Below are 57,671 nucleotides of genomic sequence, written 5' to 3' on the forward strand. Positions count from 1 at the left end.
ATGGACGATGTACAGCAACTGGGCGAGATGCTTCGTCATTACGCCGACAGCGAAGCGCACAAGAAACAGCAGTTTGACCTGCAATCGGCCCGTTGGGCGCAAAAACTCAGCGAATTGTTCCAGCAGATAGAGCAGTGGCTGGAACCCGTCAATACCGTGGGCCTGCTGACCGTCCAGCGTGAGGTTTACATCGCCAGCGGCCCGAGCGTGCCGGCAGAAAGTTCGCCTTTCAAGAGCGAAAAGCTGACCGTTCATATCACCGGTAAAAGCGTGGAGTTCGTGCCGGACGTCATGGGCGCCGGTGGTTCGATTTCGGTGTCGGTGATGGGGCTCACCGCTGCCCGCCATGGCAGTGTGTCGCTGGTGCTGCCGGCAGACAAGAATGACTGGCTGTGGAAGAAAACCAATGGCCTTAAAGACCCCGACACCTATAGTTTCGACGCCAACTTCCTGGCCTCCCAGTTGCAGAGCCTGATACCCCGCGAACGTCTCTGACGCCCCAAGGCACGCCGGAGCGGAACAATGAGGTGAAATTCCCAGAGTTGGCTATACCTAAAGCTCACGCTTACGATGAAGGTCGCCAGGGAGTTCAACAATGAAACTAAGGCTAATGATCAGCACGGTGTGCATCGCTTCGATCGGCATTGCCGGTTGCGCAAGCCAAGTCACGCCACCGGATGAATATTCAGGTTTCCTTTCCGACTATAGCCAGCTCAAGGAAGCCAAGTCGCCTTCAGGGGTCGAGGTCATGCGCTGGGTCGATCCGCAACTGGACCTGCGCCGTTACAACGCGGTGTACATCGAACCTACGCAGTTCTACCCCAAGCCCCAAGCCACCAGCAAAATTCCGGACAGTACCCTGCGTGGCATCAACGACTACTACAACCAGGCGCTCAAGCGTGAACTGACCAAGTCGATGCCCTTGGCCAACGCTCCCGGCCCCGGCGTGATTGTGGTGCGTGCCGCGATTACTGCCGTGAGCAGCAAGACCGAAAGCCTCAAGCCATACGAATACGTTCCCGTCGCATTGGTCGCGGCAGCCGTGAGTACCGGCGCCGGTATCCGCGACCAGGAAACCACCTTGGGCACCGAGGCGCAGTTCCTCGATGGTGCCAATAACAAAGTCATTGCCCAGGTGGTGCGCAGGGGCACCGGTAAGCCGTTGAAGAACGACACCCAGGTGATGAAGGCCGACGATGTGAAAAGCGTCATTGATGGCTGGGCTTCAGACTTGCATCAGTCTTTCGCGAAGCTGAAAAAACATTGAGTCGCCGCCGGCGCGGCGGGTTGTCAGCCGCCGCGCCTTCAAGCCATGCAAGGGTTACTTTAACGGCGTCAACGGCGGCAGATTCCATTGACCGTTACCCACTTCAGGCTTGGGCAGGTAGATCCGCAGTACCGCGTAAAACGGGCCGGGCGGGGCCGGCAGCCAGTTGCTCTGCGCAGCTTTAGGGGGCTCGTGGTGCTGCAACGCCAGGGTCAAGCCGCCATCGGCGTCGCGCTTCAGGCTCGCCAGCATCAGCGAGTTGATCAGGTAGCGCTTCTTGTGGTTGGGCACCAGCAGTTTGGTCTTGGCGTCATACAGGGTCAGCGACCAGAACGCTTCGGCCGGTGGCAACTGGTCCTTGGCGAAATGCACGGTGTAGCTATGACGTGCACCGTTAGCCGGCTTGCCTTCGCTGTCGATGAGGTAGGTCAGGTACGCGGCTTCATCGCTGGAGTTTCCGAAAATGCCCATTTCGGCGCCGGCGTAGCGGTACAGGTAGTTGTTTTTCAGGCGGTCGCGACTGCCATACAAGTCATTGCGGGGCACCTGGTGGGTGTCGACCTTGTCCTTCTTGAACGCGGCGAATTCAGCCCGGCCATCGGCGATACCTTCTTCCAGGGCCTTGCGCTGCTCGGCGGTCAACTGGTTGACCTTGAACGGCGCGCCCGGGGCGATACCGATCTTGGCAAAGCGCGCCAGCTGTTCCTTCTCACTGTCCTGGGGGGCGGCGAAGGCCAGCATGAAGTTCAGGTAGCGAAACAGTTGTGGGCCTTCGGTCATCGTCGCCATCGGCTTGGGCCATTCGATCTTCGGCAACTTGGCCGGCGCAGGCTGCTTCACGTAACTGCTCAGGGGCTGCACTTTGTAGCCGGCCTGGATCTGCTTGACCTTGCCCAGGTCCTTGTCATCGAACAGCTGTGTGCGGTACAGCGCGTAGGCGATATTGCTTTCGCTGTAGACCACGCGGTCGATGTCCACCGGTTGCTGACCTTTCCAGTCAGGCCCGGCGACCATGTAGTGGCCACCGTTGTTGCCGGTGCTGCGGGTGCCCAGGTAGGCGAAGTTCTGGGTATAGAGGTCAATCAACTGCACCGAGTAGTAGCGGTTGTCGTCGATCTTGGGCAGGGTCAATACCAGAGGCTCTTTGCGCAGGTCCATCCACACGAACGAATAGGGGGTGTCGGCGTTCGGGCTCGCGACCGCCGTGTCCTTGGGGGTGAACACCTGGGCGGTGTTGCCTATATGGTTGAACGGCGCCTTGAAGTTGGCACCGCCTTTATCAACGGCCTGGGTGTAGAGCGTCTTGTACATCTGCACCACAGGGAAGCCATACAGGTAGGCTTCCTTGGCGATGGCCCGGGCTTCACTGGGGCTGGCGGTGAAGTCGGCCCAGGCGCCGGTACTCATGAATATCGAGAGGCTCGCCAACAGCAGGCGCGTCGGTTTTCCAATCATGTTGTTGCGTCCTTCCTGATGTCTATCTAAGAGCGTGGCGTGAAGGCGCTGAGTTTCCAGTTTTATTTGCCGAACGTCACGTTAATCCCTGCAACAACGTGAACTGAGGCAAGCCGTAGCCTTCAAGCGCACCGCGTTGACAGGATCAGGCTGGCAGCATGGCTTTGACTTTGTCACGCAGTTGGTCGATGGAGAATGGCTTGGCGATTACCTGCATGCCGGCCGGCACATCGATATTTTCAGCATAGCCACTGGCAAACAGGATGGGCAGGGTGGGGCGCAGTTCGCGCACTTTGGTCGCCAACGCCTTGCCGTCCATGTCCGGGAGGCCGACGTCGGTCATCATCAAGTCAATTACCTGATTGGTAGATTTCACGAAGGCGAGTGCCTCGCCAGCGTCAGCCGCTTCAAGCACCTGGAACTCCAACTCTTCGAGCACATCGACGATCAACATGCGCACGATGGCGTCGTCTTCGACTACAAGGATGGTGGAGGGCGAGTGCGACATAGGGAACGTTCCTGAAAAATGGTGAGGGTAGGGTGATCGAAAGACACTTTACCAGTGAGTCGCGCGCGCCCAGGCAAGTTCCCTCGGAGTGCTATTGTGCGTACTGCTGCGCGTAAAGTCTCTTGCTGAAGCACAGCTGCATTGCCTTTCGCTGAAAAAGGCGCGCCAATGGCTCGCAGGCCCATTGGCGCGCCGGGCGTGCGTTACAACGTTGCGTCTAACAGCCCTTTATAAACGCTATTCACCGTGCTCATATCACCAGCGCTGAACTCGCTGACCTCGTAATGACGGACGCGATTGACGCTATACGAGTTTAAGGTCTGGGCAATTCCGCCACTGTTCAGTGCTTTTTCCATGCCCTCTTGCATCGATTTCAAGGTTGTGAACTTGACCATCCCGGAATTAGGTTCGTAGAAGAACCATTCTGTCTTGCCCGCTTCAACTTTTATTCCAGCAATCATTCCATGGTCTTTTGTCGCAATCCTCAGGGTTTTCGACGTTGTCGAATTGGTCAGGTCGTCAATGATATTTTGATAACTTTCCTGCTTGAAAGGCTTGCCCATGTGGAAACTGGATCGTTGACCAACGACCCGCTGAAAGTTTTCCAACTCATCAATAAATTCGGCTGCGATTGAATCTGTCGGGTTTCTCGCGGCCCTGTAGAGGTTTTGCATCAATAAGTCTTCTTTGCCGGTCATGATGGCCAGGGCCATGAGATTGGACAAGGCTGCGCACTCGCCCCTTGACGTCAAGTCCACGTGAGCCAGGTAATCGACCTGGGATACGGGGGTGACGCGCACACCTGGGGCATGTACATCATTGTAAAGAACCTTGGAAATGTACTGGGCCTCGAAAATTTTTCGATCCTTGATCTCCCTCGTCAAAGTGCCCATTTGTTCAGGCGTCAGGTGCCTTTGCAGCGCAATTTGTTTTAAATTCTCGGCATCAAGATGGGGGCTATACCCCGGAATGCTATGCACAGCCCCCTGAGTGAGGCCCCGCTGGTAATCAGCCACACTCGCTTGGGCGCGATCAAGGATTGCGCGAAAAGCTGCGTCATGAGTACCTTGTCCCGGCCGTACTAATAACGGCGCACCAATGGGAGTGAAATGCTTGATCGGCGAACCATATACTTTGTTGTTGGCCGGATTGTAGTGGTACCACTGATCGTTCTTGAGTACAGCGACCGTGTCGAAGCTGCTATTTCCGGATTTATAGGTGCCGAGTAACGCGGTTCCATGTTCTTTGCTGACCGCCTTGAGCACATCATAGCTACCCGTAGCGCCCCGTACGGTATTAATGGCTTTGGCGCCGTTGTTGGCAAGAAATTGAATACCTTTGCCCGCCTGCCGCGCACCGCCCACCGCCAAGTCACCCAGCCCTCCCAACGGATTGAGCGTACTGAATGTCGCCATGCCGATGGCTCTGGCCGCCTTTAACCCCTTGGCCACACGGGATGCTGCGGTACCGGCAATCTTGGCGATCTTTCCGGCCGTCGCGGCCCCCGCGGTCACGAAGCCAAACAGGTCCAGGCCGAGATCGAAGATGCCTTCGCCGATATTGCCCGCACGGAAATTCTGGATCGCAGAGCGAAAAGGCACCAGATCGAGCAGGAACTCTTGAACGACCTCGGCCCTGTCTTGATTGTTGTCGGCAGTGGTCTGGCCGCGTGCTTGCTGCTTGATGGCATTGTTATCAAGATTGATGTGTTCGACGAACGCTTTCGCGATGAGCCCGACGCGGGGTGATGCGAAGGCATCCGTTGGCGACCCATCAGGTGGTGTCTGCGCCTGTTCTTTCAGGGCCTCGGCCCCGGCAGGCTTGAACTCCTTTATTTCGTATACACGGTTGGCGACCCGGTGCGAACGAAGTTTTGCCGTTCCCGTCGGGACTTCGTCGATACGCCCTTCGTTGAAGTTGATTCTGTACTCTGTCTCTACGCCGTCACGTTCAATCTTGACCAGCAATTCTTCGCCTATGGGATTAGCTGTCGTGCCGTAGAGCTCCAAACCAAGTGTCTTGGAGTGTTCTTGATAAAAAGTAATTTTGCCAAATTCAAAGTTCTTCAGATGCTCCCCGGTCAGTTGGGAGATCATGTGTTTTATATAGGTTTCGGTCCCCTGTTTCTTTTCCTCGATTACGCTTTTGAATTCTGATTCGAACGCCTCGGGCACGCCAAAGCGCGGATTGGCGATCAACTTCTCCACGGGGATACGCTTATCTTTCGAGGTAAACACCAGGTCTGGCCCGGGCAGGTCCATCATGGCGATGTCCAGCAGTGAATGCGGGCCTACCTCCACGGTTCGATACCCGGTTATATGCCCGTGAACGTTGCGTTCTGCACGACTGACGTGAATCAGCTTCTCTTCAAACAGCGCTTCCAGTCCGGGAAAGCGTTCTTTGCAGACGGCTCGCGCCATCTCTTTGCGCGATGGGATGTCCTTTTCAAGTGCCTCTGCGGCGACCGCCATTTCTGCTTTGCGCGCGTTAAAGGTGGTCACCAAGGTGTTCAGGTCGTCGGCGGTATACAAGTGATCGTCTTTTTTGCCCAGCACGCCATGAACCACCCCCCAATCGATCAACGCCTCACGCTGCGCGGTTTCGGTCACGAGGGGGTCGGCCAGGCTTGCGCTCTCGGCCTCCAGCATGACCTGGGCAAACGTCATATTGGGTAATTTCCCGGGTGTGCGGGCCTCTATCGTCGCCGCAGCCACCGCCAGGTTGACCCAGGCAGGGCTGCCGTAGGTCACGCTGGCGGGAATGTCCTTGATCAGAAACGCTGGCGCGCGGCTTGCCAATAACAGGTGGGCGCCCACTTTGGCCATTTCCGGGCTGGTTTTGCCCTTGTCGCTCAACCATTGGGCCAGGCCATCCACGACCGCGGACAGGGGTTTACCCCAGTGCTTGTCGCTGGCCAGATCGAAGCCGGCGATCTGGTTGCGATGAGGGGCGGTGATCGATTCCGGGTCCAACTGCAATGCAATCCCAGCCAGCAGGTAGTCCGTTACGCTGCTGTCATTGGCGATCCCCTGCATTCTCTGTTGCAGGTCTTGACCCATCAGTTGTGCCTGCGGGGTACTGATCAGCGCTTCCAAGGTTTTGGCAGGGTCATCCTGAGGTTGCGCCCCAAGGGGTTGCTGATAACGCAGGAACTCCAGCACACCGCCTTTGGTTTGCATCACCAGCGGCTTATCCCCCAAGGCGTGCTCGTGATTCAGGGTAATAGCACGCAAGCGCTGTTGTTCGTCCGCATTCAAGGGCACGGGCCAGGAAAGTGCGCCCCCCAAGTCACCCAACGGGTGCTCCATACTCTTGTTGATCACCGCGCGGGCGAGGCCAGAGAGGTGGAAATGGCTGCTGGGCAACGGCAGTTCCAGGAAGGTTTCGATGAAGGTTTCCAGCGTCACACTGGCACCCGCTTGCTCTGCGTATGAAGACGCCGAATGAATATCCATCGGTGTGCTGGCCAGCGCCGCCAGTACCGCCTGGGGCGAGGCGTCGTTGCCAAGCTTTGTTGCAAGCTGGTTGAGCGTTTGCCCGAGTGATTTCAAGTTTTCTTTGTCAGCTAATTGTGCAGCCAGGTCGGCTTTTCGCGGCGGCGTTGGTGTTGTGGGTGGCGGGCTATCGGCTGGGCTTTCTTCAGCCCGCAGTAACGGTTGCGGTGCTGCCGGTTCAGGGAATAGCGCGACAGCGAAGGCGTGAGGAGAGGCGCTTTGCGTGATATTCAACATAAGAGGTTTGACCTTTGAGGATAGGAAATGCGTCCTCCTGATGGAGCCTCCCTGTCCCGAGACGCCCTTTTGGGTGGGAGCCCAGAGCCCTCAAGTTCCGAAAGATCCTACTACGCAGTGTGTGAAAAAAAGTCAATGAGCGGATGTGAAAAGCCTGATGCCACTGCGACCTTTTTTGTTCGAGCGAGGTGTTTCTTCGTCGTGGTTGACCGCATAAAAATAGCGTTCGAGCGCCACTTTGGGGCAAACTCCCGGTTTTTCCGTACTTGGCCAAGGCATGCCCATGACTCCCGCGTCGTCCGTCGATGAAAAGAGCTTTCGTACCCTGCTGAGCCGCAACGTGGCCCTGCCTTTGGGCGTGGGCGTGCTCAGCGCGGTGTTTTTCGTTTGCCTGATTACCTATTTACTGTCGGTGATCCAGTGGGTGGAGCACACCGATCGGGTCATCAATAACCTGAATGAATCGTCCAAGCTGACGGTGGACCTGGAAACCGGCATGCGCGGGTTTCTGATCACCGGCGACGAGCATTTCCTCGACCCCTATGAAGTGGCCAAGCCGCGGATCATTGCCGACCTGCGCAATTTGCAGGATCTGGTGGCGGACAACCCCCAGCAGGTCGACCGCCTCAAACGCCTGGAAGCCCTGCAGGTCGAGTGGAACAAGTACGCCCAGTCGATGATTGAGATGCAGCGCGAAAGCGGCGACTACCGCAGCGCCGTCAAGGCTGGCCGTGGCAAGCGCCTGACCGACGAGATCCGCAAGGAATACGATGACGCGGTGGCGATGGAACAGCAGTTCCGCATCACCCGTAACGAGGAGGTCACCCGCACGACGGTGATCAGCGTCACCCTGTACTTGGCGTTCGTACTGGGGCTGAGTGGTTTTCTTGCGTACGTAGGCAGGAAGAATTTACTTTCACTGTCAAATAGTTACAGCGCAAACCTCGCGTCGCAACAGAAGATAGCGCGACGCCTGGAACAGCAAGCCTGGCTGCGTAATGGCCAGACCGAATTGGCCGAACAAGTTCTCGGCCAACTGACCCTGAACTTGCTGGGGCGCAATATTCTGCAGTTCTTCGCCCAGTACATGGGCTCGGCTGTCGCGGCACTGTACGTACGCGAAGAACACGGCGGCCTCAAGCGCGTGGCCACCTATGGCTTCTCCCGTGAGCAGGAGCAGCGGGAACAGTCGATCTACAGTGACGAAGGTATCGTTGGGCAGGCCGCCCAACTGGATCGCCTGATTCGGCTGGACGACGTGCCAGTGGATTACTTCAAGGTCAGCTCCGGCCTGGGCGAAGGGGCTACCCGCAGCGTGCTGGTGATGCCGACCAGCGACGACGACCGTGTCAACGGCGTGATCGAACTGGGTTTCCTGCGCCCGTTGGAAGAGCGCGACGTGGAGTTGGTGGAGCTGATCGCCGGCAATGTCGGCACTTCCATCGAAGCTGCCCGTTATCGCCAGCGTTTGCAGGAAGTGCTGGCCGAGACCCAGCAGCTCAACGAAGAGCTGCAAGTGCAGCAGGAAGAACTCAAGACCGCCAACGAAGAGCTGGAAGAGCAGTCGCGCATTCTGAAGGAGTCCCAGGCCCACCTGGAAACCCAGCAGGCCGAACTCGAGCAAACCAACGAACAATTGGCCGCACAGACCCAGACCCTGGCCGAGCAGCGCGACGCCATGGACCGCAAGAACGTCGAGCTGAACCAGGCCCAACTCCAGTTGGAAGATCGCGCCGATGAGTTGCAACGGTCCAGCAAATACAAGTCCGAATTCCTCGCCAACATGTCCCATGAGCTGCGCACGCCGCTCAACAGCTCGTTGATCCTGGCCAAGTTGCTGGCAGAAAACCCCCAGGAAAACCTCAGCGCCGAGCAGGTCAAGTTTGCCGAGTCGATCTATTCGGCCGGCAATGACTTGCTCAACCTGATCAACGACATCCTGGACATTTCCAAGGTCGAAGCCGGCAAGTTGGAAGTGCGCCCGGAGAATTCCAGTGTGGTGCGCCTGGTGGACGGCCTGCGCGGCATGTTCGAACCGCTGGCGGCGGATCGCAAGCTGGGCTTCCAGGTGGACGTGCAGGAGGGCGCACCGACCTTGCTGTTTACCGACCGCCAGCGCCTGGAGCAGATTCTCAAGAACCTGTTGTCCAACGCGATCAAATTCACCGAGCAGGGCGAGGTCAGCCTGACGGTGTCCCGTGCGCCAGGGGAGGGCATTGCCTTCACCGTGCGCGACTCCGGCATCGGTATCGCTGCGGACCAGCAGGAAAGCATCTTCGAAGCCTTCCGCCAGGCCGATGGCACCACCAATCGCCGTTACGGCGGCACTGGCCTGGGGCTGTCGATTTCCCGCGACCTGGCTGCCTTGCTGGGCGGTTACATCAGCGTGACCAGCGAGCCCGGCAAGGGCAGCATTTTCACTCTGGTGTTGCCGGAGCAGTATGTGGAGCGTGAGGAAGACGCCACACCTGTCGAGCAGCCGCGCCAAGCCATCGTTGTACCGGCCCCCGCGCCCGTAAGAATTTCCCCGCTACCAGTCGCCGACACCCAGCAGATTCCACGTTTTGCCGATGACCGCGAAAAAGCCCCGTTCACCACCCGTTGCATCCTGGTGGTGGAAGACGAGCCGAATTTTGCGCGCATCCTGTTCGACCTGGCCCATGAGCTGGGCTACCACTGCCTGGTGGCCCACGGTGCCGACGAAGGCTATAGCCTGGCCGAGGAATACATCCCGGACGCGATCCTGCTGGATATGCGCCTGCCGGACCATTCCGGGCTGACCGTGCTGCAGCGTCTCAAGGAGCACGCCAACACCCGCCATATCCCCGTGCACGTGATTTCCGTGGAAGACCGCGTCGAAGCCGCCATGCACATGGGGGCTATTGGCTATGCGGTCAAGCCCACCACTCGCGAAGAGCTCAAGGACGTGTTCGCCCGCCTGGAAGCCAAGCTGACCCAGAAGGTCAAGCGCGTGTTGCTGGTGGAAGACGATGACCTGCAACGCGACAGCATTGCCCGCCTGATCGGCGACGATGACATCGAGATCACCGCCGTAGGTTTCGCCCAGGAGGCCCTGGACCTGCTGCGTACTCACATCTATGACTGCATGATCATCGACCTCAAGCTGCCGGACATGCTCGGCAACGAGCTGCTCAAGCGCATGGCTACCGAAGATATCTGCTCGTTCCCGCCGGTAATCGTCTACACCGGGCGCAACCTGACCCGCGATGAAGAGGCCGAACTGCGCAAGTATTCGCGCTCGATCATCATCAAGGGCGCCCGCTCACCCGAGCGCCTGCTGGACGAGGTCACACTGTTTCTGCACAAAGTCGAATCCCAGCTGTCCCATGACCGCCAGAAGATGCTCAAGACTGCCCGCAGCCGCGACAAAGTCTTCGAGGGACGCAAGATCCTGCTGGTGGACGACGACGTACGCAATATCTTCGCCCTGACCAGCGCCCTGGAGCACAAGGGCGCCGTGGTGGTGATCGGGCGTAACGGCCGCGAAGCCATCGACAAACTCAATGAAGTCGACGATATCGACCTGGTGCTGATGGACGTGATGATGCCGGAGATGGACGGTTACGAAGCCACCGCGTTGATCCGCCAGGACCCACGCTGGAAGAAACTGCCCATCATTGCAGTGACGGCCAAGGCCATGAAGGACGATCAGGAGCGTTGCCTGGCGGCAGGTTCCAACGATTACCTGGCCAAGCCGATTGATCTGGACCGTCTGTTCTCGCTGATTCGTGTATGGCTACCCAAGATGGAACGCATTTAAGTGGAGCAGTGTTTTTTGGACAAAAGCAGCGACATTGAGCTGCGCCTGTTGATCGAGGCGATTTACCTCAAGTACAGCTATGACTTTCGCGACTACTCTGGCGCGTCGGTCAAACGGCGGGTGGCTCACGCCTTGCGCCAGTTCGACTGCGCGACCATTTCTGCACTGCAGGAGCGTGTACTGCACGATCCGGCAGCGTTCATGCAGTTGCTGCAATTCTTGACGATCCCGGTGAGCGAGATGTTCCGCGACCCGTCGCACTTCCTGGCAATCCGCCAGGAAGTCGTGCCGCTGCTCAAGACCTACCCGTCGATCAAGATCTGGATCGCCGGCTGCAGCACGGGCGAGGAGGTGTACTCCATGGCCATCCTGCTGCGCGAAGAAGGGCTGCTGGAGCGCACTATCATCTATGCCACGGACATCAACCCGGCGTCGCTGGATAAAGCCAAGCAGGGCATTTTTTCCCTGGAGAATGTGCGCGCCTACACCGCCAATTATCAGCAGGCCGGCGGGCAACGTTCATTTGCCGATTACTACACTGCGGCTTACGATTACGCGATCTTCGACAAGACCCTGCGTGAGAACGTGACCTTTGCCGATCACAGCCTGGCGACCGATAGTGTATTCTCAGAAACTCAGTTAATTTCCTGTCGTAACGTGTTGATTTATTTCAATAAAAAATTGCAAGATCGTGCGTTCGGATTGTTCCATGAGTCGCTTTGCCATCGCGGCTTCCTGGTACTGGGCAGCAAGGAAACCCTGGATTTCTCCGCCTATAGCAAGCAATTCGAACCCTTGGTCAAACAGGAACGGATCTACCGAAAATCATGAGTGATGCGCCACACCCCCCGGTTCGCGGGATTGAAGCCATCGTCGTCGGCGCCTCCGCCGGCGGCGTGGAGGCGTTGCTGAGTATTTTCGGCCTGCTGCCAGACACCTTCAGCCTGCCGATCATTGCCGTGCTGCACCTGCCGGATGAGCGTCGCAGCCAGCTGGCGGAAGTCTTTGCGCGACGCCTGAACATTCCGGTCAAGGAAGCCCGGGACAAAGAGGCGGTGGAGGCGGGCACCTTGTACTTTGCCGGGCCCGGTTATCACCTGTCGGTGGAGCACGACCGCAGCCTGTCCCTGAGCCAGGAAGATCGGGTGCATCACTCCCGGCCGGCCATCGACTACCTGTTCGCCTCGGCCGCCGACGTCTATGGGCAACGCCTGCTGGCGATTCTGTTGACCGGCGCCAACCAGGACGGCGCGCGCGGGCTGGCCCACGTCAAGCAATCAGGCGGCACCACCGTTGTGCAGGACCCCCAGGAGGCGCGGATTGCCGTAATGCCCCTGGCTGCCCTGGCGCTACACACACCTGACCATATTCTTTCCTTGAGCCGTATTGGCTCATTGCTGGCTTCCCTGGAACCTTTCCCATGTTAAGTACTGTCCAAGCCAAACTGCTGATCGTCGACGATCTGCCGGAAAACCTGCTGGCCCTCGAAGCGCTGATCAAGCGCGAGGATCGCCAGGTGTTCAAGGCATTGAGTGCCGACGAGGCGTTGTCCCTGTTGCTGGAACACGAATTCGCCATGGCCATCCTCGACGTGCAGATGCCCGGCATGAACGGTTTCGAGCTGGCCGAGTTGATGCGCGGCACTGAAAAGACCAAGAACATCCCGATTGTGTTCGTCAGCGCCGCCGGCCGCGAACTCAACTACGCCTTCAAGGGCTATGAAAGCGGCGCCGTGGACTTCCTGCACAAGCCGCTGGATATCCACGCGGTCAAGAGCAAGGTCAATGTGTTCGTTGACCTGTATCGCCAAAGCAAGGCGATGAAGCTGCAAGTGGAAGAGCTGGAGCGCAGCCGCCGCGAGCAGGAACTGTTGTTGACGCGCCTGCAGGCCACCCAGGCCGAATTGGAGCAGGCGGTGCGCATGCGTGACGACTTCATGTCGATTGTCGCCCATGAGGTGCGTACACCGCTTAACGGGCTGATCCTGGAGACCCAGCTGCGCAAAATGCACCTGGCCCGGGACAATGCCGCAGCGTTCACCCTGGACAAGATGCACGCCATGGTCGACCGCGATGAGCGCCAGATCCAGAGCCTGATCCGCCTGATCGAAGACATGCTCGACGTGTCGCGTATCCGCACCGGCAAGCTGTCGATTCGACCGGCACGCTTTGACCTGGCGCAACTGGTGCGCAACCTGGTGCAGAACTTCGCGCCGCAGGTGGCGGCCGCCGAGTCTTCCATGCAATTGCAGGCCGAAGACGTGGTGGAGGGCAATTGGGATGAATTCCGCATCGAGCAGGTGATTACCAACCTGCTGACTAATGCCCTGCGCTACGGAGCCAAGAGCCCGGTGGAGGTACGGGTGTACACCGAGCACGGCGAAGCACGGGTAGAGGTGCGCGACCATGGCATCGGTATCAGCGAGGAAAACCAGAAGCGCATTTTCCAGCAGTTCGAGCGGGTTTCCGCCAGCCACGTGGCAGCGGGTCTGGGCCTGGGTTTATTTATTTCCGAGCAGATCGTTGCAGCCCACGGCGGCACCATCGAGGTCGAGAGCCAGATAGGCGAGGGCGCCTTGTTTCGCGTGTGCCTGCCCCTTGAGGCGGCCGAGTGAAATCAATCGTCACCTCGACGCAACCTCTGCGTGACCCCATGGTCGTAACTGCAGCAACTGACCGGACAAAGGCTTCCCATGAGTGAAGATGCACAAGATGTCGTACTGATCGTCGAGGACGACGAATCCATTATGTTTGTGCTGGGTGAGTACCTGGCAGGCTTGGGCTACCGGGTCCTGAAGGCGATCGACGGGGAGCAGGCCTTCGAAATCCTCGCGACCAAGCCGCACCTGGACCTGATGGTCACCGACTATCGCCTGCCGGGTGGTATCTCTGGGGTGCAGATCGCAGAACCCGCGATCAAATTGCGCCCGGAATTGAAAGTGATCTTTATCAGCGGCTACCCGCAGGAAATTCTCGACTGCAACAGCCCGATCACGCGTAACGCGCCGATCCTGGCCAAGCCGTTTGACCTGGATACGCTGCAGGAGCATATCCAGCGATTGTTGGCGTGATGCCATTGAGACTCAGACGGTGCGCGTAAGCATTACATAACTGCCAGGTTCTTCTCGGAACACCGAAAAGAACCTTATCTTTTAATCTAGCGTGCTTGTTTCCAGCCCACTGACCTTTATGCAGAGGGCACGAAATCCTTTGAAGGAAGACCCAAAGGCTCCTTGCTGACAGGATCAAGAGGATACCATTTGCCGTTTTTCTCGGTCGCCGCAATTTCAGTCATAACGCCCTGCACGGTGGCTTTGCCTATTGTGGCGTTCTTAACGTCCCTGAAGATTTTGACCGGGTCATACTTGATCCTGATTCGCGGTTGGTTATTGTCCGCAGGCCCGCTGTTTGTGAAGTAAGTTATACCTGTTTGCACACTGGCCTGCACAATACCCTTAGCATCGATGGGGTTGAACGCGCCTAGTGTGCCACGCAATAATTTTTTTGCGGTACTCCCGAATGTAGATGACCCCACCTTGGCACCAGCGCCAACGACCTTCCCGGCGCCGGCCAAGAGAAAGCCAAAAATATCAAACGACAAATCGACGAGGCCTTCGCGCCAGTTGCCCTCTATAAAGTTTTTGGTGGCGTTGTAACCTGGAATAAGGCCTACCACGAAATCTTCGATTCGTTTATAAAAAGGTACTTCACCATCGAACGTGGTAGTACTGCGCAGCGACGCTGCCTGCTCCCGAATGTTGAAATGTTTTACCATGGCATCAACGATGTACTGCGTCTTTTCGCTGGCGAAGCTGTTAGGCGCGTCATTAACGCCGTCATGGGTCCAGGGCTCGAGAACGTTTGCCTTGTAGTCGCCATCAGGAACAAGAGGCACAAGACGATTTACGCCCTTCCCGTCGGAGGAGACGGAGCCAACGGATGTCAGATCGGGACGTGGGCGAAGGGTATTGTCTGTGCTGTTTAATTCATATCTGTGGGTCTCTTTATGGCCCTGTTCATTCATAATCTCGCTTGTTATAAAGATACTGCTGGGCGAGGCGTCTTTTGTGCTTTCAATGAGCGTGTAAGGGTCCTTCGTAAAAGTGACTTCTTTAAAAACTGCAAGTTTCCCGTGTTCAATTATCTTTCGGTCTTCAAGGGAAAGCGTTGAGACCAAGTATTTGCCTTGCGTACGGACGTCGCGCTCGAAGCGATCGAAATAAACATCAAGCCCATTTTCAAACTGGTAAATGATGTCACTGTTTGACATGGGCTTAAAATTTATGCTGCTTAGGTCAATGTTTTCATCGCTGGATCGATACCTGTCTAATTCGGCCTTGTTGTGTTGTTGCCCGCTGTGGATGAATATGTCCAGCAGTGAGTAGGGGCCTGGAAACGAAAAAAAGGCGGATGTCTTTGGAACGAGAACTTTTTGCCTGATTTGCTCTTCCGATAAGTGCGGGTTTTGGGCCTTTATTTCAGCCGTTGCCCTGTCGTGAAGATCCGGTATTAACGCTGCAAACGTATCAGAGGCCTTACTCAATGCCTCTATTTGCAGGGTGTAGGCAGAACGTACCTTGTCCATTTCTTCTTCTGAATATTGACCCGTGCTGTTCCAATCCAACACACCGTTGTGAACGCCCCACTCTTTCAGTGCGTCGCTTTGAGCCTGCTGTTCAACCAGTTTGTCTGCCAGCGTTATGGGTGCCAGCTCATGTCGCATCATGACTTGCGAATATGTCATTTGGCTGGTCGAGCCAGGAGCCTGCGCCTCGAGACGGGCTACCGCGGTAGTAAAACTGACCCAGGAGTGGGTACCCTTGGTCAACGTTTCAGGTATGTCCTTGACCAGAAGCTCCGGCGCCTTGTGGGATAACAATAACGTTACGGCAAGGTCTACGGTTTTAGGCGTTGCTTTTTTTTGCTCGATCAAATGTTCAGCCAGCGCTTTGCGGATCATTGATGCGCTGTGCCCGAAGAGCTTCACGTCGGCGAGGTCAAATCCAGCGGCTTTGGTTCTCTGCGACGGGTCTGAGCCCCCCCATAGATCCAATGAGTTATAGAGTGCTGTTAGCACCCAATCGCTGACAGGGTCTGGCGATAAAAGCTCGCCAACCTCGCGGTCAGCGGTAGCGGCTAAATGTTTAGCATTAGGTGATTTGAGTATATCGTCGAGCGCAAGACGAGGGTCTTTGTTGAGGGTTGGGAGGTCGCGGGTCAGATAGTCGAACACGTTCTCCCCTGGCTCTGTCAGCACGGAGCGATTAATGGCGAATCTGAGCTCGTTCTTATCGTTGTCACTCATCGGTGTCGGCCACGAATGCGCTCCACCCAGATTGCCGTACGCCGGTGTTGGTACTGGAAGGCTTGCCAAAGACTGCGCAATGTTCCTTAACTCCGACGCATCAGTTGGAACCAACAAGCCATGACCTACCAGGTAATCGCGCAGCGTCACGGCCACACCTGATTTGAGCGTGTGGTCCCGGGAGTAGGAAGAGGTGGGATCTATCTGGATTGGCGTATCCAGCGCAACCTGCATTCTTTCCTTAATAATTTGATTGTATTCTGCGCGATCTTCTTCCTTGGCAAATGTACTTTTCGAGAAGTGGTGTTCCAGGCCCTTGAGTACATCGTCAACCGCTTTTGGTATGGCTGCAATCACAGCCCTTCGGTTGTTCAGATCACCCAGTTTCGCCGCTTGGTCATCCAGGTATTTCTGCGAGGGAATATTGAAAGTTTCAGGGAAAAGGTCATCTTCACGCTGCCACTTGTTGATGTACTCCGTGACGGCTGCCTGTTGCTCGGAAGGCGAGAGAGCACTGTCAAACGGCAGGGTATGGCCATGAAACTGGGCTATGTCTGCGATCTTCGCAGCGGTCGCGGTGGCCGCGGGATCGAAGCTTACGGCGTTGCCGGAGCCTGCCAATGTTTTGGCCACGCTCTTGAGCAAGGGCCATCCCATAAAGCTGTGAATATCGATGGATTGAGCGGTGGGCTTGGGCGCCGAAAAGTCGAAGGCATTTTGGGGGCGGGTGCTCAAGGTGGTGCCGCTGAGAGTGCCGCTTTCGATATTGATGGTGATCTCTTTTGAAAGATCGATGTCGTGCTCTTTGGCCCATTCCATGAACGCCGGGTTTTTAAGGAAGTTATCCAACAGCGTACGCGACTGGCTGAAGGACGAATCCCGCGGGATATTCTCCACGGTGTGTTGGCGATAGTCTTTATTGGCACCCGACAATTCTTTCAAGTCCAACTTGTATAAGTCGGCTAACACTCGATCCCCCCGTTGCTGAGGGCTTTCGTTCTTTCCCGGAAGCTCTGTCGCGACCTCGAGGTGGGCGGGTCGCGGTTGTAAATCGGCTTTTGCCAGTTGGGGCGTATGCAGCTCGGGCAGGCGTGAATTGGAAATAAAAGTCATGAGAAATGTTCCTGTTCGATGTGGGTAATACGTTGTTCGCCAACGTATGTGGAAAAAAACCCACATCGATTCCATCGATTGCTCCTTAAATCATGACACCTTATTGCGAGCCCTGGCGGCTTGCTCTACGCCTGGATCATCTCCCGGACCTTGGCGGTCAACAAATCAAAGGTAAATGGCTTGGTGATCAACTGCATGCCTGGATCCAGGAAACCACCGCGCACTGCCGCGTGTTCGGCATAGCCGGTGATAAACAGCACCTTGAGTTCCGGGCGAATCTGCCGGCCGATTTCCGCCAGTTGCCGACCGTTCATACCGGGCAAGCCTACGTCGCTGATCATCAAGTCAATGCGCTGTTCGGACTCAATGATCGGCACTGCCGTATCCGCGTCCCCCGCCTCGACAAATCCATAACCCAGCTCTTTGAGCACGGCGCTGACCAAGACCCGTACCGCCGGGTCATCCTCGACGATCAATACGGTTTCGCCCGCATTGGCGAAAGGTAGCAATGTGGGGTTCAGAGGCTCCTGGTGCGCTATCTCGCCAACGAAACGCGGTAGAAACAAGCTGACAGTGGTGCCTTTACCGACTTCGCTGTGAATCGTGACATGGCCGTGGGACTGACGCGCAAAGCCGTAGATCATCGACAGCCCCAGGCCCGTGCCTTGCCCAATGGGTTTGGTGGTAAAAAACGGATCGAACACGCGGCCGATCAAGTGCTCTGGAATGCCGCAGCCGGTATCACTGACGCTCAGTTCGACGTAATCGCCAGGCTTCAACGTGCCATAGGCGGCGGTGAATACGCTGTCCAGATGACGGTTGCCCGTCTCGACGGTCAACTTGCCGCCACCTGGCATGGCATCCCGCGCATTGATCACCAGGTTGAGCAGGGCGCTTTCCAATTGGTTGGGGTCGGCTTCGGCGGTCCACAACGAGCTGGCGAGGCGCATGTCGAGGGCGATGCTTTCATTGATGCTGCGTTGCAGCAGCTCGCCCATGGAGGTCACCAGTTGGTTGATCTCCACCGGTTTGGAGTCCAGCGACTGGCGCCGCGAGAACGCCAGCAGCCGATGGGTCAGGCCGGCAGCACGGTTGGCCGAGGTGACGCCCAGATCTATGAGGCCGTCCAGGTCATCGAGTTTGCCCCGTGCCACGCGCCTGCGCAGCAGCTCCAGGCTGCCGATAATCCCGGTCAGCATGTTGTTGAAGTCATGGGCGATGCCGCCGGTCAACTGGCCGACGGCTTCCATTTTCTGCGATTGGCGCAACGCTTCTTCGTTATGACGCAGTTGCGCGGTGCGCTCTTCCACCTGCTGTTCGAGGGTTTCCAGGGTGCGCTGCAGGCGCAATTCACTTTCGCTCAGGTCGATCAAGCGATCGCGAGCCTCGTATTGGCGCCGCCGTCCGCGCAGGGCTGCGCTGACCAGGCTGATCAGCGTCACCGGATGGAACGGCCGCTCCAGAAATGTCACGTTGCCCAACAAGCCACTCAGGTGCGATGAGCCGTTCTGTTCCTTACCGCCGTGATGGGTCATCAGCACGATCGGCAGGTCAGACCAGGCGGGCTGTTGATGCAGGTGATCGAGCAGTGGCTCCAGGTCTACACCGCGTAGTGCTTCGGCAGCAATGATCAACAGGCCAGCGCCTTGCTCAATTGCTTCGCACAGCTCGGCCAAGTTACCGGCAACGATGCCACTGTAGCCGGCTTCGTTGAGCATCATCAGCGCCAATGAGCCGTCGCGGCCCATTGGCGCCAGCACGATGGCGCGCTCGGAGACGGGAGAAAGGGCCGGCACTAGCCCTCATCCTTGAGCAGAGGAGAACCGGCGCCCATGTAAGTCGGAATGCCACGCAGCACGCCTTGAAAGTTATCCAGGGGTTCACCGACGGTCATGCCGCGGTGACCGATGCGGTATTCACGGATAGTCGACTCATGGGAGCCGGTCCTTTTCTTGATCACCGAAATGGCACGGCGAACTTTGCCCAGGGCTTCGAAGTAGCGCAGCAAAATAACGGTATCGGCCAGGTAGGTAATGTCTACCGGCGCCTGCATATCGCCGACCAGGCCATGCTGGGCCACCGTCATGAACGTCGCTGCACCGCGGCGGTTGAGGTAGAGCAGCAGTTCGTGCATATGCAGGATCAATGCGTTCTCTTCCGGCATTGCAGCCTGGTAGCCGTTGATACTGTCGATGACCACAGTCTTGATACCGCGCTCGTCCACGCAGCGGCGTACCCGATGGGAGAACTCGCCAGGGGAGAGTTCGGCCGCGTCGACCTGTTCAATCAGCAGGTTGCCGGTGTCTTGCAGGGCGACCAGATCAATACCCATGTTTTTCATGCGTTCGAACAGCAAGCCCAGTTCTTCATCGAAGATGAACAGCGCGGCTTTTTCTCCGCGTTCCACCGCGGCGGCGGCGAAGATCATCGAGATCAGCGACTTGCCGGTACCCGCCGGGCCGAGAATCAGGCTGCTGGAGCCGGTTTCGATACCACCACCCAGCAGGGAGTCCAACGCTTGAATACCGCTGCTCAACGTCTGGCGGTTGTAGCCACCCCGATGCTCGGCTGCCACCAGGCGCGGGAACACGTGGATACCATCGGCCATGATGGTGAAGTCGTGAAAACCGCCACGGTATTTCTGGCCACGGTATTTCACCACTCGCACGCGACGACGCTCGGCGCCGTAGTTGGGGGTCAGTTCTTCCAGGCGAATCACGCCGTGGGCCACACTGTGTACGGTTTTATCCAAGGACTCTGTAGTGAGGTCGTCCAGTAGCAGCACGGTTGCATCGTAGCGCACGAAGTAGTGCTTGATCGCGAGGATCTGCCGGCGATAGCGCAGGGAGCTTTGCGCCAGCAGGCGGATCTCCGAGAGGCTGTCGACCACGACACGGGTCGGCTTGACCCGTTCCACCACTTCAAAAATCTGCCGGGTGGCTTCACCCAGTTCCAAATCGGAGGAATACAGCAGGCTTTGCTGATGCTCGGCGTTGAGCAGGCTCTCTGGCGGCGTCAGTTCAAAGATATGGATGTTGTCATCCAGGTCCCAGCCATGGGACTCGGCACCCTGGCGCAATTCGCGCTCGGTTTCGGACAGGGTGATATACAAAGATCGTTCACCGTTTTTCGCGCCGGCCTGCAAAAAATGCAGCGCTACGGTGGTTTTACCCGTGCCGGGTTCGCCTTCCAGCAGGAACAGATGGCTGCGCGATAAGCCGCCGGCAAGAATGTCATCAAGACCTTCGATGCCGGTAGCCGCTTTTTCACTGAACAGCTCTTTGGATGTAGACAAGAAGTGCCCTCGGGTCACGTACAAGTAGAGTGGCACGTCGACTGGGACGCGCCATATTTACTTGACCGTAGTGGCCTTTGGCGGTTCAACGTTTTGTAAAATTTGTGCTCACCGGGCCTAAAGACCTTGTTGCAGCGCCGGGTCATCCGGGTTCTGTTGCTCCAGTTGTGCGAGCAGCACTTGGACGTTTTGCAGTTGCCCGGTTTCTTTCCAATAGTTGACCAGCAGCACGCGGGCTTTGCGGTTGGCCGGGTGGCGCTGGATGATTTCTTCCAACTGACGCTGGGCCGCTTCCACTTCCTCTTGGGCATGCAGGGTGGTGGCCAAGTCGTAGCGATAATCCTGATTGTCCGGCTCCAGCTCCACCGCCTTGGACAGGCCGAGCAACGCGTAGGGGCGTTCGCCGTGGTGCAGCAACCACATGCCCAGGGCATGTTGCAGGTAAGCCGACTCCGGATGCGCGGCCAGTTGCCGTGCCAGCAGTTGGCGCGATTCGTCGGTCTTGCCTTGTTTGTCCAGCAGTTCGATTTGCGCCACCACGGCTTGCAGGTTATCGGGCTGCAAGCGCATCGCCTGTTCCAGGGCATTTTGCGCCTCCGGCAGCAGCGCGCTGTGGATGTACAGGCGTGCCAGTTGAATCCAGCCGTCGGCGGTTTCAGGCTGGGCCTTGAGGGTTTTAACGAATTCGTCGAGTACTTGCTGCAGGGGGCCGAAGTACAAGCCCAAGGTGTCTGGCGACAGGCCGAGCAATGCGTTGGCGGCGGCAAAGCGAACTTCCTGTTCGGGGTCATCCAGCACCGGGCCGAGCAGCAAGGTGCGTTGGCCGCTGGGCACCAGGCCGACGATGCTGTGAATCGCGGCCTCACGTACCAAGGGTGATTCATTGGCCAGGTCTTTATCCGCCAGCTTCAGTGCTTGGGGGCTGGGGTAATTGGGCAGTTCAGCGTGCAGGGCGGCGCGTCGTTCAGGCGACAGGTCCGGCCGCCCAAGCTGTTGATACAAGACCCGCGCTGCGCCCGGCTCGCCATTGTGTGCCTGTTTCAATGCCTTGGAGTAACCATGGGCAATGGCCGGTGGCACAGCGACCGGCGCGCTGCGGGAGAACAACCAGATGATCAAGACGATCAACAACAGGGCGCACAGGCCGATGATGGAGTAACGGCGTGACTTAGACATGCAGGCGTCCAGCAAGTACAAAGCCGTCAGCTTCGGTCAGTGCAGGGCGGGTGTCAAACCGGCGTCAGGTCAATACGTAATCCAACGGCTCCAGGGCCGGGGGCAGGTTGATTTCGCCAAGGGCGGCGAGGGTCTCGCGCTCCAGGGTACGCAGGATGGCGTCGCACGGCAGGTCGTTTTCATCGAAGCCGAACGGGTCTTCCAATTCGTCGCCAATGGCATCCAAACCAAAGAAGGTGTAGCTGACGATGGCGGTGAACACCGGTGTCAGCCAGCCCAATGGTTCGGCCATGGCGAACGGCAACAGAATGCAGAACAGGTAAATGGTGCGGTGCAGCAGCAGGGTGTAGGGGAAGGGCAGCGGCGTGGTTTTGATCCGCTCGCACGACGCCTGCACCTGGCTCAGGCTGACCAGCCGGGCTTCCAACTGGGTGTAGCGCCAATCGCTGATCACACCCTGCTGGGCCAATACAGAAAACCTGGCACCGAGTGTCTGCAGGATGCGGTCAGGCAAGTTGGGGTGGCTCGTGTCCACGACTATCCAGGGTTTAACCGCTTGCGCTTCATCTTCATGGCGCAAATGGGCGATCAAGCCATGGGCAAAACCGCACAGGCCACGCAACAACCCGGCACGCTCGGCAGTGTCGCCCAGCACCTGGGTTTCGCGAATCAGCGAACGCACCTCAATAATCATTTGCCCAAGCTGCTTGCGGCCTTCCCACCACCGGTCGTAGCAGGCGTTGTTACGAAAGCTCATGAAGATCGACAACGACAAGCCCAGCAGGGTGAAGGGCGTGGCGTTTACCTTGGAAAAGTAGGCGGGGTGCAGGGTTTCCACCAGCACGATCACCGAGGCAAGCAGCGTGACCATCAGGCTGCGCAAGGCAATCCGCTTGGCAATCGAACCCTTGAGGGAAAACAGGATACCCAGGAGGTTGGGTTTGGGGCGAACGATCATGACAGGCTTCTGTGGTGGTGCAGGCCGTCAGGTTAGAAGCTGGCGGGCAGTGGGTCCAATCGCTTCGATCGACCGGCCGATCAGTGGGATCGATGATAGCTTGCATGGCGGCCTGGCAGCCGACCAGGATGTTGGATCAGGCCGGGTAAATATCCATTCCTGCGGTAACGGTAGCTATGGGTTGCGCCCTTACGACGGCTTGGCCAAACCAGTCAGCCAAGTTGAAAGCTTTGACCATTGCCGCTGCAGCCCTCTGGAGCGACTATTTCAACCGATTTACCTGCTCGAAAACGTCCTGAAAATAAAAACACAGAAGGATTTGAAGCGATGCGTGAATATTTGGCTGCCACCACCGAGTTCGATTACCAGCACACCGTCGACGCCGCACTGGCCGGCAACTTGCAGGCGCTGAATGCATGCGTGGAATGCTGTGACCGCCACGCGCTGCCTGGGCGCATCGCATTGTTCTGGGAGAGCAAGGACGGGCGCAGCGCCACGTCGACCTTTACCGAGCTGCAGGACCAGGCCGCACGCTTCGCCAACTTCCTCCTGACCCAGGGCGTCAAGCGGGGTGACAAGGTCGCCGGTCTGCTGCCGCGCACGGCCGAACTGCTGGTGGTGGTGCTTGCCACCTGGCGCATCGGCGCGGTGTACCAGCCGCTGTTTACCGCGTTCGGCCCCAAGGCCATTGAACATCGCCTGAACAGCTCCGGCGCAGCACTGGTGGTCACCGACGCGGTGAACCGCCCCAAGCTGGCCGAAGTCGCTGGCTGCCCGACCATCGTCACAGTCGCCGGTGCCAAGGGCGAAGGCATCGTTCGCGGCGACTACAGCTTCTGGGCCGAACTGCCCAACCACTCCAACGTCTGTGAGCCGGTGCTGCTGAGTGCGGATGATCCGTTCCTGCTGATGTTCACCTCTGGCACCACCGGCCCCTCGAAGGCGCTGTCGGTGCCACTCAAGGCGATTGTCGCGTTCCAGAGCTACACCCGTGACGCCGTGGACCTGCGCCCCGATGACGCGTTCTGGAACGTCGCTGACCCGGGCTGGGCCTATGGCATCTATTTCGGCGTGACCGGGCCGTTGGCCATGGGGCATCCGATCACCTTCTACGATGGCCCGTTCACCGTGGAAAGCACCTGCCGAGTCATCAATAAATACGGGATCACCAACCTGACTGGCTCGCCCACCGCGTACCGCCTGTTGATTGCCGGCGGCGAGCAGTTCGCCCGTGCGATCAAGGGCAAGCTGCGCATCGTCAGCAGTGCCGGCGAGCCGTTGAACCCGGAAGTGATCCGCTGGTTCGCCGATAACCTGGGCGTGACGATCCACGACCACTACGGCCAGACCGAGCTGGGCATGGTGCTGTGCAATCACCATGGCCTGACGCACCCGGTGCATGTGGGTTCGGCGGGGTTCGCCTCGCCAGGGCACCGCATCGTAGTGCTGGATGACGGCCATCAGGAATTACCCGCCGGCCAGCCCGGCATTCTTGCCATCGACCGCGAGCAATCGCCGATGTGCTGGTTCGCCGGGTATGAGGGCGTGAAGACCAAGGCCTTTGTCGGCAAGTATTACCTCAGCGGCGACACGGTGGAGCTGAACCCGGACGGCAGCATCAGTTTTGTCGGGCGCAGCGACGACGTGATCACCACCTCCGGCTACCGCGTGGGCCCGTTCGATGTGGAAAGCGCCCTGGTCGAACACCCGGCCGTGATCGAGGCCGCCGTGGTCGGCAAGCCTTGCCCGGAACGCACCGAGCTGGTGAAAGCCTTCGTGGTGATCAGCGAGCAATACCGCGCCACCCCGCAATTGGCCGAAGAGCTGCGCCTGCATGTGCGCCAACGTCTGGCAGCCCACGCTTACCCACGAGAAATCGAATTTGTCAGCGACTTGCCCAAGACCCCGAGCGGCAAGCTGCAACGCTTTATTTTACGCAATCAGGAAATAGCCAAGGCCCAGGCGGCCTTGGCTTGATCCCTTTGAAAGGAACCAATGATGCAGATTGAAAACAAGGTCTTCCTGGTCAGCGGCGGTGCTTCGGGCCTCGGCGCGGCCACCGCTGAAATGCTGGTAGCTGCGGGTGCCAAGGTGTTGCTGGTGGACTTGAACGCCGACGCGGTCGCCGCCAAGGCCAGGCAACTGGGCGACAACGCCCGCAGCGCCGTGGCGGATATCAGCCAGGAAGCCGCTGCCGAAGCGGCCGTTAACGCGGCTGTCGAGGCGTTTGGCGGTTTGCATGGCTTGATCAACTGCGCAGGTGTAGTCCGCGGCGAGAAAATCCTCGGTAAAAATGGCCCCCATGGGCTGGCCAGCTTTGCCCAGGTGATCAACGTCAACCTGATCGGCAGCTTCAACCTGTTGCGCCTGGCCGCTGCGGCGATCGCCGAAACCGAAGCGGATGCCGACGGCGAACGCGGTGTGATCATCAATACCGCTTCGGTGGCGGCGTTCGATGGCCAGATCGGCCAGGCGGCGTATGCCGCTTCCAAGGGCGCGATTGCCAGCCTGACCTTGCCTGCCGCACGGGAACTGGCACGCTTCGGGATTCGGGTAATGACTATCGCCCCGGGCATTTTCGAAACGCCCATGATGGCCGGCATGACCCCGGAAGTACGCGAGTCCCTGGCCGCCGGCGTGCCGTTTCCGCCACGCCTGGGAAAACCCGCCGAATATGCCGCGCTGGTGCGGCATATCCTTGAAAACAGCATGCTCAATGGCGAGGTGATCCGTCTCGACGGTGCCTTGCGTATGGCCGCCAAGTAAGGAGACACCTGTATGAATGACCCAATCGTTATTGTCAGCGCCGTACGCACGCCCATGGGCGGGTTCCAGGGCGACCTCAAGAGCCTGACCGCACCGCAACTGGGCGCGGCCGCGATTCGTGCCGCCGTCGAACGTGCCGGTATCGCCACCGATGCCGTCGACGAAGTGCTGTTTGGCTGCGTGCTGCCGGCTGGGCTCGGGCAGGCACCTGCGCGCCAGGCCGCCCTCGGCGCTGGGCTGGACAAGGCCACTCGTTGCACCACGCTCAACAAAATGTGCGGTTCCGGCATGGAGGCAACGATCCTTGCCCACGATTCATTGCGCGCCGGCAGCGTCGACGTGGTGATTGCCGGCGGCATGGAGAGCATGTCCAACGCGCCATACCTGCTGGACCGTGCGCGCAGCGGCTACCGCATGGGCCACGGCAAGGTGCTGGACCATATGTTCCTCGATGGCCTGGAAGACGCCTACGACAAAGGCCGCCTGATGGGCACCTTTGCCGAGGACTGCGCCGAGCACAACGGCTTTACCCGTGAAGCCCAGGACGCCTTCGCTATCGCGTCCCTGACCCGTGCGCAGGAGGCCATCACCCACGGCAGCTTTGCCGCCGAGATTGTCCCGGTGCAGGTCACCGTGGGCAAAGAGCAGAAAACCATCCTCCACGATGAACAGCCACCCAAGGCCAAGCTGGACAAGATTGCCAGCCTGAAACCGGCGTTCCGTGAAGGCGGCACCGTGACGGCGGCCAACTCCAGCTCGATCTCCGATGGCGCAGCGGCGCTGTTGCTGATGCGCGAGTCCGAGGCGCACAAACGCGGCCTCAAACCTTTGGCGGTGATCCATGGGCACGCTGCCTTTGCCGATGAACCGGGGTTGTTTCCAGTGGCACCGGTGGGCGCGATACGCAAATTGATGAGCAAAACCGGTTGGAGTCTCGAGGAAGTCGACCTGTTCGAAATCAACGAAGCCTTCGCTGTGGTCAGCCTGGTGACCATGAGCAAGCTGGACATTGCTCATAGCAAGGTCAATGTGCATGGCGGTGCCTGCGCCTTGGGCCATCCGATTGGCGCCTCGGGCGCGCGGATCCTGGTGACGCTGCTGTCGGCCCTGCGCCAGAAGGGCCTCAAGCGTGGCGTCGCAGCCATCTGCATCGGCGGCGGTGAAGCCACGGCCATGGCCGTTGAATGCCTGTACTGAGGATGACTTATGCTGCCCAATGACGAACAACTGCAAATCAGCGACGCCGCCCGGCAATTCGCCCAGGAACGCTTGAAACCGTTCGCCGCCGAGTGGGATCGCGAGCATCGCTTTCCCAAGGAAGCCATCGCTGAAATGGCCGAGCTGGGCTTTTTCGGCATGCTGGTGCCGGAACAGTGGGGCGGTTGCGACACCGGCTACCTGGCCTACGCCATGGCCCTGGAAGAAATCGCCGCAGGCGATGGTGCCTGCTCGACGATCATGAGCGTGCACAACTCGGTGGGCTGCGTGCCGATCCTCAAGTTCGGTAATGATCAGCAAAAAGCCGAGTTCCTCACGCCTCTGGCCAGCGGCGCCATGCTGGGTGCTTTCGCGTTGACCGAGCCCCAGGCCGGTTCCGATGCCAGCAGCCTGAAAACCCGCGCGCGCCTTGAAGGGGATCACTATGTGCTCAATGGCTGCAAACAGTTCATCACCTCCGGGCAAAACGCCGGGGTCGTAATTGTGTTCGCGGTCACCGATCCAGCAGCGGGCAAGCGTGGCATCAGTGCGTTTATCGTGCCTACCGATTCACCGGGCTACAGCGTGGCGCGGGTTGAAGACAAGCTTGGGCAACATGCCTCGGATACCTGCCAGATCCTGTTTGAGGATGTGAGGGTGCCGGTGGCCAACCGCCTGGGCGAGGAGGGCGAGGGCTACAAGATCGCCCTGGCCAACCTGGAAGGTGGCCGCGTCGGCATCGCATCGCAATCAGTGGGCATGGCCCGCGCCGCCTTCGAAGCAGCCCGCGACTATGCCCGTGAGCGTGAAAGCTTCGGCAAGCCGCTGATCGAACACCAGGCCGTGGCCTTTCGCCTGGCGGACATGGCCACGCAAATTGCCGTCGCCCGGCAGATGGTGCATTACGCCGCGGCCCTGCGCGACAGCGGCAAGCCGGCGCTGGTAGAGGCGTCCATGGCCAAGCTGTTTGCCTCGGAAATGGCCGAAAAAGTCTGTTCTGCCGCCTTGCAAACCCTGGGCGGTTACGGTTACCTGAGCGACTTCCCCTTGGAGCGGATCTACCGCGATGTGCGGGTCTGCCAGATTTACGAAGGCACCAGCGATATTCAGCGCATGGTCATCTCACGCAATCTTTAAGGAGCCGATACATGAGTTACGAAACCATCTTGCTTGACGTCCAGGGCCGTGTCGGGCTGATTACCCTCAACCGTCCCCAGGCGCTCAACGCCTTGAACGCGCAACTGGTCAGCGAATTGAACCAGGCGCTGGACAGCCTGGAAGCCAACCCCGAGATTGGCTGTATCGTGCTGACCGGCTCGAAGAAAGCCTTTGCCGCCGGTGCCGACATCAAGGAAATGGCCGAGCTGACCTACCCGCAAATCTACCTGGACGACCTGTTCAGCGACAGCGACCGCGTGGCCAACCGCCGCAAGCCGATCATCGCTGCCGTGAATGGCTTCGCCCTGGGCGGCGGCTGCGAGCTGGCGTTGATGTGCGACTTTATTCTGGCCGGTGACGGCGCCAAGTTTGGCCAGCCGGAAATCAACCTCGGCGTGCTGCCAGGCATGGGCGGCACCCAGCGCCTGACCCGGGCGGTGGGCAAAGCCAAGGCCATGGAAATGTGCCTGACCGGGCGCTTTATCGATGCGGTGGAAGCTGAACGCTGCGGGATTGTGGCGCGCATCGTGCCGGCCGATGAGCTGCTGGAAGAAGCGTTGAAAGTCGCCACCCTGATCGCTGGCAAATCGGTGCCGATCAGCATGATGGTCAAGGAAAGTGTGAATCGCGCCTTTGAAGTCAGCCTGTCCGAAGGCGTGCGCTTTGAGCGCCGGGTGTTCCATGCGGCGTTCGCGACCCAGGATCAGAAGGAAGGCATGGCTGCGTTTGTGGCCAAGCGGGCGCCGGTGTTCAAGGATAAATAGCAAGGTCGCTACAACTTGGGGTGGTTGGGCTGAGTACATATCCGTTGCTGCGGTAACGGCTGCTATTGGTTCCGCTCTTACAGCGGGTCACTTTGGAAAAGAGCCCCAAAGTAACCAAAGGGCTCTTGCCCCACCACTCGGCACCTCGCCTAGGCTCGGTGTGCCCGTAATCCGACATTGATTTGGGGGGCCGCCGCCACGCGCCATCCATGGCGCGGGGCGGCTAAACCGGCATCCCTGCCGGTTTACCCCCCAAATCAATGTCAGATTCCGGCCAGCGTGGTTTAACGGGGCGCCTAAGATCAAAATCAAAAGCAGAAGCGAGGCGGCCTTATAGCCGACCTGATCGTTGAGGCGTACGCGTACCCCTGTGGGAGCGGGCTTGCCCGCGATGGTCGTTAACGATGACGCGGGAAGTCAGAAAAAACGCGGCGCCTTCCAGTTCATCGCGGGCAAGCCCGCTCCCACAGAAAAGCAAAAGCGCGCCAAACGTATCTACGATGCGAAGCGAGCAGCTCTTGATCTGGCTTTTGATCTCAGGCACCCCGTTAAACCACGCTGGCCGAACGCAGGCTTGAATCCGTGGCTAACCCGGCAGGACGCCGGGTTAGCCGCTGTAAGAGCGGAACCAATAGTGGCCGTTACCTAAATAACGGATATGTACTCGGTCAAAAACCCAACATCCCGCTCGGCTGTCACACCCCTCCCACAGTTTTTGTCAGTTAGAACGGGTAATTCTTCAGCTCCCTGGCAATCACCATCCGCTGAATCTCGCTGGTGCCTTCGTAAATCTGCGTGATCCGCGCATCCCGGTAGTAACGCTCCACCGGGTAATCCTCCAGATACCCATACCCGCCATGGATCTGCATCGCCTTGGAGCAGACCCGCTCGGCCATCTCCGAGGCGAACAGCTTGGCCTGGGAGGCTTCGGACAAGCACGGCTTGCCGGCACTGCGCAGGCGTGCAGCATGGAGGATCAGCAGGCGCGCGGCGTTCAGCTGGGTTTGCATATCGGCCAGCAGGTTGGCCACGCTCTGATGCTCGATGATCGCCTTATCGAACTGCACCCGATCACGGGCGTAGGCCAGCGCCGCCTCAAAGGCAGCGCGGGCGATGCCCAGGGCCTGGGCGGCGATACCGATGCGCCCGCCTTCCAGGTTGGAGAGGGCAATGGCCAGGCCCTTGCCGCGCTCACCCAACAGGTTGGCTTCGGGCACGCTGCATTGGTTGAGGGTGACGGCACAGGTGTCTGACGCACGGATGCCCATCTTGTGTTCGGTACGGTCGACCACAAACCCCGGCGTGTCGGTCGGTACCAGGAACGCCGAAATACCTTTCTTGCCCAGTTCCGGGTCGGTCACTGCAAACACGATGGCCAGCTTGGCGCGCTTGCCGTTGCTGACAAATTGCTTGGCGCCGTTGATCACCCACTGACCGTCTTTCAACTCAGCACGAGTACGCAGGTTATGGGCTTCGGAGCCGGCCTGAGGTTCTGTCAGGCAGAAGCAGCCGATGGCTTGGCCGCTGGCGAGTTCGGCCAGCCAGGTTTGTTTCTGCTCTTGTGTGCCGTAGTTGAGGATCGGCCCGCAACCCACTGAATTATGGATACTCATCAGGGCGCCGGTGGCGCCGTCACCTGCGGAAATTTCCTCCACGGCCAGCGCGTAGGCTACGTAGTCGACGTAGGTGCCACCCCATTCCTCCGGGACCACCATGCCGAGCAGCCCCAGCTCGCCCATCTTTGCCACCAGCCCGTCATCGATCCAGCCTGCTTTTTCCCAGGCTTGGGCATGGGGGGCGATTTCGCCACGGGCAAAGTCCCGCGCCATATCGCGGATCATCACTTGTTCTTCTGTGTATTCAAGATCTTGCATGGTTATTCCCCACTCTGCACGAAGTCACGGAAGAAGCTCTCGACATGGCTGGCATCCAGCGCATTGAGGGTGGGCGGGTTCCAGTGCGGGGTTTTGTCCTTGTCGATGATCAGCGCGCGAACCCCTTCGATCAGGTCGCCACGCTTGAACCACTGCCGGTCAAGGTGCAACTCCAGGGCAAAGCACTGCTCCAGCGGCAGATGGCGGCCACGGCGCAACATCTGCAGGGTCACGGCCATGGCCAGGGGCGAGCGGGTTTGCATCAGATGGGCAGTATTGAGCGCCCACTCATGGGTGTCGGCGACGGTAACTGCCTGCAATTGCTCGACAATGCTCGGCACGTCCGGCAGGGCGAAGAAGTGGTCGATGACCGGGCGCAAGGTCGCCAAGGGCGGGTCGGGCAACTGCTGTACGGCAAGCTTGGCGAGCACACCTTGCAGATCCTTGAGAGGCGAGCCGTGCCATTGCAGGCTATCGAGTTGCTGGTCGAGGTCGATGAGCTTGGCGCTGTCGATATACCAGTCAGCCAGCCCGCAATACAGGGCGTCCGCCGCGCGGATCTGCACACCGGTCACGCCCAGGTAAGTCCCCAGTTCACCAGGAATACGCGACAGGAAGTAGCTACCGCCCACATCCGGAAAGTAACCGATGGCCACTTCCGGCATCGCCAGGCGGCTGCGGTCGGTGACGACCCGCAGATCGGCGCCTTGCACCAGGCCCATGCCGCCACCGAGGACGAACCCGTCCATCAGTGCCAGCACGGGTTTAGGGTACTGGTGGATGGCCAGGTCGAGGGCATATTCCTCCACGAAGAAATCTTCGTGCAGGGTGTCGCCCTGCTTAAAGCTGTCGTACAGCGAACGGATGTCGCCACCGGCACAGAAGGCTTTCTCGCCGGCGCCGCGCAGTACCACGGCATGAACTTGCGGATCGTCGGCCCAATCCTGCAGCTGGGCGGTCAGTTGGCGCACCATGTTCAGGGTGATGGCATTCAAGCCGGCGGGGCGGTTGAGGGTGAGGTGGCCGAGATGGTTACGCACCTGCGCCAATACGTCCTGCGGGTGAACCTCGGCGTGGCTTGCTTCGGATGAAACCTGAGCAGTCATCTCTAACTCCCTGCTTTTATTGTTCTTTATCAAGATGTTCGCGGTCGAACCTTCTCGCGATCGTACCAGTGCAAATTTGCCCAGTACAACCCGGAATCATGCAGGTCGTTGTTGCATTTATGCAGTGCGCATCAAACCACGCGGCGGGCCAGGACTTCACCGATACTGCGACGACGGGCATGGCCTTCTGCTGCGTGGATCAGTTGCTCCAGCTCTGTGGGTTCGACATCGTAGAACTGCTCCATCTCAGCCAACGCCAACTTGAGGTCGGCCGCGGTGATCGTCGCGTCGCTGACGGGTGCGGTAGAGCCCAAGACGACAGGGGCAGGCTCGCCCAACCCTTTGGGATAACGCGTGCGCGTGGCATTGTTGTAGGCCAGCGCGCACGCTAGCAGGGCGCCGGCGCCGAGCATGACGGGCGCCAGCTCCTGCCAGCCCAGGGCAATCGATGCGGGGTCGGCCAGCACCAGAGTCATGGCCAGGCCACCGGCCGGCGGGTGCAGGCAGCGTAACCAACAGATCAGGATCACCGTCATGCCTGCCGCCAGGCACGCGCTGCCCAAGGTACGCCCCAGTACCCGTGCGACCAGCAACGCCACGACGCCAGCACACAGATAACTGCCGATGATCGACCACGGCTGGGCCAGCGCACCCGATGACACCGCAAACAACAGCACGGCCGAAGCGCCAAGGGGGCCGAGCAGGTGCAGCGCGACTTCCATGCCGTATACCTGGGCGCAGGCCCAGACACTGAGTAGCGTGCCCAAGGCCATGCCGATGGCTGCACGGCTCCATTCAGCGGGGCGGGTGTTGATTGCAGCGGGTATCCAGCGAGCGAGCATTGAAAGACGGTCCATAAACGGCGGGCGAAAAAAAAGGCCTGCCTGGTTTCCCGGGACAGCCCTTAGAAGGTTCCAACATTTGGGGGAGGAACATGACGCAGTGTGCCGGTGTTGATGCGCTGGCGCCACTGCATATTAATGAGGGTTGAATGCAAAAGTAATGCAGTTAAAGGGCATCGCCGAATGTAATCGGGCCTGCCATGGTCGGCGCGGTGCCGCAGACTTTACCCAGCACACGGCTATTGGCCTCTTCATTGAACAGGCGTTCCTGCAGGTCTTCGCGCAGCTTGAGGTCCTCGGCCAGAGGTCCCTTCAGCGCCACCAGTGCGTCGCGCAACTCCATTAAACGATCGAGTCTCGGTAAAGGTACATTCAACAGTTCCTCTCGCACGGCATTGTCCTCTTAATGAAGTAAGCCATCGCGCGTGGGCAGCCTACCGCGTCCTTGTGATGGAGTGCCTTTGATCCAAGCATTTGCGGATCAGCCCTGACGATCGAGCGGGTAGTAGATACTTAGCGCACTGTGGCAGCGAGTCTACAGTCGGGTTCCAAGCGCAGGAAGGGAAAGTGCACCAGCCATTACGCAAAGAAACGTAGGTGTTTTCTCGGTGCCTTTGATGAAAGTCGCCCACTGGTTTAAGAGTGGGCGTTCTTTCTTACGACGCCGTTGGAAAACCGCTCAAGGCGCCGAGGTTTTTGCCAGATGCAGCAGCACATAAGAGTTCTTGTCGAACTCCCCCGTGAGCGTCGGGGTGATCGAACGCAGGCGTGGATCGTCCAACGCGTCAAAGTCAGCCTGGCTCATGATCAACCATGCCGGCGCCTGGATCGGTTTGAGCTCGATGGGCAGTTGGGTAAACAGCGGTACCTTGTCGCAATCGAAGTTGACCATGAACTTGATGGCTTTCGCGTCTTTGCCCAACGCGTGCAGCACCACCGGGGCCGGTTGTTGCAGGACCTGGGCCTTGACGGCGAGACTGAACGTGCGGGTGTCGTACAACCGCCGCTCCAGGGGTTCAACCACCATGATGTAGGTTGTCCAGAGGGCCAGCACCGCGGCCAAGGCTGGGCCGTACGTGCGTAGCCGGAGCTTGAGTAGCGCCAGCAATGCCAGCACCTGAAGCCCCCCAAGCACGACGAAGATCAGCTCGAGGCTGGCCAGTGCTTCTGGATAACGCCGTCGCGCCATCACCAGGCCGATTGCCAACAGTGTCGGCAGCAGCGTCCAGATACCCAGCATCAGGCCGCGCAGCCAGGCAAAGATACGGCCTTGAGTCACCTGGAAAGGGTACGCGGCGATGATGGCTGCAAACGGCAACATCGGCAGGATGTAGCGCGCCTTCTTGGCCTGAGGCACCGACAGGCCCAACATCACCAACACACCCGCCGCCGTGCAATAAAGCACCAGTTTCAACGCGGGGTCCGGCGCGCGCCGCCCCCCCATCACAACGGCCAGCAGCACCAACACCGCCAACGGATAGGCCAGGGCATAGTTGCCCATGGAGCTGGTGAAGTAATACAACACGCCGCCGGAGCCTTCGCTGCCGTCCATGCGCCCAAGGAACTGCATGCGAATCACGTCGTGCATGAAGTCTTCGCCGCCGCTGAGCTTAGCCAGCAGCAGCAATAGGCCCACACACGCCGCCAGCAGCGCCAATGCCAGCAGGCCGAAGCTGAACAGCTGGCGCCATTGGCGGTTGATCAGGTAATAGCTGCACAGCATGCCAGTAGGGATTACCAAGCCAATCGGCCCACGGATCGCAAACCCGAGCAGCAGCAACACAAACACCCAGTGCAGGCGCTTGGCCGCAGCAAAGTGATCATGGGCATACCCCAGGTAGAACACCGCCAAGGACACGGCGGCGAGCATCTGGTCGAGGGAGACCGCACGGGTTTCGCTGATAAAGGTACTGCTGAGCAGCAACAGCGCAATACTCAGCAAACCCCAGCGAGCGGAATAGGGCGCGGTCAGCCGATACACCAGCACCACGATCAGCGCCGACGCGACAGCGGTGGGCAGCCATGCTGTGAAGCTTGTCACCTGGCCGAACGGCAACGACAGCAGCCAGGTCAGCAGGGTCGATGTCGCCAGGTAGTCGGCATACGGCTGGCCGTATGTCGTGGGGAAGAAGCTTGGCCCATGGCGCAGCATTTCCTGGGCAAACACCACGAAGCGCGAGTCGAAGCCGATGATTGCCTGGTGCCAGTTGCCGGCGATGAACAGCACCAGCGCCAGAAGCCCAAGCCCCAGCGACTGGCGGCGGATCGTTGCACGCTGCAGGGACGGGAAGGCCTTGTTCACCTAGCCGACATCCTTGACCTGTTGCACCCAGTTTTGCTGGGGGATCGGCAACTCGCAGGAATCGCCACGGCCGATGGGGAAATACTTGAAGCCTTTGCGCGTCAGACGTTCACCGTCATACAGGTTGCGGCCGTCGAAGATCACCGGTGTTTTCAAGCGGTCATGGATCAGGTCGAAGTCCGGCGCCTTGAATTGCTGCCATTCGGTGCACACGATCAGCGCATCGGCGCCGCCCAGCGTGGACTCCGGAGTCCCCATCAGCATCAGGCGCGGGTCGTCGCCGTAGATGCGCTGGGTTTCCTGCATGGCTTCCGGGTCGAAGGCGCGCACGTTGGCGCCGGCGGCCCACAGGGCTTCCATCAGCACGCGGCTCGGCGCGTCACGCATGTCATCGGTGTTGGGCTTGAAGGCCAGGCCCCACAGCGCGAAGGTCTTGCCCTTGAGGTTGCCCTTGAAGAACGCGTTGATGCGCTCGAACAGCTTGCTCTTCTGCCGCTGATTGATGGCTTCCACGGCTTCCAGCAGGTCGCTGGAGCAGTTGGCTTGCTTGGCGCTGTGGATCAAGGCGCGCATGTCTTTGGGGAAGCACGAGCCGCCATAGCCGCAGCCCGGGTAGATGAAGTGGTAGCCGATCCGCGAGTCGGCACCGATGCCCAGGCGCACCGCTTCAATGTCGGCCCCCAGGTGTTCGGCCAATTCGGCGATCTGGTTGATGAAGCTGATCTTGGTGGCCAGCATGCAGTTGGCGGCGTACTTGGTCAGCTCGGCGCTGCGCAGGTCCATGAAGATGATGCGGTCGTGGTTGCGGTTGAATGGCGCGTACAGGTCGCGCATCACATCACGCACCTCTTCACGTTCGCAGCCGATGATGATGCGGTCCGGGCGGCGGCAGTCGGCAACGGCCGAGCCTTCCTTGAGAAATTCCGGGTTGGAGACAATATCGAAATCCAGGTGACGACCCGCGCTATGCAGGTTCTTTTCGATATGGGCGCGCAAGGTGTCGCCCGTGCCGACTGGCACGGTGGATTTTTCCACCAGGATCACCGGCTCTACACGGTGGCGGGACACGGCGTCACCCACCGACAGCACGTATTTGAGATCGGCCGAGCCGTCCTCATCTGACGGCGTGCCCACTGCAATGAACAGCACTTCACCATGCTCGACAGCGAGTTTTTCGTCGTAGGTAAAGTGCAGGCGGCCGCTTTCCAGGTTGTCCTTGACCATGGCAGCAAGACCCGGCTCGAAGATGGTCACATGACCTTTCTGGAGCGCCTCGACCTTGCTTTTGTCAACGTCCATGCAAATGACATCGTGACCGACTTCGGCTAATACAGTGGCCTGTACCAGACCAACGTAACCACTACCAAATACACTGATTTTCATGGGGTATTCCTGGGACTTGAGGTGCTAGCACGACGAGAGTTGATAACCAGAACACCGAGGATGACCAAGGCCACCCCCAGGGTTTTTGAAAGCGAAAAATCTTCGTTGAACACCGGCAGGCTGGCGGCCAGCAGGTAAACCAGCGCATAGCTGATGCTGAGCAGCGAATAGGCACGACCAAGGGGCAAATGCTTCAGCGCGCCGAGCCAGCAGAGCATCGACAGCGCATAGGCGATGATCGCCAGGCTCACCACGCCCAGGGCTGCCAAGTCGATGCTGTTACCGGTGAAGGCTGCCAGCCATTCGGTGGGCAAGGGCAGGCGTGTCATGCTCCAGCGCATGCCCAATTGGGCCGCACTCACCAGGCCGACACTGCCCAGCGCCAGGGCGAAGCCCCGTACGCGGCTCATACCTGGCGCCCCAGCAGGACAACGCCGGCAATCACCAGCGCAACACCCAGCCAATGACGGCCATCGATGGGTTCGTGAAATACAAAGCGCGCCATCAGCGTGACCAGCACAAAATTCAGGCTGAGCATCGGGTAGGCAATGCCCACTTCCAGGCGTTGCAACACCAGCAGCCACACCAGCAGACCCAGGCCCAGGCACACCAGCGCCGACCACAGCCACGGCGAACGCAGTTTCAACGCCCAGCCGTCTGGCATGTCACGCCAGCTTTCCACGGCAAACTTTTGCGAGACCTGGCCCATGCAAGTAAGCAGGCAGGCCGTTAGTAAAAGAAGTAGGGTGATCATGGTGCAACCTGCGGGAAGATCAGGATCACGATTTTCCCCTGCGCATAACGCTTGCCATCTGTAGGCAGCAGCGCAAGTTCTTCCTTTTCGCCCGCACTATTGACCCGCATCACCACGCCAACAGCGCCGGTACGGCGGGTTTCTGCCATCCACGCCTGGATCGCGTTGCGGTCCACGAGGCGCGGGGCCGTGTCTGCGTAAGCCAGGCCGTACTTGACCTCGCCAGAGGTGTTGTACAGCGTGATGTCCGGGCGTTTGAGGCGCCATGACAGCGCCGAAGCGGCGCCCAGATCGTTGCTCAATAGAGCGACGGTGGGCTGCAGCTCTTCGAGGTGATCAATGATGAACTGGTCCGGGGTCTTGTTATAAACCACCGAATGGGGCAACGCTGCGGGCACCAATACGACCAGCAGCGCGCTTGCGATCAGCGGCGCGGCCCACAATTTCAGAGGGCGTGCCGCTTGCAGCAGATTGACGACGATCCAACCGAACAGAAAGGTGAACACCAGCACCAGGCTGAGGGTTTCCTCGCCGGGTTCGTACACGGGCTTTTTCAACTGGAACCAACTGAGTGCGAGCAGGGCCAGCACACCCAACACCAGGTTCAACCCGCCGTTGATACGCAGGGCGCGCCCACGGCCCTGAGTCAGCTTGTCGCTCAGGGTCGAGCCCATCAGTAAAGCCAAGGGCAACATGCACGGCATGATGTAGGAGGGCAGCTTGCCCTTGGCCAGGCTGAAAAACGCCAGGGGCATCAGCAGCCATAGCAGCAGGAACGCCGTTTTTGGCACGCGTTTTTGCAGCCAGGCCTCTTTCGCTGTAGACGGCAGTAGCGCGATCCATGGCAGCGCGAACGCCACCAGCAGTGGCAGGTAATACCAGAATGGCTCGGCGTGCTGGGCGTCTTCACCGGCAAAGCGCTGGATATGCTCGTGCCAGAAGAAGAAGTTCCAGTAGTCCGGCTCTTGCAGGTGCACGGCCAATGCCCATGGCACGCTGACAACAACCGCTACCACCACGGCCACGACGCCGAACCTGAACAATTCACCCAAGCGTTTCTGCCAGAGGGCGTAGGGCAGGGCGATCAATACCGGCAGCAACCACGCCAGGAAGCCCTTGGTCATGAAACCCATGCCGCAAGCCAGGCCCAGCAGCGCCCAGGACCACAGGCGGCCGCGCCGCGTGGTGCTGTCGAAGCAGAACCACAACGCAACACCGGTCAGGTTGACCCAGAAGGTGAACTGCGGGTCCAGGTTGGCATAGCCGCCGAGCGCCGCCACACTGACGAAGCTCATGTACAGAACGGTACTGACCAGGGTTTTCTGCGGGTCGTTCCACAGCCGGCGGGATACCAGGTAGACCAGCAGGATGCTCAAGCCGGTGCTCAAGGCCGAGGCAAACCGCACGCCGAACAGGTTCTGCCCGAAGATCGCCTGGCCCAGCGCAATCATCCAGTAGCCCGCAGCGGGTTTTTCGAAGTAGCGAATGCCCATGAAGTGCGGCGAGGCCCACTTGCCGGTCAGCAGCATTTCCTGGCTGATCTGCGCATAACGCGTTTCATCCGGAATCCACAGACCATGGGTCGCCAGCGGCAGCAGGTAGAACACAGCAAACGCCAGCAGGAGCAGGGGCAAAGCCCAACGGCGGATCATGCCTGCTGTACCCCCAGCCACCCCTCACGGCCGCTCAATACGCCGCGCACCAGCTGTTGCTGGGGCAGGGTGGTCACATCCGCCGGCAACAGCTCGCCCAGGGTTTTGAACTCGATGCCGCGCTGCCCTGCCTGGGCGAGCAACTGGCGAAAATCATTGGCCATCAGAATCCCTTCTACTTCTGCGTGGATCGTGTAGACGTTCAGCTTCGAGGCGCTGAACCGGTCAAGAATGAAGTTATTGAAGTCTTTGGCAGCCACCACCGGCCCGACGACTTCGTCGAAGGTCGGCAGGTCTACTGGAATTTGTGGGGTGCCCGCGCTGCCATCGGCCAAGGTCGGTCGAAACAGGCTGGTGCCCCGGCAATCACTGTTGTAGCGAAAGTTGAACCCTTGCTTGGCTTGCACCACCCGCTCATCGGCACGCCAACCGGCGGCCGCGGAACAGTCGATACGTTCGCCCAGGATGTCACTCAAGGTCTGCACACCACGCCGAATCTGCTCGACTAACTGCGCTTCGCTCCAACGCCCGGTGTTGGCCTGCCAGCCATGGTGGTCCCAGGCGTGCAGGCCGACTTCATGCCCGGCGGCCTTGGCCTGGCGCATCAGATGCCCCAGGTCACGGCCAATCGGCTTGCCTGGCCAGGCGGTGCCGGCCAGCAAGATGTCCCAGCCATACAGGCCGGCGGCGTTGGAGCGCAGCATCTTCCACAGGAACTGCGGGCGGATCAGGCGCCACAAGTGGCGCCCCATGTTGTCCGGCCCGACACTGAAGAAGAACGTCGCCTTCACCCCAGCTTCATCCAGGGATTCGAGCAACCGTGGCACACCTTCACGGGTGCCGCGGTAGGTATCGACGTCGATGCGAAGACCTGCCTTCATTATTTGGCTTCGTCAATAGACTGGGCGATTTCGAGCATGGCCTCGCGCAAGAAGAAGTCGAGCGTGTTGCCGATGGTTTCGCTCATCTCCACGGTCGGCTCCCAGTTCAGCAGGCGCTTGGCGTTTTCGATGCTTGGCTTGCGGTGGGCCACGTCCTGGTAACCGGTGCCGTAGAACGCCTTGCTCTCCACGTCGCGGAAACCCGCGAACGGTGGGAAGTTGTGGCGCAGCGGGTGAGCCTCGAACTGACGCAGCAGCTCTTCGCCCAACTGACGGATACTCGCTTCGTTTTCGGGGTTGCCGATGTTGATGATCTGGCCGTTGCAGACATCGTTGTCGTTATCAATGATACGGGCCAGGGCCTCGATGCCGTCGGCGATGTCGGTGAAGCAACGCTTCTGCTCACCACCGTCGAACAGGCGGATCGGGGTGCCTTCAACCAGGTTCAGGATCAACTGGGTAATGGCGCGGGAGCTGCCGATACGCGCCGAATCCAGGCGATCGAGGCGTGGGCCCATCCAGTTGAACGGACGGAACAGGGTGAAATTCAAGCCCTTGTCACCGTAGGCCCAGATCACGCGGTCCAGCAGTTGCTTGGACACCGAGTAGATCCAGCGCTGCTTGTTGACCGGGCCGACGACCAGGTTGGAGGTGTCTTCGTCGAAGTACTGGTCCTGGCACATGCCATACACTTCGGAGGTCGACGGGAAGATCACGCGCTTGTTGTACTTGACGCAGTAGCGAACCAGTTTCAGGTTCTCTTCGAAGTCCAGCTCGAACACCCGCAGCGGGTTACGCGTGTATTCGATTGGCGTAGCGATGGCCACCAGCGGCAGGACCACGTCGCATTTCTTGATGTGGTACTCGATCCATTCGGAGTGAATGCTGATGTCGCCTTCCACGTAGTGGAAGTTGGGGTGGCTGCGCAGGCGCTCGATGGCGTCGGAGCCGATGTCCAGGCCGTAGATTTCATAACGGTCGTCACGCAGCAGGCGCTCGGACAAGTGGTTACCGATAAAACCGTTCACGCCCAGGATCAACACGCGGGTACGACGTGGCTTGCGGCCGGACTCAGCGCCGCGCAACACGGAGCCGTCCACCAGGCCGAGTTCGTCGGCCAGCGCCGGACCGGCCAAGTACAGACCGTTTTCATTGCGTTGGCCAAACTTGACCACCAGGGAATCTTCACCGCAGGCAATACGCAGCGGGTTGACGCTGATCACGCGACCAGGCGCCAGGCCGTCGTTGCCCTTGACCACTTCGGCTTGCCATACGATCAGCTTGTGCTCGCCCACGGCGCAGAAGGCGCCCGGGTATGGTTGGGTCACGGCGCGAACCAGGTTGAACAGGGTTTCGGCAGGGTTTTTCCAGTCCAGCTTGCCATCGGCGGCGGTGCGGCGGCCGAAGTAGGTGGCTTGGCTTTCATCCTGGGCGGTTTCCGTCAGCTTGCCCTGGGCCAGCTGTGGCAGCGCGTCGCGCAGCAGGGCCGCGGCGGCATCACGCAGCTTGGCGTGCAGGCTCAGGCCGGTGTCGGTACGGTCGATGATGACTTTCTGCTGGGCGAGGATGGCGCCGGCATCGGCACGCTTGACCATGCGGTGCAGGGTCACGCCGGTTTCGGTTTCGCCATTGACCAGTACCCAGTTGGCCGGGGCGCGGCCACGGTATTTAGGCAGCAACGAGCCATGCAGGTTGAAGGCGCCTTTGCGGGCGGTGGCCAGCAGCGGCTCGCTCAGCAGGTTGCGGTAGTAGAAGGAAAAAATGTACTCCGGGTTCAGCTTGGCGATGCGCTCGATCCACAGCGGGTGGTTGGCGTCTTCCGGGGCGTGTACCGGGATGCCATTGCGCGCGCAGAGTTGGGCGACGGAGCCGTAGAAGTTGTTTTCCTTGGGGTCATCGGCATGGGTGAACACCGCAGCAATTTCGTAACCCGCACCGAGCAGGGCTTCAATGCCTGCACAGCCAATATCGTGGTAAGCGAAGACAACAGCTTTTGAATTCATGACGAAACCTGATCGGAAGGAGAAGTAGAAGTGTGGGAAGACACCAAGCCGTCAACCACGACGACTGGAGCCGGTGCTGCCGGTTGGTTGCGCAGCACTTTTTCAATAAAGAAACGCGGGCGGGCGCGTACATCGCTGTACATGCGGCCCAGGTATTCGCCCAGCAGGCCCATGCCGATGAACTGGCCACCGGTGAACACGAACAGCACGGCGAACAGCACGAACAGACCGTCGCCCGCCCAGTCGGCACCGAAGGCCAGGCGCATGAAGATCAGCGCAAAGGCGAACAGCACGCCCAGGGCCGCCAGGCTGAAGCCGACGATGGACAGCAGGCGCAATGGCGTGGTGGTCATGCAGGTCAGCAGGTCGAACATCAGGCTGATCAGGCGCATGGCGCTGTATTTGGATTCACCATGCTCGCGCTCGGCGTGGTGCACGAGGATTTCCGTGGTATGGCGGGCAAAGCCGTTGGCCAGGATCGGGATAAAGGTGCTGCGTTCACGGCAGGCGAGCATGGCGTCGACGATGGTGCGGCGGTAGGCGCGCAACATGCAGCCGTAGTCGCTCATGGCCACGCCGGTGGAGCGTTGCACGGCCAGGTTGATCAGTCGCGAGGGCCAGCGGCGGAAGGCGGAGTCCTGACGATTGTTGCGCACAGTGGCGACCACGTCGTAGCCCAAGGCGGCTTGCTCTACCAGGCGCGGGATTTCTTCCGGTGGGTTTTGCAGGTCGGCGTCGAGGGTAATCACCACTTCGCCCCGGCACTGCTCAAAGCCGGCCATGATCGCGGCGTGCTGGCCGTAGTTGCGGTTGAGGATTACCGCCACCACATGGCTGCCTTCTTCAGCCGCAGCGTCTTCAAGCAGTTGGGCCGAATTGTCGCGGCTACCGTCATCCACCAGGATGATTTCGTATTCGTAGGCCAGTTGCTTGCAGGCTGCCGTAGTGCGGCGCAGCAGTTCAGGCAGGCTCTCTTGTTCGTTGTAGACCGGGATAACGATCGACACGCAATGAATAGGGTAGGGTTTCAAAGATTCATGACCTCGGGCTAGAGCAACTTGAAGCGTGAAAATAGCAGCAATCGTTAGGCGAAACTGCAGCCCGCAGGCTACAAAACGGGCGTGAAAGATGACGCGTTTTCAATAGGTTAGTCGATAATCCACGGATTGCTCTGAAGTGCTGCCTACAAGGTTAAGCGCAAAAATGTGCAACGAATATGAAAGGCGGATGAAAAACTCGTTTATTTGACAGGTAGACAGCTAGGGTTCAGCTAAGTAATCAAGGCGTTACAGGTAGCCGTCAGCCAGCGAGCTAGGAGCGTCGTGCAGGGCGTTTGGTTCAATCTGAACGAGCGGGCCCGGCGAACGAATGTCATTCAACAAACTTCTCTGCATTGGCGCTCAAGTGCCGGTAAAGTAAGCCATCTCTTGCCAGGGTAGTCGGATGAATAGCGTGCAACTTTTACGCGGCCAGTTGCGGCCCGCACTGATGGGATTGTTGATGGCGGTGGCCTGTGTCACCAGCGTGCGGGCCGATGACGGGGTTGCACTGACCAGCATCGAGCAGGTGCCGGAAGGTGTGGAAGTACGCGGCAAACAGGTCGCCGCCTATACGTGGGACGACCGCCAAGGCAAAAACCTGCTGGTACTTGCCGAACAGGTCAGCGAGCGGGATGACGATGGCACTCAATCGGCGTTTGTCTACGCGGCACAGTACATGCTCGGTGGCGACCGCCCCAAGCGGGTCTGGATGCTGTACGACGACGTGCAGCATTGCGAATTCGATGCAGGGCTGCGCTTTGACCGTGCGGCTACCAAGGTCACCGACCTGCTGGGCGACGGCAATACCCAGGCTACGGTGGGTTATTCGCGTACCTGTACCAGTGATGTCAGCCCTAACGAATTCAAGCTGATCATGCACGTCGGCAAGTCTGAGAAGTATCGTCTGCGCGGCCTCGACCGCGTGGGCGCCAGTTGGTGGGATGAGGATGCCGGTGCCTTGCGCGGAATGCCATTGCCCACCGACTGCAGTGTCGCGGCACAGCAGGCGCTGGTCAGCCAGTACAAGGAGCAGGGCACTGAGCTACCGCTGCCAGGCTGCTATGGCGACGAGAAGGATTTTGCCAAGGCGCCGGGCGCCTACCTCGCCTTTATGCGTCACCACTGGTTTGCGCTGATGCAGCAGCAGGACGCCGACTGGAGTCAATCCCAGGCCCAGCCCGAAGAACCCATCGAGGACGACGAATCGGCGCCGTAATTTGGTGCCTGGGCCGCTCCTGGGTTAGACTCAGCCTTCGCCAATTCACTAAATACATCTATTAATCAATAAGTTGTTAGATGTATTTAATCCAAAGGCTGATCTATTTTGACTGAGTCTATCCGCAACCCGCTGACCCTCTACCTCACCCGCCTGGCTCCCTCCAGCCAACTGACCATGCGCTACGTGCTGCAGGACGCCGCCGACCGCCTGGGCTTCGAAGACCTCAACCTCGAAGAGATTGACTGGCACCTGCTGCAACCGGAACACGTCATCGCATTGGTGGCCGCATTACGCGAGGACGGCTACGCGCCGAATACTTCTTCGTTGTATGTGAATGCGGTGCGTGGGGTGATGAATGAAGCGTGGCGCATGAGCTTGATCAGCCAGGATCACTTGTTGAAGATGCGCTCGGTGAAGGCCGCACCTGGTACACGCCTGGGGCAGGGTCGCAACCTGCGCCGCACGTTGATCCGCGAAATGCTCGACGTATGCGCTGCCGACCCACGCCCCCAGGGCCTGCGGGACGCCGCGGTGATCGGTTTGTTGTATGGCTCGGGGATGCGCAAGTCAGAGTCGGTCAACCTCGACCTGGCGCAGATCGACTTTGAAGAGCGCAGCCTGCGGGTGATCGGCAAGGGCAACAAGGAACTGGTCAAATACGCGCCAGACTGGGCGTTCGCCAAGCTACAGGCCTGGCTGAAGTTTCGTCGCGAGCAACTCAAGGAAGGCGAGCAGGACGACACCTTTCTGTTCAATCGCATTCGGCGGGGCAGCCATATCACCCGCGAACGCATTACCAAGCATGCGATTTACTACATTGCCCGCCAGCGCGGTGAACAGGTTGGGGTGAAGATCATGCCCCATGATTTCCGCCGCTCGTTCATCACGCGGGTGATCGAGGAACATGACTTGTCGATTGCGCAGAAGCTGGCGCACCACACCAATATCCAGACCACCGCCAGCTATGACGTGCGTGACGACAATGAGCGGCGGCGGGCGGTGGATCGGTTTGATCTGTAATCTCAAGTTTAATCGGGAGGTTCAGAGAATGGGTTTGCCCCCGGTCACGGCGTACCGCGAGCCAGAGATATAACTGGCCTCATCCGACGCCAACAGTACATAGATCGGCGCCACCTCCACCGGCTGCCCAGGGCGCCCCAGCGGGGTTTCGCTGCCAAAACTCTTGACGTCTTCATCGGGCATGGTCGACACAATCAGCGGCGTCCAGATCGGCCCCGGTGCCACGCTGTTGACGCGGATGCCCTTGTCGCCGAGCAACTGCGCCAAGCCCCCAGTGAAGTTGGCAATCGCGCCCTTGGTGGCGGCATAGGCCAGCAGCGTTGGCTTGGGCATGTCCGAATTGACCGAGCTGGTATTGATGATCGAACTGCCGGCTTTCATATGGGGCAGGGCGGCCTTGCAGATACGAAACATCGCGGTGATGTTGATATCGAAGGTCTTGACCCATTCCTCATCCTCGATCTCTTCCAGGGTTTCGTGGGTCATCTGGAACGCGGCGTTATTGACCAGCACGTCGATACGGCCGAACTGTTCGACGGTCTTGTCCACCAGCGCCTGGCAGTTGGCTCTTAGCGCGATATCGCCTGGCAGCAGCAGGCATTGGCGGCCGGCTTCTTCAACCCAGCGCGCAGTTTCCTTGGCGTCTTCATGTTCATCCAGGTAAGCGATGGCCACGTCGGCGCCTTCACGGGCAAACGCGATCGCTACAGCACGGCCGATGCCGCTGTCGGCGCCGGTGATCAAGGCGATCTTGTTGGCCAGGCGACCAGAGCCTTTGTAGCTTTTCTCACCGCAGTCGGGGTACGGGTCCATTTTCTTCTGGGTGCCGGGAACGGACTGGGCTTGAGGGGCGAAGGGTGGGCGCGGGTAGTCGGTCATTTCAGTCTCCATAGCTCTTTAAGGGTGCTATGGAGTTAGTAGTTGGGTGGGCGGCGTTAGTTGTAGCGGATGCGGCGCAGGCCCGACGAATGGTGTCAGCCCAGATGAGCCGGCAAGCGGCGCAAGGTCCACCCGGTGACGAGCATCGCCGCCACCGCACACAGCGCGATACCCACCAGCATGGGTGCCGGCGTGTGGTCAGCGAACAGGCCGACCAGCGTCATCGATACTGCGGCTGTGATCATCTGGATCGCCCCCAGCAGCGCCGATGCAGAACCGGCCACGGCACCATGATCCTCCATGGACAACACACCGGCGGCGGGCAGCAACAGCCCCAGAAAACCAAAGCCGATAAACAGCAGCGTCATCATCATGGCCAGGTTATCGCTCCACAGCGTGGTGGCAGCCAGCAGCGTCATGACAATGGCCACCCCCACCACCGACCAGCGAATCAGTGGCGCCAGGCCAAAGCGTGCGCTCAGGCGTGCAGTCAGTTGGCTCATGGCAAAGAATGACGCGGCGTTCAGCGCAAAGCACAGGCTGAACTGGGTTGGGGTCAGGCCGAAATACTCGATGTAAACGAACGGCGCACTGCCAATGAATACAAAGAAGGTCGCCAGGCCAAAACCACACACCACCGACAAACCGGTGAAGACCGGATCGCGCAGTAACGCCCCGTAGCTGCCGATAGCGCCGCGAAGGGTCTTGTTCAGGCGGCGCTCGGCGGGATGAGTTTCTGGCAACTGCACAATGGTCATCACCAGGCACAACACGGCCACCACCGCCAGTACGGCAAACACTTCGCGCCAACTCCAGAGTGAAATCACCACGCTGCCAGCCAGCGGTGCCAGGATCGGCGAAACACTCATTACCAGCATCAGCAACGCCATCAAGCGTGCGGCTTCGTGGCCGGTATACAAGTCACGCACGATCGCCCGGGGAATGACCATGCCGGCGCACGCGCCAAATGCTTGCAGCGCACGAAAACCGATCAACACTTCGATAGTCGGGGCCAGCGCACAGCCGACACTGGCCAGGGCAAAGATCGCCAGGCCGGCATAGATCGGCGGCTTGCGGCCGAACACATCGCTGATCGGCCCGTAGAACAGTTGGCACACGCCGATGATCATGAAGAACACCGTCAAGCTCATCTGCACCGCAGCCGGTGACGCCTGCAGGCTGGCACCCAGTGTGGGCAGCGCGGGCAAGTAGCTGTCGATGGCAAACGGACCAATAGCGGTGATCAGCCCCAGCAACAAGGCGAGATGGGCAATGGTTCGAGGCATGGGAAGTCCGGGTCACAGCGAAAGATCGGCCAGCTTAGTGAGCGACCCGGCGACGCACAAGGTGAGGTTTACATAGACGCTACATTTTCGCGCCTGTTGATCCATCACCGCGAAATAAAGATTGAATAATCACACACAATGTTATTTAAATAACAAAACAAGAGCGCTGCGGCCTGCCTGGCCGTGCCGCAACAAGGTGGAATAGCAATGGGCAAGATCGCAGTCATCGGCAGCAATATGGTGGATTTGATTACTTACATCGACCGCATGCCGGACCAGGGCGAAACCCTGGAAGCGCCGGGCTTTGCCCTGGGGTGCGGCGGCAAGGGCGCCAACCAGGCGGTGGCGGCAGCCAAGCTTGGGGCTGATGTAGTGATGTTGAGCAAGGTCGGTGACGACATGTTTGCCGATAACACATTGGCCAACTTCCAACGCTTTGGCATTGACACCCGTTATGTGCAACGGGTGCCGGGTGTGTCCAGCGGCGTGGCGCCGATCTTTGTGCGCGCCGACTCCCACAACAGCATTTTGATCGTCAAAGGCGCCAATGCGTATTTGTCCCCGGCCGATATCGATGCGGCCGCCGATGACCTGCGTGAGTGCACGCTGATCGTGCTGCAGTTGGAGGTCAACCTGGAGACGGTCTACTACGCCATCGAATTCGCCCACCAGCATGGAATCGCCGTGCTGCTCAACCCCGCACCGGCGCTGCCGGGCTTAAGCGCTGAACACCTGGCACATTTGGATTTCTTGATTCCCAACGAATCGGAACTGGCATTGATCACAGGCCATACCGTGGACTCGCCGGACTCGGCCCGCGCCGCGGCGCAAACCCTGGTAGCCAGCGGCATTCGCCACGTGATCGTCACCCTCGGCGAGCACGGCGCGCTGTACGTAGGCGAGGAGGGCGAGTTTCAAGTTCCGGGCCGGCGGGTTATCGCCCGTGACACCACCGGTGCGGGTGATGCGTTTATTGGGTGTTTCATCCAGCAATGGAACCGCGATGGCGGGATTCGCCATGCCATGGAGCAGGCAGTGGCGTATTCGGCCTGCTCGGTGACGGCGCTGGGTACGCAGACCTCCTATCCCGACAGCGAAGCGTTCGCTCGCTTCCTGCAACAACGGTAAGCCCCCCTTCAGCCCGGAGAACAATAATGAACAAACCTGCGCTGCAACAGACACCCGATGGTTTTTACCTGAACCGCACACCCTGGTTCGCCTTTATCCTGCTGTGCAGCATCTTTGCGTTGTGGGCGGCAGCGGCGAGCATGAACGACGTGCTGATCGCGCACTTCAAGAAGGCGTTTTTACTCAGCGATTTTCAGACCGCCTTTGTGCAGTCGGCGTTTTACCTGGGTTACTTCTTCGTGGCGATTCCCGCCGCGATGGTGGTTCGTCGCTTGAGCTACAAGAGCACGATCCTGATTGGCTTGCTGCTGTATATGTTCGGCTGCCTGCTGTTTTTTCCCGCAGCGTCCACAGCCAAGTACGGCATGTTCTTGCTCGCGCTATTTGTGATTGCCGCCGGCCTGTCGTTCCTGGAAACCGCGTGCAACACCTACTCGACACTGATGGGCCCACGGGAAACCGGCACACGTCGCTTGAACATTTCCCAGACCTTCCACCCGTTCGGCGCGATGGCCGGGGTGTACGTGGGCAGCTTTGTGATGTTCAAGGACACCGATGCCACCACCGAACAATTGACGCAGATGAGCGCCTCCGAGGCCGCTGTGCAGCAATTGCAAATGATCCAGTCCACGCTGCTGCCCTACAAGTGGATGATCGCGGTGCTGGTGCTGATGTTTATCTTGATCGCCATAACCCGGTTTCCGGCCTGCAAGGGCAACAAGCCCGCCAATAACAAGTCCGGCAGTTTGCGCAAAAGCCTGGGGCGGTTGTGGCACAATCCGCGTTTTACGTTTGGCGTACTGGCGCAGTTTCTGTATGTAGGCGCGCAGGTCGGCGTATGGAGTTTCACCATTCGCCTGGCGATGCAAATGGGCGGCATGAATGAGCGCAGTGCTTCATGGTTCCTCCTGACCACCTTTGCCGCTTACTTTGTCGGCAAGCTGATCGCCAACCTGCTGATGCGCCGCCTGCACCCGGCCAAAGTCTTGGCGATCTACGGCGTATTGTGCATTGTGCTGCTGGCCTACACGATTCTGGTGCCGAACATTTCGGCGGTGTATGCAGCGGTCGGCGTGAGCATTTTCCTCGGCCCGTGCTGGCCAACCATCTACGGCCTGACGATCGATGGCCTGGGTGAAGACACCGGTGTCGGCGGTTCATTGCTGGTGATGAGTATTGTCGGTGGCGGGGTGATACCGATCTTCCAGGGCCTGTTGTCTGACGCCAGCGGCGGCAATATGCAGCTGGCCTACAGCGTACCGCTGCTGTGCTTTATCGTGATCGTGATGTACGCGTTTAAATGCCTGCGCCAGTCAGACACTTCGCCTTCGGCCACGGCAGCGGCGGTGGCCTCATGAACACGCGTATCCCGCTGTATCGGGCAGTGTTCGCCGAGCAGGAAAAGGTCCTTTTACAGTCCGAGGATTTCAAGGTCAGTGCCTGGGCTTACCCGTCCGGCGTGCTGGCGGTGAGCCTGGAGAACAGCCGTGGACGCCTGGTGGTGCTGCCTTATCAAGGGCAGATGATCTGGTCGGCCGCCTTCGACGGTTGCGACCTGACCATGACCAACCTGTTCGAGCAGCCCAGGCCCAGCCCGACGATCATCGACACCTATGGCTGCTTCATGTTCCACAGTGGTCTGCTGCGCAATGGCTGCCCGGCGCCCGATGACACCCATGCCTTGCACGGCGAGATGCCCTGCGCACCGATGGACACGGCCTGGCTGGAGTTCGGCGAGGGCTTTGTGCGCCTGGGCGGCACCTATCACTATGCCAAGGGCTTTGGCGATCGCTACCGGGCATGCCCCAGCGTGACGCTGCGCGCCGATTCGGGGTTGTTCGATATCGACATGGACGTCACGAACCTCGCCGGCAAGCCCATGGAGCTGATGTACATGGCCCACATGAACTACGCCTATGTGGCGGGTGCGCGGTTTGTCGAGCCGCTGGGCATGCAGCGCCTTCGCCTGCGTACCAGTGTGCCGGGCCATGTGAAACCGACACCTGACTGGCGCGCCTACATGGCGCAACTGGCCGAGCATCCCGCCCAGTTGGCCAGCCTCGACACGCCGACATTGTACGACCCCGAAATTGTGTTTTTCTTCGACAACGTGGCCACAGACGCGACAGGCCACGCACACTTTCTGCTGGATCATCCGGAGGGCGCGGCGTTCTACACCCGTTATCGCCCGGAACAGTTCGAGCATGCCGTGCGTTGGATCCTGCATACGCCGGACCAGCAGGTCGCGGCGTTCGTGCTGCCGTCGACGTGCGAGCCCGAAGGCTATCTCGCCGAAAAAGCCAAAGGCCACGTGCGGGTACTGGCGGCCGGGGCCAGTGCTGCCTTCAGCGTGACCACCGGCTACTTGAATGCGCGGGAACGGCAGCGGTTGCTGGGTTAAACCAGCAATTGCGCGCCGCTGGCCTGGATGGCCTCTTTGTAGGCCCGGGGGATTTTCTTGTCGCTGACCACGTACTGAAAATCTTCCAGGCTGGCGAAGTGCGCGGTGCGCACCGTATCGAACTTGCTGAAGTCGGCCAGCAACACGCGCTGCTGTGCCTGGCGCAGGACCTTTTGCTTGACCTCGACTTCATTGAAGTTAAAGCAGGTCACACCGAACGCCTGGCTGACGCCGGCAGCCGTCACGAAGGCCCACGTCAGACGCACGCTGTCGAGAATGCCGCTTTCAGCGCTGCTTTCGAACACCTGGTTCTTGCGGTGAAAGGTGCCGCCACACAACACGATATGGCAGTTGGGCTTGTTCTGCAGCTTGAGCAGCACGTTCAACGAGCTGCACACGGCAGTGAACTCCAACTCGTCGGGGATGAAGTCGATGACAAACGGCGAGGTGGTGCCGCAGTCGAAAAAGACGGTGTCGCCGGGCTGTATCAACCGGGCGGCGAGTTTGCCGATGCGGCGTTTCTCTTCGACGTGACGCGTGCCCTGGTCGGCAACCCGGTAATCACCGGCCTCACTGCCGACCCGGGTGATATAGCCACCCAACAGGCGCAAGTGCTCGGTGAAGTGGTTGAGATCGCGGCGCAGGGTCATCTCGGAAACGTCCAGCAGCGCAGCCATTTCCCGCAGGTGAATGGCGCTCTGGTCCTGCAAGGCTTGCTGGATAAGCTTGAGTCGCTCGGTTTTTCTACTGTCCACGGGTATTCCAGGGCTTGATTGTTTGTGTTAATTAAGTAACATTAAATGTGAGTATTGCAACATCTTAATGTGTGCGCCGTGGCAAGCGACCACACGATCATTGGCAACATACAGGCAAGGGCACGTTAAATGAATACGCTTCAACCCGCAGCATTGGCCAAGTACATCGATCACACCTTGCTGGCGCCTGACGCCTCCCGTGAACAGATTCGCACGTTGTGCGAAGAAGCCCAGGAACACGGCTTTTATTCGGTGTGCCTGAACTCAGCGCAGGTGCCTTACGCCGCCTCATGCCTGACTGACGATAGCGTGGTGATTTGTGCCGTGGTGGGCTTCCCATTGGGCGCCGGCCTGAGCGAGACCAAGGCGTTTGAAGCCGAACGAGCGATTGCCGCCGGGGCAGGGGAGATCGACATGGTGCTCAATATCGGCTGGTTGAAAGAGGGCCTGCTCGAGGCGGTACGCGACGACATCGCCATGGTGCACACAGCCTGCGGCCCTGTACCGCTGAAGGTCATCCTGGAAACCTGCCTGCTCAACGACGAACAAAAAGTCCAGGCGTGCGAAATCTGCCGAGACTTGGGCGTGGCATTCGTCAAGACATCCACAGGGTTCAGCCGAAGTGGCGCCACGCTGGAAGACGTTGCACTGATGCGCAAAACCGTGGGCAACGGCGTTGGGGTCAAAGCCTCAGGTGGCGTGCGTGATTATCCAACGGCGGTGAAGATGATTGAGGCTGGGGCTACACGCTTGGGCAGCAGTTCGGGGGTCGCGATCGTGGGTGGAGCGGTGACAGCGGCGAGTGGTTACTGAGGCCCCTTGATATAACTCAACTAAATAGTCATTTAGTTTAGTTATATCAATAGGTTATACCGCAAGAGCAGAGCTGACTCATCCTTTACGCTAGTGTGAGTGCATGCGCGATACTCCACATTTGGCATCATAAAGGGACGGTCTATATGCAGGGAAGGCTTGCGTCAGGTCTGTGGGTGGCATGTTTGGTGACCAGTGCTACGGCGCTGGCGGATGAACTACCGCGTAGCGAGCAGTTAAAAGCATTCCGCGCTGCTGGATTTAACCAACAGACGTCGGAATGCGAAATCGAGACAACAGGTAGCTACACGCCGGCAACCATGGAGCTGGTTGAGGATCTGAACGGTGACGGCCGGCCGGATGCGTTGATTACCGAAGGCAGCACTGACTGTTATGGGCAAGCGGGCACTGGATTTTATCTAGTCAGTCAGCAGTCTGACGGTCACTGGAAACTCATGCTCAAAGAAAGCGGCTTCGCTCAGTTTCTAGCTAGCAAAGGCAATAATGGTTGGCCTGATGTCGAGGTCGGCGGCCCGGGCATTTGTTTCCCAGTACTGCGTTACGACGGGCAGCGTTATCGATTTCACCACAGTGTTGGCGAACGGTGTGCGGAATAGCGGTAAACGCCCGATGGCCCAAAGCTCAAACGAAGGGAGGTCAATGAGGGCGACAATGGCTGCTTTTGAATCTGGCGCGCGGTGGTTCTAGGTTGCTTAGTGAAAAGCAGCCTCCAGAGCCCCTCAGGCCCGTATAGGACTGTTCGCATAATGTATATTATGTTAAACCAGGTGCTATGTCAGATATGTTCATAAGCCACGTAAAATGAGGTGGCTGTCGATGAAGCTGATTCAGTGCAGGTTCTCTTCAGGTCAACGGCTACCGCTGCTTGTACAAGCTGGTGATGCGACGCCGTTGCCCATACTCATTCCGTTCATCTACGTCCAACTTAAATTCAGACAGCGCGCTTACAACACAGCTACGGCGCATCTGAGCGCGATCGACCGACTCTGTTAAACCAGGTGCTATGGAAGCCGATTTTGCGGCCTCTCATTTGCCCTGAGCGCATCGAGTAACGCTGCCTCTCGCCGCTGTCACCCTCATCTGTCGGCAGTGGCAACGCCGAGTTCGAAAATCCCCGTACACACTCCTTGCAGCCTAGCCCCGCCGATATATATGATAAGTATTATCATTTGTGATAATTACTCATCCGGCGCCTGCACACCATGCTCTCAAATTCCGAACCGAGCTCCTGCGATGTGGCCGTGCTTTACCGCCAACAGCACAGCTGGCTGCAGAACTGGCTAAGGCGCCGGCTGAACTGCTCGCAAAGCGCGGCAGACCTGGCGCAGGACACATTCATGCGCCTGCTGGCCAAGGAGCAGGTTCCGCAATTGCACGCCCCACGTACCTTCCTGGCGAAAGTGGCACAGAGCGTTCTGTCCAATCATTACCGTCGGCAAAAACTCGAACGCGCTTACGTTGAGGCGCTCGCTGCGATGCCAGAGCAAGTGGCACCGAGCCTGGAAACCCAGGCGATTTTGCTGGAAACCCTGATTGCCCTGGATGCCGCCCTGGAAGGTCTGGAGCGTCCGGTGCGCGAAGCGTTTCTCTGGTCCCAGGTTGACGGTTTGAGCCACGGCGAAATCGCCGAGCGACTCGACGTGTCGATCACCACGGTCAAGCGTTACATCGTCAAGGCCGGGGCGATGTGCATCATGCTCGATGACAGCCTGGACCTGCTGTGAACGACAACGACAGGCCCTCGATTTCCGGGGACATGGCCGAGCAGGCCATGCATTGGTACCTGGAGCTTCAGGAGCACGACGTCAGCGAAGCGACTCGAGCTGCCTGGATGAACTGGCGTCAGGCGCATCCTTTGCACGAACGCGCCTGGCAGCGGGCCGAGGTTTTCACCCAACGCTTGAGTGAGGTCCGCAGCCCGGGCCAACGTGCGCTGGCCCAGGCAACGCTGCGGCCGACGCTGTCACGGCGCGCGGCCATGAAGCAACTCAGCGTACTACTGGCTGCTGGCGCAGGTGCCTGGAGTTTGAAAGACACCACTCTGCTGCAAGACATGACCGCCGATTACCACACTCGGATCGGCGAGCAACGCCGCATCGGGCTCCCCGACAACACACAGGTGCAACTCAACACCGACAGCGCCATCAACGTGGTGTTCGAGCGCGAGAGCCATCGTGTCAAACTGCTGCGTGGCGAGATGCTGATCACGCGCGACAACATTGCCGATGGCCGACTGCTGTCAATCGATACCGCTGACGGACGACTCGAAGCGACGTTGGCGCGGTTCAGCGTCCGGCAGCGTGCGGGGTTCACTCAGGTGAGCGTTTATCAGGGCACGCTGGTGATCAGCCCTCCCCTGCAACGCCGAGCGCCGGTTGCGCTGAAAGCTGGCGAGCAGGTCAGCTTCAATGATCAGGGCCTGATGCTCCGGCAAACCGTCGCGCTGACTGCCCCTGCGTGGACCCAAGGCATGCTGGTTGCCCAAGGCCTGCGTCTGGCAGATTTCCTCGAGGACGTGAGCCGCTACCGACGCGGGCATCTGGCTTGCGATCCGGCGATTGCGGATATCCGGGTTTCCGGGACATTCCCCTTGGCCAATACCGAGCGAATCATCCTTGCCGTTGCCGACACCCTGCAACTCGACGTCCAGCAATTCACCCGCTACTGGGTCACGCTCAAACCCCGAATGGCCTGACGCTCACATTATTTTGCGCTTGGGTGGTCCGTTTTCGATTCTCGCGAGACTTAAACCCCAGACACTCAATTCAATGGGGAACAACTCGTGGACTTCACCGCACGCAAACGCCAGGGCTGGCACTTTTCACTCAAGCAAAACCTCGCTGGCGCAGTGGTGCAAGGCATCGCCTGCATGACTGCAACCACTCCGATGCTGATGTTGCCGAATTGGGCTGCCGCCGCCGAGCAGACGCAGCAGGACTTCGACATCCCCGCCGGGCCGCTCGCAACGGCATTGAGCCGCTTTGGCCAGACTGCACACATCCTGCTGTCCTATCCCGCCTCATTGACCGAAGGGCGAACCACGTCTGGACTCAAGGGGCGTTACGATGCGGACCAAGGCCTGGCGATCCTGCTCGCCGGAACCGGCATTGAGAGCAGTCGCGGCAGCAATGACAACTACTCACTGCAAGCCAGTACGGGCGATACCTTGCAACTGGGTGCAGTGTCGATTTCCGGCAAGGCACCGGGTTCGACCACCGAAGGCACCGGACTCTACACCACCTACTCGTCCAGTAGCTCGACACGCCTGAACCTCACCCCGCGGGAAACCCCGCAATCGCTGACGGTCATGACTCGCCAACGTCTGGACGACCAGCGCCTGACCAACCTCACCGATGCCATGGAAGCCACGCCCGGCATCACGGTCGTGCGCGATGGCCTGGGGTCGGAGACTGACGCCTACTGGTCGCGCGGCTTTGCGATTCAGAACTATGAGATCGATGGCGTTCCCACCAACACCCGCCTCGATAACTATGCGCAAAGCATGGCGATGTACGATCGTATCGAAATCGTGCGTGGTGCCACCGGTTTGATCAGCGGCATGGGCAACCCGAGCGCGACCATCAACCTGATCCGCAAACGCCCCACCGCCGAAGCCCAGGCCAGCGTGACCGGTGAGGCCGGCAACTGGGATCGCTATGGCACCGGTTTCGACGTATCCGGGCCGCTGACCGAAACGGGCAATGTCCGCGGGCGATTCGTCGCCGACTACAAAACCGAAAAAGCCTGGATCGACCGCTATAACCTGCAATCGCAACTGATCTACGGCATCACCGAGTTCGACCTGACCGAAGACACGTTGCTGACCATGGGCTTCAGCTATCAGCGCACCGATGTCAACTCGCCGCTGCGCTCCGGCCTGCCGACCCGCTTCAGCACCGGTGAGCGCACCAGCCTCAAACGCTCGATCAACGCCGCACCGGACTGGTCGTATAACGATCACGAGCAGACCAGTTTCTTCACCTCCATCGAGCAGCAACTGGGCAATGGCTGGAGCGGAAAAATCGAACTCACCCACGCCGAAAACCAATTTGACGAGCTGTTCAACTTCGCCATGGGCGATCTCAACAAAGATGGCAGCGGTCTTTCGCAGTTGCCGGTGCGCTTCTCCGGCACACCGCGCCAGGACAACCTCGACCTCTACGTCACCGGCCCGTTCGGCCTGTTCGGGCGAGAGCACGAACTGATCACCGGCATGACTTTGTCCAAGTACAAAGAGAACGTACCGGGCTGGGGTGGCTGGCGTTACGACTACGCCGGGTCGCCGGCGGGCGCCATCGACAACCTGTACAACTGGGAGGGTAACTCTGCCAAACCGGAATTAACCGAAAGCGGCAAGTCGTCGATCGACGAACACCAATACGCCGCTTACCTGACCTCGCGATTCAGCGTCACGGATGATCTGAGCCTGATCCTCGGCAGCCGCGTGATCAATTGGAAGCGCGACACCTCGGACCGACCTTACGGTGGTGAAGAAACTGAGGTAAATCGGGAAGAAAACGGAGTGTTCATTCCCTACGCTGGCGTGGTCTATGACCTCAACGACACTTGGTCGGTGTACGCCAGCTACACCAAGATCTTCAACCCGCAAGCGTCATGGGTGACCGACGAACACAACAAGCCTCTGGACCCAATGGAAGGCAAAGGCTATGAGATCGGCATCAAGGGCACGCATCTGGACGGCAGGCTCAATTCCAGTCTGGCGCTGTTCAAACTGGAGCAGGACAACCTGGCGATCTGGCAACACGATAACGTCTACAGCTCCGAGCAGGACACCACTTCCAAAGGTATCGAACTGGAGCTGAACGGCGAACTGGCCGAGGGCTGGCAAGCATCTGCCGGGTATGCTTACTCGGTGACCACCGATGCCGACGACCAGCGCATCAGCACCAACCTGCCACGCAATAGCCTCAAGACGTTCACCACCTACCGCTTGCAAGGGCCACTGGACAAAATCACGGTGGGCGGCGGCGTAAACTGGCAGAGCAAAGTGGGCGCCGACCTGCACACCTTCAGCCAGGGCAGCTATGCAGTCACCAACCTGTTGGCGCGGTACGACATCAGCCACAACCTAAGTGCGTCGGTGAACCTGAACAACCTGTTCGACCGCGAGTACTACAGCCAGTCCGGCCTGTACGGTGTCTACGGTGCCCCGCGCAACGTCATGACCAGTTTCAAGTACACCTTCTGACATCGGGTGGGTTTCAATGGGTGGATGCAGCGCTGCATGCCTGCATCACCCACATGAACATTACTTGCCGTTGCCTCAAGTGCCACTTTTGACCTTACTCCAAACCCGCGTACGCACCCGCTCCAACTTCAGCGGCAACGGCTCTAAAGGAAACAGCGTATCCAGCACCGCTTTGGAAGGATAGACACCGGGATTCTCCCTGACCTTTTCATCCACCAAGCTGCGGGCATCCTTATTGGCGTTGGCGTAACTGAGGTAGTTGGAAGACTGCGCGATCACTTCCGGGCGTAGCATATAGTCGATGTCGGCGTGTTCCACGGTTTCACCGGGGAGCGTCAGGCGGCGGTCATTGAGGTAGTGATAATCCACGCGGGCAGCGTGGACTTGCGTCAAGTCCAGGTTGATGGTTTGCCGTGTTTCCTCGCGCCCGGCCTCGAACAGCACACGGCCGAACGGGTCGATCACGGCGCTGCCGCCGGCAAACACCAGGCCGTCATCGCCCTGCCCCACGCGATTGACCATCACCGCAAACACTTGGTTTTCCTGGGCCCGAGCCATGATCGCGGTGCGGTGCACCGGGCCGTAAGGGTCCATGTTGCCGTTGGTGACGATGACCAGTTCGGCACCCAA

At 59.3% G+C, this 57,671-nt stretch carries 46 protein-coding genes and 2 pseudogenes (1 of these 48 running past the window's edge); 24 read left to right on the forward strand and 24 right to left on the reverse strand.

Annotation, left to right across the window (positions count from 1 at the left end; genetic code table 11):
• Together FRT59_RS18480 and FRT59_RS18485 are read left to right on the forward strand one after the other, a co-directional pair.
• Positions 1–495, forward strand: a complete 495-nt coding sequence (locus FRT59_RS18480) for a hypothetical protein (protein WP_153871955.1) — start codon at positions 1–3, stop codon at positions 493–495.
• Positions 496–595: 100 nt separating this feature from the next.
• Positions 596–1,267 (forward strand): DUF3313 domain-containing protein, encoded by a 672-nt coding sequence (locus FRT59_RS18485; RefSeq protein WP_034119615.1) that lies wholly within the window; start codon positions 596–598, stop codon positions 1,265–1,267.
• A gap of 54 nt (positions 1,268–1,321) precedes the next feature.
• Here FRT59_RS18485 and FRT59_RS18490 read toward each other — a convergent pair whose 3' ends face one another.
• From FRT59_RS18490 to FRT59_RS18500, 3 genes are all read right to left on the reverse strand, one after another.
• Complete coding sequence (locus FRT59_RS18490; protein WP_153871956.1) at positions 1,322–2,722, reverse strand: DUF1254 domain-containing protein; 1,401 nt, start codon at positions 2,720–2,722, stop codon at positions 1,322–1,324.
• Between the two features lie 145 nt (positions 2,723–2,867).
• Positions 2,868–3,230 carry a response regulator gene (locus FRT59_RS18495; protein ID WP_153871957.1) on the reverse strand — a complete coding sequence of 121 codons (363 nt, stop codon included), beginning with the start codon at positions 3,228–3,230 and terminating at the stop codon, positions 2,868–2,870.
• A gap of 203 nt (positions 3,231–3,433) precedes the next feature.
• Positions 3,434–6,961: a hypothetical protein gene (locus FRT59_RS18500; RefSeq protein ID WP_153871958.1), complete on the reverse strand. Its 3,528-nt coding sequence runs from the start codon at positions 6,959–6,961 to the stop codon at positions 3,434–3,436.
• 283 nt (positions 6,962–7,244) lie between these two features.
• Here FRT59_RS18500 and FRT59_RS18505 point away from each other — a divergent pair, with 283 nt between their 5' ends.
• The 5 genes from FRT59_RS18505 (at position 7,245) to FRT59_RS18525 (ending at position 13,812) form a co-directional block, all read left to right on the forward strand.
• Positions 7,245–10,742, forward strand: coding sequence for a response regulator (locus FRT59_RS18505; RefSeq protein ID WP_153871959.1), 3,498 nt, complete (start codon positions 7,245–7,247; stop codon positions 10,740–10,742).
• Entirely contained in the window at positions 10,743–11,573 is an 831-nt protein-coding gene (locus FRT59_RS18510; protein ID WP_019817062.1) for a CheR family methyltransferase, read from the forward strand.
• Positions 11,570–12,169 (forward strand): chemotaxis protein CheB, encoded by a 600-nt coding sequence (locus FRT59_RS18515; protein ID WP_034119611.1) that lies wholly within the window; start codon positions 11,570–11,572, stop codon positions 12,167–12,169. The genes FRT59_RS18510 and FRT59_RS18515 overlap by 4 nt, the downstream gene beginning before the upstream one ends.
• Positions 12,163–13,356: a hybrid sensor histidine kinase/response regulator gene (locus FRT59_RS18520; RefSeq protein WP_153871960.1), complete on the forward strand. Its 1,194-nt coding sequence runs from the start codon at positions 12,163–12,165 to the stop codon at positions 13,354–13,356. Before FRT59_RS18515 ends, FRT59_RS18520 begins: the two co-directional genes overlap by 7 nt.
• Positions 13,357–13,434: 78 nt before the next feature.
• Positions 13,435–13,812, forward strand: coding sequence for a response regulator (locus FRT59_RS18525; protein ID WP_003217591.1), 378 nt, complete (start codon positions 13,435–13,437; stop codon positions 13,810–13,812).
• Positions 13,813–13,928: 116 nt separating this feature from the next.
• On the opposite strand, the gene FRT59_RS18530 is transcribed toward FRT59_RS18525, so the two are convergent.
• From FRT59_RS18530 to FRT59_RS18550, 5 genes are all read right to left on the reverse strand, one after another.
• Complete coding sequence (locus FRT59_RS18530) at positions 13,929–17,159, reverse strand: hypothetical protein (RefSeq protein ID WP_153871961.1); 3,231 nt, start codon at positions 17,157–17,159, stop codon at positions 13,929–13,931.
• Positions 17,160–17,284: 125 nt separating this feature from the next.
• Positions 17,285–18,955 carry an ATP-binding protein gene (locus FRT59_RS18535; RefSeq protein ID WP_200646226.1) on the reverse strand — a complete coding sequence of 557 codons (1,671 nt, stop codon included), beginning with the start codon at positions 18,953–18,955 and terminating at the stop codon, positions 17,285–17,287.
• Entirely contained in the window at positions 18,955–20,454 is a 1,500-nt protein-coding gene (locus tag FRT59_RS18540; protein ID WP_034119733.1) for an ATPase domain-containing protein, read from the reverse strand. The genes FRT59_RS18535 and FRT59_RS18540 overlap by 1 nt, the downstream gene beginning before the upstream one ends.
• Positions 20,455–20,571: 117 nt before the next feature.
• Entirely contained in the window at positions 20,572–21,630 is a 1,059-nt protein-coding gene (locus FRT59_RS18545; protein ID WP_153839698.1) for a HEAT repeat domain-containing protein, read from the reverse strand.
• Between the two features lie 64 nt (positions 21,631–21,694).
• The gene (locus FRT59_RS18550) at positions 21,695–22,588 is read right to left on the reverse strand and encodes a bestrophin family protein (RefSeq protein ID WP_153871962.1); all 894 of its coding nucleotides are present in this window, start codon (positions 22,586–22,588) and stop codon (positions 21,695–21,697) included.
• A 327-nt stretch (positions 22,589–22,915) separates the two neighbouring features.
• On the opposite strand from FRT59_RS18550, the gene FRT59_RS18555 reads away from it, so the two are divergent.
• The 6 genes from FRT59_RS18555 (at position 22,916) to FRT59_RS18580 (ending at position 29,122) form a co-directional block, all read left to right on the forward strand.
• Positions 22,916–24,565: an AMP-binding protein gene (locus tag FRT59_RS18555; RefSeq protein WP_153839700.1), complete on the forward strand. Its 1,650-nt coding sequence runs from the start codon at positions 22,916–22,918 to the stop codon at positions 24,563–24,565.
• Between the two features lie 21 nt (positions 24,566–24,586).
• Positions 24,587–25,354, forward strand: a complete 768-nt coding sequence (locus tag FRT59_RS18560) for an SDR family NAD(P)-dependent oxidoreductase (RefSeq protein WP_034119604.1) — start codon at positions 24,587–24,589, stop codon at positions 25,352–25,354.
• 12 nt (positions 25,355–25,366) lie between these two features.
• On the forward strand, positions 25,367–26,551 hold the full coding sequence (locus FRT59_RS18565) for an acetyl-CoA C-acyltransferase (protein ID WP_034119603.1): 1,185 nt from the start codon (positions 25,367–25,369) through the stop codon (positions 26,549–26,551).
• A gap of 9 nt (positions 26,552–26,560) precedes the next feature.
• Complete coding sequence (locus FRT59_RS18570) at positions 26,561–27,688, forward strand: acyl-CoA dehydrogenase (protein ID WP_153839703.1); 1,128 nt, start codon at positions 26,561–26,563, stop codon at positions 27,686–27,688.
• A gap of 11 nt (positions 27,689–27,699) precedes the next feature.
• A complete protein-coding gene (locus tag FRT59_RS18575) occupies positions 27,700–28,473 on the forward strand; it encodes an enoyl-CoA hydratase (RefSeq protein ID WP_034119601.1) in 774 nt (257 codons plus the stop codon).
• A 391-nt stretch (positions 28,474–28,864) separates the two neighbouring features.
• Entirely contained in the window at positions 28,865–29,122 is a 258-nt protein-coding gene (locus tag FRT59_RS18580) for a hypothetical protein (RefSeq protein ID WP_153871963.1), read from the forward strand.
• A 73-nt stretch (positions 29,123–29,195) separates the two neighbouring features.
• Here the strand turns inward: FRT59_RS18580 and FRT59_RS18585 are convergent, their stop codons facing one another.
• The 12 genes from FRT59_RS18585 to arnC form a co-directional block, all read right to left on the reverse strand.
• On the reverse strand, positions 29,196–30,347 hold the full coding sequence (locus FRT59_RS18585) for an acyl-CoA dehydrogenase family protein (RefSeq protein WP_034119599.1): 1,152 nt from the start codon (positions 30,345–30,347) through the stop codon (positions 29,196–29,198).
• A 2-nt stretch (positions 30,348–30,349) separates the two neighbouring features.
• On the reverse strand, positions 30,350–31,453 hold the full coding sequence (locus FRT59_RS18590) for an enoyl-CoA hydratase/isomerase family protein (protein ID WP_034119598.1): 1,104 nt from the start codon (positions 31,451–31,453) through the stop codon (positions 30,350–30,352).
• Positions 31,454–31,584: 131 nt separating this feature from the next.
• Positions 31,585–32,295, reverse strand: a complete 711-nt coding sequence (locus FRT59_RS18595; protein WP_153839706.1) for an HPP family protein — start codon at positions 32,293–32,295, stop codon at positions 31,585–31,587.
• 166 nt (positions 32,296–32,461) lie between these two features.
• Positions 32,462–32,671, reverse strand: coding sequence for a type VI secretion system contractile sheath small subunit (locus FRT59_RS18600; protein ID WP_267910985.1), 210 nt, complete (start codon positions 32,669–32,671; stop codon positions 32,462–32,464).
• 303 nt (positions 32,672–32,974) lie between these two features.
• Positions 32,975–34,597, reverse strand: coding sequence for an ArnT family glycosyltransferase (locus FRT59_RS18605; protein WP_198809737.1), 1,623 nt, complete (start codon positions 34,595–34,597; stop codon positions 32,975–32,977).
• Positions 34,598–35,980 carry a UDP-glucose dehydrogenase family protein gene (locus FRT59_RS18610; RefSeq protein ID WP_153871964.1) on the reverse strand — a complete coding sequence of 461 codons (1,383 nt, stop codon included), beginning with the start codon at positions 35,978–35,980 and terminating at the stop codon, positions 34,598–34,600.
• Entirely contained in the window at positions 35,977–36,390 is a 414-nt protein-coding gene (arnF, locus tag FRT59_RS18615) for a 4-amino-4-deoxy-L-arabinose-phosphoundecaprenol flippase subunit ArnF (protein WP_034119594.1), read from the reverse strand. The genes FRT59_RS18610 and arnF overlap by 4 nt, the downstream gene beginning before the upstream one ends.
• Positions 36,387–36,734, reverse strand: a complete 348-nt coding sequence (gene arnE, locus FRT59_RS18620; protein ID WP_034119593.1) for a 4-amino-4-deoxy-L-arabinose-phosphoundecaprenol flippase subunit ArnE — start codon at positions 36,732–36,734, stop codon at positions 36,387–36,389. Before arnE ends, arnF begins: the two co-directional genes overlap by 4 nt.
• Positions 36,731–38,386, reverse strand: coding sequence for a lipid IV(A) 4-amino-4-deoxy-L-arabinosyltransferase (gene arnT, locus FRT59_RS18625; protein WP_153871965.1), 1,656 nt, complete (start codon positions 38,384–38,386; stop codon positions 36,731–36,733). The genes arnE and arnT overlap by 4 nt, the downstream gene beginning before the upstream one ends.
• Positions 38,383–39,267 carry a 4-deoxy-4-formamido-L-arabinose-phosphoundecaprenol deformylase gene (gene arnD, locus FRT59_RS18630; protein WP_153839709.1) on the reverse strand — a complete coding sequence of 295 codons (885 nt, stop codon included), beginning with the start codon at positions 39,265–39,267 and terminating at the stop codon, positions 38,383–38,385. Before arnD ends, arnT begins: the two co-directional genes overlap by 4 nt.
• Positions 39,267–41,270 carry a bifunctional UDP-4-amino-4-deoxy-L-arabinose formyltransferase/UDP-glucuronic acid oxidase ArnA gene (gene arnA, locus FRT59_RS18635; RefSeq protein ID WP_153871966.1) on the reverse strand — a complete coding sequence of 668 codons (2,004 nt, stop codon included), beginning with the start codon at positions 41,268–41,270 and terminating at the stop codon, positions 39,267–39,269. Before arnA ends, arnD begins: the two co-directional genes overlap by 1 nt.
• Positions 41,267–42,301, reverse strand: coding sequence for an undecaprenyl-phosphate 4-deoxy-4-formamido-L-arabinose transferase (gene arnC / locus FRT59_RS18640; RefSeq protein WP_153839711.1), 1,035 nt, complete (start codon positions 42,299–42,301; stop codon positions 41,267–41,269). The genes arnA and arnC overlap by 4 nt, the downstream gene beginning before the upstream one ends.
• Before the next feature lie 412 nt (positions 42,302–42,713).
• On the opposite strand from arnC, the gene FRT59_RS18645 reads away from it, so the two are divergent.
• Positions 42,714–43,526, forward strand: a complete 813-nt coding sequence (locus FRT59_RS18645; protein WP_153839712.1) for a M949_RS01915 family surface polysaccharide biosynthesis protein — start codon at positions 42,714–42,716, stop codon at positions 43,524–43,526.
• Between the two features lie 108 nt (positions 43,527–43,634).
• Positions 43,635–44,549: a site-specific integrase gene (locus tag FRT59_RS18650; RefSeq protein ID WP_153871967.1), complete on the forward strand. Its 915-nt coding sequence runs from the start codon at positions 43,635–43,637 to the stop codon at positions 44,547–44,549.
• Positions 44,550–44,570: 21 nt separating this feature from the next.
• Here FRT59_RS18650 and FRT59_RS18655 read toward each other — a convergent pair whose 3' ends face one another.
• Together FRT59_RS18655 and FRT59_RS18660 are read right to left on the reverse strand one after the other, a co-directional pair.
• Positions 44,571–45,428 carry an SDR family oxidoreductase gene (locus FRT59_RS18655; protein ID WP_153871968.1) on the reverse strand — a complete coding sequence of 286 codons (858 nt, stop codon included), beginning with the start codon at positions 45,426–45,428 and terminating at the stop codon, positions 44,571–44,573.
• A 95-nt stretch (positions 45,429–45,523) separates the two neighbouring features.
• A complete protein-coding gene (locus tag FRT59_RS18660; protein ID WP_153871969.1) occupies positions 45,524–46,714 on the reverse strand; it encodes a multidrug effflux MFS transporter in 1,191 nt (396 codons plus the stop codon).
• 207 nt (positions 46,715–46,921) lie between these two features.
• Here FRT59_RS18660 and rbsK point away from each other — a divergent pair, with 207 nt between their 5' ends.
• Genes rbsK through FRT59_RS18675 form a run of 3 tightly spaced genes read left to right on the forward strand, consistent with a single transcriptional unit; the run spans position 46,922 to position 50,243 of the window.
• Complete coding sequence (rbsK, locus tag FRT59_RS18665; protein ID WP_153871970.1) at positions 46,922–47,842, forward strand: ribokinase; 921 nt, start codon at positions 46,922–46,924, stop codon at positions 47,840–47,842.
• A 26-nt stretch (positions 47,843–47,868) separates the two neighbouring features.
• A complete protein-coding gene (fucP, locus tag FRT59_RS18670) occupies positions 47,869–49,200 on the forward strand; it encodes an L-fucose:H+ symporter permease (RefSeq protein WP_153871971.1) in 1,332 nt (443 codons plus the stop codon).
• On the forward strand, positions 49,197–50,243 hold the full coding sequence (locus FRT59_RS18675) for an aldose 1-epimerase family protein (protein WP_153871972.1): 1,047 nt from the start codon (positions 49,197–49,199) through the stop codon (positions 50,241–50,243). Before fucP ends, FRT59_RS18675 begins: the two co-directional genes overlap by 4 nt.
• Here the strand turns inward: FRT59_RS18675 and deoR are convergent.
• A complete protein-coding gene (gene deoR, locus FRT59_RS18680) occupies positions 50,240–50,998 on the reverse strand; it encodes a DNA-binding transcriptional repressor DeoR (RefSeq protein WP_034119581.1) in 759 nt (252 codons plus the stop codon). The two genes, FRT59_RS18675 and deoR, sit on opposite strands and share 4 nt — an antisense overlap.
• A 129-nt stretch (positions 50,999–51,127) precedes the next feature.
• Here deoR and deoC point away from each other — a divergent pair, with 129 nt between their 5' ends.
• From deoC to FRT59_RS18705, 6 genes and pseudogenes are all read left to right on the forward strand, one after another.
• Positions 51,128–51,811 carry a deoxyribose-phosphate aldolase gene (deoC, locus tag FRT59_RS18685; protein ID WP_153871973.1) on the forward strand — a complete coding sequence of 228 codons (684 nt, stop codon included), beginning with the start codon at positions 51,128–51,130 and terminating at the stop codon, positions 51,809–51,811.
• Between the two features lie 188 nt (positions 51,812–51,999).
• Positions 52,000–52,428, forward strand: a complete 429-nt coding sequence (locus FRT59_RS18690; protein ID WP_198809736.1) for a hypothetical protein — start codon at positions 52,000–52,002, stop codon at positions 52,426–52,428.
• 220 nt (positions 52,429–52,648) lie between these two features.
• Positions 52,649–52,810 (forward strand): annotated as a pseudogene (locus FRT59_RS27445) (site-specific integrase); the annotation flags it as partial.
• A 224-nt stretch (positions 52,811–53,034) separates the two neighbouring features.
• A complete protein-coding gene (locus tag FRT59_RS18695; RefSeq protein WP_153871975.1) occupies positions 53,035–53,556 on the forward strand; it encodes a sigma-70 family RNA polymerase sigma factor in 522 nt (173 codons plus the stop codon).
• Complete coding sequence (locus FRT59_RS18700; protein ID WP_325167966.1) at positions 53,553–54,527, forward strand: FecR domain-containing protein; 975 nt, start codon at positions 53,553–53,555, stop codon at positions 54,525–54,527. Before FRT59_RS18695 ends, FRT59_RS18700 begins: the two co-directional genes overlap by 4 nt.
• 174 nt (positions 54,528–54,701) lie before the next feature.
• Positions 54,702–57,041: a TonB-dependent siderophore receptor gene (locus FRT59_RS18705; RefSeq protein ID WP_153872070.1), complete on the forward strand. Its 2,340-nt coding sequence runs from the start codon at positions 54,702–54,704 to the stop codon at positions 57,039–57,041.
• Between the two features lie 303 nt (positions 57,042–57,344).
• Here FRT59_RS18705 and FRT59_RS18710 read toward each other — a convergent pair.
• Positions 57,345–57,671: pseudogene (locus FRT59_RS18710) on the reverse strand (carbon-nitrogen hydrolase family protein); its annotated part runs 462 nt beyond the window's last position; the annotation flags it as partial.

Source organism: Pseudomonas haemolytica (assembly GCF_009659625.1).
GTDB classification, from domain to species: Bacteria; Pseudomonadota; Gammaproteobacteria; order Pseudomonadales; family Pseudomonadaceae; genus Aquipseudomonas; species Aquipseudomonas haemolytica.

Coding starts and splice junctions, on each gene's coding strand:
- FRT59_RS18480 (WP_153871955.1), top strand. CDS start 1: ATGGACGATGTACAGCAACTGGGCGAGATGCTTCGTCATTACGCCGAC.
- FRT59_RS18485 (WP_034119615.1), top strand. CDS start 596: ATGAAACTAAGGCTAATGATCAGCACGGTGTGCATCGCTTCGATCGGC.
- FRT59_RS18490 (WP_153871956.1), bottom strand. CDS start 2,722: ATGATTGGAAAACCGACGCGCCTGCTGTTGGCGAGCCTCTCGATATTC.
- FRT59_RS18495 (WP_153871957.1), bottom strand. CDS start 3,230: ATGTCGCACTCGCCCTCCACCATCCTTGTAGTCGAAGACGACGCCATC.
- FRT59_RS18500 (WP_153871958.1), bottom strand. CDS start 6,961: ATGTTGAATATCACGCAAAGCGCCTCTCCTCACGCCTTCGCTGTCGCG.
- FRT59_RS18505 (WP_153871959.1), top strand. CDS start 7,245: ATGACTCCCGCGTCGTCCGTCGATGAAAAGAGCTTTCGTACCCTGCTG.
- FRT59_RS18515 (WP_034119611.1), top strand. CDS start 11,570: ATGAGTGATGCGCCACACCCCCCGGTTCGCGGGATTGAAGCCATCGTC.
- FRT59_RS18520 (WP_153871960.1), top strand. CDS start 12,163: ATGTTAAGTACTGTCCAAGCCAAACTGCTGATCGTCGACGATCTGCCG.
- FRT59_RS18525 (WP_003217591.1), top strand. CDS start 13,435: ATGAGTGAAGATGCACAAGATGTCGTACTGATCGTCGAGGACGACGAA.
- FRT59_RS18530 (WP_153871961.1), bottom strand. CDS start 17,159: ATGACTTTTATTTCCAATTCACGCCTGCCCGAGCTGCATACGCCCCAA.
- FRT59_RS18545 (WP_153839698.1), bottom strand. CDS start 21,630: ATGTCTAAGTCACGCCGTTACTCCATCATCGGCCTGTGCGCCCTGTTG.
- FRT59_RS18550 (WP_153871962.1), bottom strand. CDS start 22,588: ATGATCGTTCGCCCCAAACCCAACCTCCTGGGTATCCTGTTTTCCCTC.
- FRT59_RS18555 (WP_153839700.1), top strand. CDS start 22,916: ATGCGTGAATATTTGGCTGCCACCACCGAGTTCGATTACCAGCACACC.
- FRT59_RS18560 (WP_034119604.1), top strand. CDS start 24,587: ATGCAGATTGAAAACAAGGTCTTCCTGGTCAGCGGCGGTGCTTCGGGC.
- FRT59_RS18565 (WP_034119603.1), top strand. CDS start 25,367: ATGAATGACCCAATCGTTATTGTCAGCGCCGTACGCACGCCCATGGGC.
- FRT59_RS18570 (WP_153839703.1), top strand. CDS start 26,561: ATGCTGCCCAATGACGAACAACTGCAAATCAGCGACGCCGCCCGGCAA.
- FRT59_RS18575 (WP_034119601.1), top strand. CDS start 27,700: ATGAGTTACGAAACCATCTTGCTTGACGTCCAGGGCCGTGTCGGGCTG.
- FRT59_RS18580 (WP_153871963.1), top strand. CDS start 28,865: ATGGTCGTTAACGATGACGCGGGAAGTCAGAAAAAACGCGGCGCCTTC.
- FRT59_RS18585 (WP_034119599.1), bottom strand. CDS start 30,347: ATGCAAGATCTTGAATACACAGAAGAACAAGTGATGATCCGCGATATG.
- FRT59_RS18590 (WP_034119598.1), bottom strand. CDS start 31,453: ATGACTGCTCAGGTTTCATCCGAAGCAAGCCACGCCGAGGTTCACCCG.
- FRT59_RS18595 (WP_153839706.1), bottom strand. CDS start 32,295: ATGCTCGCTCGCTGGATACCCGCTGCAATCAACACCCGCCCCGCTGAA.
- FRT59_RS18610 (WP_153871964.1), bottom strand. CDS start 35,980: ATGAAAATCAGTGTATTTGGTAGTGGTTACGTTGGTCTGGTACAGGCC.
- arnF (WP_034119594.1), bottom strand. CDS start 36,390: ATGAGCCGCGTACGGGGCTTCGCCCTGGCGCTGGGCAGTGTCGGCCTG.
- arnE (WP_034119593.1), bottom strand. CDS start 36,734: ATGATCACCCTACTTCTTTTACTAACGGCCTGCCTGCTTACTTGCATG.
- arnT (WP_153871965.1), bottom strand. CDS start 38,386: ATGATCCGCCGTTGGGCTTTGCCCCTGCTCCTGCTGGCGTTTGCTGTG.
- arnD (WP_153839709.1), bottom strand. CDS start 39,267: ATGAAGGCAGGTCTTCGCATCGACGTCGATACCTACCGCGGCACCCGT.
- arnA (WP_153871966.1), bottom strand. CDS start 41,270: ATGAATTCAAAAGCTGTTGTCTTCGCTTACCACGATATTGGCTGTGCA.
- FRT59_RS18645 (WP_153839712.1), top strand. CDS start 42,714: ATGAATAGCGTGCAACTTTTACGCGGCCAGTTGCGGCCCGCACTGATG.
- FRT59_RS18655 (WP_153871968.1), bottom strand. CDS start 45,428: ATGACCGACTACCCGCGCCCACCCTTCGCCCCTCAAGCCCAGTCCGTT.
- FRT59_RS18660 (WP_153871969.1), bottom strand. CDS start 46,714: ATGCCTCGAACCATTGCCCATCTCGCCTTGTTGCTGGGGCTGATCACC.
- rbsK (WP_153871970.1), top strand. CDS start 46,922: ATGGGCAAGATCGCAGTCATCGGCAGCAATATGGTGGATTTGATTACT.
- fucP (WP_153871971.1), top strand. CDS start 47,869: ATGAACAAACCTGCGCTGCAACAGACACCCGATGGTTTTTACCTGAAC.
- FRT59_RS18675 (WP_153871972.1), top strand. CDS start 49,197: ATGAACACGCGTATCCCGCTGTATCGGGCAGTGTTCGCCGAGCAGGAA.
- deoC (WP_153871973.1), top strand. CDS start 51,128: ATGAATACGCTTCAACCCGCAGCATTGGCCAAGTACATCGATCACACC.
- FRT59_RS18695 (WP_153871975.1), top strand. CDS start 53,035: ATGCTCTCAAATTCCGAACCGAGCTCCTGCGATGTGGCCGTGCTTTAC.
- FRT59_RS18705 (WP_153872070.1), top strand. CDS start 54,702: ATGACTGCAACCACTCCGATGCTGATGTTGCCGAATTGGGCTGCCGCC.